48 protein-coding genes, 1 pseudogene and 1 riboswitch (2 of these 50 cut by a window edge) are annotated in these 56296 nt (G+C 74.0%); of the genes and pseudogenes, 23 read left to right on the forward strand and 26 right to left on the reverse strand.

Going from position 1 to position 56296, the window contains the following annotated elements; genetic code table 11:
- On the forward strand, positions 1-356 hold the 3' portion of the coding sequence (locus ACIBIW_RS20085) for a hypothetical protein (RefSeq protein WP_399337934.1). The gene continues 223 nt to the left of window position 1, outside the view; 356 of the gene's 579 nt are visible here — the last part of the coding sequence; its start codon lies beyond the left edge, outside the window; its stop codon occupies positions 354-356.
- A 22-nt stretch (positions 357-378) separates the two neighbouring features.
- On the opposite strand, the gene ACIBIW_RS20090 is transcribed toward ACIBIW_RS20085, so the two are convergent.
- A complete protein-coding gene (locus tag ACIBIW_RS20090) occupies positions 379-1005 on the reverse strand; it encodes a TetR/AcrR family transcriptional regulator (protein ID WP_399338385.1) in 627 nt (208 codons plus the stop codon).
- Positions 1006-1075: 70 nt separating this feature from the next.
- On the opposite strand from ACIBIW_RS20090, the gene ACIBIW_RS20095 reads away from it, so the two are divergent.
- The gene (locus ACIBIW_RS20095; protein WP_399337936.1) at positions 1076-1870 is read left to right on the forward strand and encodes an SDR family oxidoreductase; all 795 of its coding nucleotides are present in this window, start codon (positions 1076-1078) and stop codon (positions 1868-1870) included.
- A gap of 42 nt (positions 1871-1912) precedes the next feature.
- Here the strand turns inward: ACIBIW_RS20095 and ACIBIW_RS20100 are convergent, their stop codons facing one another.
- Both ACIBIW_RS20100 and ACIBIW_RS20105 read right to left on the reverse strand, forming a co-directional pair.
- Positions 1913-2410: a hypothetical protein gene (locus ACIBIW_RS20100; RefSeq protein ID WP_399337938.1), complete on the reverse strand. Its 498-nt coding sequence runs from the start codon at positions 2408-2410 to the stop codon at positions 1913-1915.
- A 320-nt stretch (positions 2411-2730) separates the two neighbouring features.
- Positions 2731-3510 (reverse strand): aminotransferase class IV family protein, encoded by a 780-nt coding sequence (locus ACIBIW_RS20105; protein WP_399337940.1) that lies wholly within the window; start codon positions 3508-3510, stop codon positions 2731-2733.
- 562 nt (positions 3511-4072) lie between these two features.
- Between ACIBIW_RS20105 and ACIBIW_RS20110 the strand changes: the two genes are divergently transcribed.
- Positions 4073-5497, forward strand: a complete 1425-nt coding sequence (locus tag ACIBIW_RS20110) for a M1 family metallopeptidase (RefSeq protein ID WP_399337942.1) — start codon at positions 4073-4075, stop codon at positions 5495-5497.
- A 434-nt stretch (positions 5498-5931) separates the two neighbouring features.
- On the opposite strand, the gene ACIBIW_RS20115 is transcribed toward ACIBIW_RS20110, so the two are convergent.
- Positions 5932-6507 carry a TerD family protein gene (locus ACIBIW_RS20115; protein WP_399337944.1) on the reverse strand — a complete coding sequence of 192 codons (576 nt, stop codon included), beginning with the start codon at positions 6505-6507 and terminating at the stop codon, positions 5932-5934.
- 286 nt (positions 6508-6793) lie between these two features.
- Here ACIBIW_RS20115 and arfB point away from each other — a divergent pair, with 286 nt between their 5' ends.
- Entirely contained in the window at positions 6794-7222 is a 429-nt protein-coding gene (gene arfB, locus ACIBIW_RS20120) for an alternative ribosome rescue aminoacyl-tRNA hydrolase ArfB (protein WP_399337946.1), read from the forward strand.
- 189 nt (positions 7223-7411) lie between these two features.
- On the opposite strand, the gene ACIBIW_RS20125 is transcribed toward arfB, so the two are convergent.
- Positions 7412-7963, reverse strand: coding sequence for a flavin reductase family protein (locus ACIBIW_RS20125; RefSeq protein WP_399338387.1), 552 nt, complete (start codon positions 7961-7963; stop codon positions 7412-7414).
- Between the two features lie 1118 nt (positions 7964-9081).
- Between ACIBIW_RS20125 and cdgB the strand changes: the two genes are divergently transcribed.
- Together cdgB and ACIBIW_RS20135 are read left to right on the forward strand one after the other, a co-directional pair.
- Positions 9082-10746 carry a diguanylate cyclase CdgB gene (cdgB, locus tag ACIBIW_RS20130; RefSeq protein WP_399337948.1) on the forward strand — a complete coding sequence of 555 codons (1665 nt, stop codon included), beginning with the start codon at positions 9082-9084 and terminating at the stop codon, positions 10744-10746.
- 137 nt (positions 10747-10883) lie between these two features.
- Positions 10884-11924: a carbohydrate-binding protein gene (locus ACIBIW_RS20135; protein WP_399337950.1), complete on the forward strand. Its 1041-nt coding sequence runs from the start codon at positions 10884-10886 to the stop codon at positions 11922-11924.
- 32 nt (positions 11925-11956) lie between these two features.
- On the opposite strand, the gene ACIBIW_RS20140 is transcribed toward ACIBIW_RS20135, so the two are convergent.
- The 6 genes from ACIBIW_RS20140 to ACIBIW_RS20165 form a co-directional block, all read right to left on the reverse strand.
- Complete coding sequence (locus tag ACIBIW_RS20140; protein WP_399337952.1) at positions 11957-12892, reverse strand: 1-phosphofructokinase family hexose kinase; 936 nt, start codon at positions 12890-12892, stop codon at positions 11957-11959.
- A gap of 81 nt (positions 12893-12973) precedes the next feature.
- Complete coding sequence (nagA, locus tag ACIBIW_RS20145; protein WP_399337954.1) at positions 12974-14134, reverse strand: N-acetylglucosamine-6-phosphate deacetylase; 1161 nt, start codon at positions 14132-14134, stop codon at positions 12974-12976.
- Positions 14134-15159 (reverse strand): ROK family protein, encoded by a 1026-nt coding sequence (locus ACIBIW_RS20150; RefSeq protein WP_399337956.1) that lies wholly within the window; start codon positions 15157-15159, stop codon positions 14134-14136. The genes nagA and ACIBIW_RS20150 overlap by 1 nt, the downstream gene beginning before the upstream one ends.
- A 237-nt stretch (positions 15160-15396) precedes the next feature.
- Positions 15397-16257, reverse strand: coding sequence for a trehalose-phosphatase (gene otsB / locus ACIBIW_RS20155; protein ID WP_399337958.1), 861 nt, complete (start codon positions 16255-16257; stop codon positions 15397-15399).
- Positions 16254-16643 (reverse strand): DUF3263 domain-containing protein, encoded by a 390-nt coding sequence (locus ACIBIW_RS20160; RefSeq protein ID WP_399337960.1) that lies wholly within the window; start codon positions 16641-16643, stop codon positions 16254-16256. The genes otsB and ACIBIW_RS20160 overlap by 4 nt, the downstream gene beginning before the upstream one ends.
- The gene (locus ACIBIW_RS20165) at positions 16633-18090 is read right to left on the reverse strand and encodes a trehalose-6-phosphate synthase (RefSeq protein WP_399337962.1); all 1458 of its coding nucleotides are present in this window, start codon (positions 18088-18090) and stop codon (positions 16633-16635) included. The genes ACIBIW_RS20160 and ACIBIW_RS20165 overlap by 11 nt, the downstream gene beginning before the upstream one ends.
- Before the next feature lie 149 nt (positions 18091-18239).
- Here ACIBIW_RS20165 and ACIBIW_RS20170 point away from each other — a divergent pair, with 149 nt between their 5' ends.
- Positions 18240-19040 (forward strand): TetR/AcrR family transcriptional regulator, encoded by an 801-nt coding sequence (locus ACIBIW_RS20170; RefSeq protein WP_399337964.1) that lies wholly within the window; start codon positions 18240-18242, stop codon positions 19038-19040.
- 35 nt (positions 19041-19075) lie between these two features.
- Positions 19076-19486 (forward strand): hypothetical protein, encoded by a 411-nt coding sequence (locus ACIBIW_RS20175; protein ID WP_399337966.1) that lies wholly within the window; start codon positions 19076-19078, stop codon positions 19484-19486.
- Positions 19487-19539: 53 nt separating this feature from the next.
- Here the strand turns inward: ACIBIW_RS20175 and ACIBIW_RS20180 are convergent, their stop codons facing one another.
- On the reverse strand, positions 19540-20499 hold the full coding sequence (locus tag ACIBIW_RS20180) for a glucosyl-3-phosphoglycerate synthase (protein ID WP_399337968.1): 960 nt from the start codon (positions 20497-20499) through the stop codon (positions 19540-19542).
- A 220-nt stretch (positions 20500-20719) separates the two neighbouring features.
- Positions 20720-20876, forward strand: a riboswitch (SAM riboswitch).
- A 17-nt stretch (positions 20877-20893) separates the two neighbouring features.
- Between ACIBIW_RS20180 and thrC the strand changes: the two genes are divergently transcribed.
- The 4 genes from thrC to groL all read left to right on the forward strand — a co-directional run bounded on the left by thrC (position 20894) and on the right by groL (position 25418).
- On the forward strand, positions 20894-22207 hold the full coding sequence (gene thrC, locus ACIBIW_RS20185; protein ID WP_399337970.1) for a threonine synthase: 1314 nt from the start codon (positions 20894-20896) through the stop codon (positions 22205-22207).
- A 44-nt stretch (positions 22208-22251) separates the two neighbouring features.
- Positions 22252-22527, forward strand: a complete 276-nt coding sequence (locus ACIBIW_RS20190; protein WP_399337972.1) for a MoaD/ThiS family protein — start codon at positions 22252-22254, stop codon at positions 22525-22527.
- A 565-nt stretch (positions 22528-23092) separates the two neighbouring features.
- Positions 23093-23296, forward strand: a complete 204-nt coding sequence (locus ACIBIW_RS20195) for a cold-shock protein (RefSeq protein ID WP_003986833.1) — start codon at positions 23093-23095, stop codon at positions 23294-23296.
- Between the two features lie 496 nt (positions 23297-23792).
- Positions 23793-25418 (forward strand): chaperonin GroEL, encoded by a 1626-nt coding sequence (gene groL / locus ACIBIW_RS20200; protein WP_399337974.1) that lies wholly within the window; start codon positions 23793-23795, stop codon positions 25416-25418.
- Between the two features lie 178 nt (positions 25419-25596).
- Here groL and ACIBIW_RS20205 read toward each other — a convergent pair whose 3' ends face one another.
- A complete protein-coding gene (locus ACIBIW_RS20205; RefSeq protein WP_399337976.1) occupies positions 25597-26067 on the reverse strand; it encodes an Lrp/AsnC family transcriptional regulator in 471 nt (156 codons plus the stop codon).
- Positions 26068-26137: 70 nt separating this feature from the next.
- Between ACIBIW_RS20205 and ACIBIW_RS20210 the strand changes: the two genes are divergently transcribed.
- Both ACIBIW_RS20210 and ACIBIW_RS20215 read left to right on the forward strand, forming a co-directional pair.
- Positions 26138-26629, forward strand: coding sequence for a DUF2000 domain-containing protein (locus ACIBIW_RS20210; protein WP_399337978.1), 492 nt, complete (start codon positions 26138-26140; stop codon positions 26627-26629).
- A gap of 160 nt (positions 26630-26789) precedes the next feature.
- Entirely contained in the window at positions 26790-28412 is a 1623-nt protein-coding gene (locus ACIBIW_RS20215; protein WP_399337980.1) for a hypothetical protein, read from the forward strand.
- Between the two features lie 75 nt (positions 28413-28487).
- Here ACIBIW_RS20215 and murQ read toward each other — a convergent pair whose 3' ends face one another.
- Together murQ and ACIBIW_RS20225 are read right to left on the reverse strand one after the other, a co-directional pair.
- On the reverse strand, positions 28488-29462 hold the full coding sequence (gene murQ, locus ACIBIW_RS20220) for an N-acetylmuramic acid 6-phosphate etherase (protein WP_399337982.1): 975 nt from the start codon (positions 29460-29462) through the stop codon (positions 28488-28490).
- 264 nt (positions 29463-29726) lie between these two features.
- Positions 29727-30653 (reverse strand): MurR/RpiR family transcriptional regulator, encoded by a 927-nt coding sequence (locus tag ACIBIW_RS20225; protein ID WP_399337984.1) that lies wholly within the window; start codon positions 30651-30653, stop codon positions 29727-29729.
- Positions 30654-31531: 878 nt separating this feature from the next.
- Here ACIBIW_RS20225 and ACIBIW_RS20230 point away from each other — a divergent pair.
- Positions 31532-31918, forward strand: a complete 387-nt coding sequence (locus ACIBIW_RS20230) for a hypothetical protein (RefSeq protein ID WP_399337986.1) — start codon at positions 31532-31534, stop codon at positions 31916-31918.
- Positions 31915-32184, forward strand: a complete 270-nt coding sequence (locus ACIBIW_RS20235; protein ID WP_399337988.1) for a DUF4031 domain-containing protein — start codon at positions 31915-31917, stop codon at positions 32182-32184. The genes ACIBIW_RS20230 and ACIBIW_RS20235 overlap by 4 nt, the downstream gene beginning before the upstream one ends.
- Before the next feature lie 190 nt (positions 32185-32374).
- Here ACIBIW_RS20235 and ACIBIW_RS20240 read toward each other — a convergent pair whose 3' ends face one another.
- The 3 genes from ACIBIW_RS20240 to ACIBIW_RS20250 form a co-directional block, all read right to left on the reverse strand.
- Complete coding sequence (locus ACIBIW_RS20240) at positions 32375-33409, reverse strand: GNAT family N-acetyltransferase (protein WP_399337990.1); 1035 nt, start codon at positions 33407-33409, stop codon at positions 32375-32377.
- 46 nt (positions 33410-33455) lie between these two features.
- Entirely contained in the window at positions 33456-34709 is a 1254-nt protein-coding gene (locus ACIBIW_RS20245; RefSeq protein ID WP_399338389.1) for a Cmx/CmrA family chloramphenicol efflux MFS transporter, read from the reverse strand.
- Between the two features lie 204 nt (positions 34710-34913).
- A complete protein-coding gene (locus ACIBIW_RS20250) occupies positions 34914-35573 on the reverse strand; it encodes a hypothetical protein (protein ID WP_399337992.1) in 660 nt (219 codons plus the stop codon).
- A gap of 130 nt (positions 35574-35703) precedes the next feature.
- Between ACIBIW_RS20250 and ACIBIW_RS20255 the strand changes: the two genes are divergently transcribed.
- Both ACIBIW_RS20255 and ACIBIW_RS20260 read left to right on the forward strand, forming a co-directional pair.
- Complete coding sequence (locus tag ACIBIW_RS20255) at positions 35704-36390, forward strand: maleylpyruvate isomerase family mycothiol-dependent enzyme (RefSeq protein ID WP_399337994.1); 687 nt, start codon at positions 35704-35706, stop codon at positions 36388-36390.
- 226 nt (positions 36391-36616) lie between these two features.
- The gene (locus ACIBIW_RS20260) at positions 36617-37324 is read left to right on the forward strand and encodes a copper homeostasis protein CutC (protein WP_399337996.1); all 708 of its coding nucleotides are present in this window, start codon (positions 36617-36619) and stop codon (positions 37322-37324) included.
- A gap of 33 nt (positions 37325-37357) precedes the next feature.
- Here ACIBIW_RS20260 and ACIBIW_RS20265 read toward each other — a convergent pair whose 3' ends face one another.
- The gene (locus ACIBIW_RS20265; protein ID WP_399338391.1) at positions 37358-39331 is read right to left on the reverse strand and encodes a HelD family protein; all 1974 of its coding nucleotides are present in this window, start codon (positions 39329-39331) and stop codon (positions 37358-37360) included.
- A 750-nt stretch (positions 39332-40081) separates the two neighbouring features.
- Between ACIBIW_RS20265 and ACIBIW_RS20270 the strand changes: the two genes are divergently transcribed.
- The gene (locus tag ACIBIW_RS20270) at positions 40082-40315 is read left to right on the forward strand and encodes a hypothetical protein (protein ID WP_399337998.1); all 234 of its coding nucleotides are present in this window, start codon (positions 40082-40084) and stop codon (positions 40313-40315) included.
- Between the two features lie 179 nt (positions 40316-40494).
- On the opposite strand, the pseudogene ACIBIW_RS20275 reads toward ACIBIW_RS20270, so the two are convergent.
- Both ACIBIW_RS20275 and ACIBIW_RS20280 read right to left on the reverse strand, forming a co-directional pair.
- Positions 40495-42132 (reverse strand): annotated as a pseudogene (locus ACIBIW_RS20275) (DNA repair helicase XPB); the annotation flags it as partial.
- A 141-nt stretch (positions 42133-42273) separates the two neighbouring features.
- The gene (locus ACIBIW_RS20280; protein ID WP_399338000.1) at positions 42274-45036 is read right to left on the reverse strand and encodes a helicase-associated domain-containing protein; all 2763 of its coding nucleotides are present in this window, start codon (positions 45034-45036) and stop codon (positions 42274-42276) included.
- 281 nt (positions 45037-45317) lie between these two features.
- On the opposite strand from ACIBIW_RS20280, the gene ACIBIW_RS20285 reads away from it, so the two are divergent.
- Entirely contained in the window at positions 45318-46460 is a 1143-nt protein-coding gene (locus ACIBIW_RS20285) for a hypothetical protein (RefSeq protein WP_399338002.1), read from the forward strand.
- Positions 46461-46543: 83 nt separating this feature from the next.
- On the opposite strand, the gene ACIBIW_RS20290 is transcribed toward ACIBIW_RS20285, so the two are convergent.
- The 5 genes from ACIBIW_RS20290 to ACIBIW_RS20310 all read right to left on the reverse strand — a co-directional run bounded on the left by ACIBIW_RS20290 (position 46544) and on the right by ACIBIW_RS20310 (position 52392).
- On the reverse strand, positions 46544-47956 hold the full coding sequence (locus ACIBIW_RS20290) for an MFS transporter (RefSeq protein ID WP_399338004.1): 1413 nt from the start codon (positions 47954-47956) through the stop codon (positions 46544-46546).
- Entirely contained in the window at positions 47953-48894 is a 942-nt protein-coding gene (locus tag ACIBIW_RS20295) for a hypothetical protein (protein ID WP_399338006.1), read from the reverse strand. Before ACIBIW_RS20295 ends, ACIBIW_RS20290 begins: the two co-directional genes overlap by 4 nt.
- A gap of 218 nt (positions 48895-49112) precedes the next feature.
- A complete protein-coding gene (locus ACIBIW_RS20300) occupies positions 49113-49829 on the reverse strand; it encodes a GntR family transcriptional regulator (protein WP_399338008.1) in 717 nt (238 codons plus the stop codon).
- Between the two features lie 153 nt (positions 49830-49982).
- Complete coding sequence (locus ACIBIW_RS20305) at positions 49983-51062, reverse strand: hypothetical protein (RefSeq protein ID WP_399338010.1); 1080 nt, start codon at positions 51060-51062, stop codon at positions 49983-49985.
- A 115-nt stretch (positions 51063-51177) separates the two neighbouring features.
- Positions 51178-52392, reverse strand: coding sequence for a CaiB/BaiF CoA transferase family protein (locus ACIBIW_RS20310; protein WP_399338012.1), 1215 nt, complete (start codon positions 52390-52392; stop codon positions 51178-51180).
- A 462-nt stretch (positions 52393-52854) separates the two neighbouring features.
- Here ACIBIW_RS20310 and ACIBIW_RS20315 point away from each other — a divergent pair, with 462 nt between their 5' ends.
- The 3 genes from ACIBIW_RS20315 to ACIBIW_RS20325 all read left to right on the forward strand — a co-directional run.
- Entirely contained in the window at positions 52855-54258 is a 1404-nt protein-coding gene (locus ACIBIW_RS20315; protein WP_399338014.1) for an MFS transporter, read from the forward strand.
- A gap of 101 nt (positions 54259-54359) precedes the next feature.
- Positions 54360-56051 carry a thiamine pyrophosphate-binding protein gene (locus tag ACIBIW_RS20320; RefSeq protein WP_399338016.1) on the forward strand — a complete coding sequence of 564 codons (1692 nt, stop codon included), beginning with the start codon at positions 54360-54362 and terminating at the stop codon, positions 56049-56051.
- 101 nt (positions 56052-56152) lie between these two features.
- Positions 56153-56296, forward strand: partial view of a CaiB/BaiF CoA transferase family protein gene (locus ACIBIW_RS20325; RefSeq protein WP_399338018.1) — the start only. 1059 nt of this gene lie beyond the right edge of the window; 144 of the gene's 1203 nt are visible here — the first part of the coding sequence; the start codon lies at positions 56153-56155; its stop codon lies off the right edge, out of view.

The raw sequence follows: 56296 nt of genomic DNA on the forward strand, positions 1-56296 counted from the left end.
CGGGCGGTGGGAAGGGCCTTGGCCTCAACTTCAACCGGGTGCCAACCTCACACTACGGCAGTGCCGATCTGACCAAGGACAGAGAGCGTGCCGGTAATACGCCGTTCACGCTTGGTCCGGCGCGGGGCTTTGCACATGGGTGGAAAGTCGAACTCTTTACGGCCTGCTCGTCCGCAAACGGAAAGGCCAACCTGGAGGTCGAGGTGAGCACAACCGCGTCCGGCAAACCGGACGATAAAGCCCTCGGTCATCTGGCGGCCCTGGCCGGCGATGGCATGCGGACCATTGCCAACAAGCTGATTGCCTGCAAGGAGGGAACCCCCGAGTTGCCTGACGGCTCCCCGAAGGTGGGATGAACGGCCCGCCGCCCGGTGTCCGTCACGTCGGCCACGCCAGCATCGCCATCCGTGCCGTCTCCGTCAGCTCCTGCTCCGTCGCGCCGTCCCTGGAGCGCTGTGACATGCCCTGGATGATGGCCGCGAAGTAGGCGGCGAGGGCGGGCGGGTCGGCGCTGGGGGGCAGCTCGCCCCCCGCCACCGCGGCGCTCAGCCGGGACTCGAACGTGGTCAGGTTCCCGTTCCGTATCTCCCGCAGGAACTGTCCGACCTCCTCGTCCTGCTCGCTGATGTTCGTCGCGGCGCTGATGGTGAGGCAGCCCGCAGGGTGCCCCGGGTCGCAGTAGGCCACCGCGGCCTCCCGCAGTATGCGCTCGAACGCGCCGCGCGCCGTCGGCTCCTCGTCGAGCGCCCGCGCCATCAGCGCCCCGACCCGGCTGCGCCCGTAACTCCGCACCGCCTCCTTGAAAAGGGACTTCTTGTCCCCGAAGGCCGCGTAGAGGCTTCCGGGCCTGATGCCCATCGCGTCGGTCAGGTCCCCCACCGACGTCGCCTCGTAGCCGCGCTCCCAGAACAGCAGCTTGGCCGCCTCAAGCGCGGTATCGCGGTCGAAGGCCCTCGGCCTTCCCCGCCTGCCGCCCGTCGTCTTCGCGTCCACCATGCCCACCATTTTAGAGCGTCCGCTCAAGAAAGTCTGCTATCGTCTTTCTTGAGCGAACACTCAAGAAAGAGGTCGGGTTATGGCATCACGGGGGCTCGCGGGCAAGAGCGCGCTGGTCACGGGCGGCAGCCGGGGCATCGGGCGGGCCATCGCGGAGCGGCTGGCGGAGGACGGGGCGGTGGTCGCTCTCACCTACGCCCGCGAGGAGGCCGCGGCGAGCGAGGTCGTCGAGGGGATACGGAAACGCGGCGGCAGCGCCTTCGCCTTCGCGGCGCCGCTGGGCGACCGCGGGGACGCGGGCAGGCTCTGGGCGGCGTTCGACGAGGCCGCCCGCGCCCACGCGCGGGAGTATCCGGAGCACACGGCGGACCCGGCGGTGGACATCATCGTGAACAACGCCGGGATCGGCAGGAGCGCGGCGCTGCCCGACCTGACGGAGGAGGGTTTCGACGAGGTCTTCGCGGTGAACGTACGGGCCCCGTTCTTCATCGTGCAGCACGCCCTCGACCGGCTCCGCGACGGCGGCCGGATCATCAACGTCTCAAGCGGCGTGACCCGCGTCGCCCTCCCCGAGATCATCGCCTACGGCGCCACCAAGGGCGCCCTCGACACCTTCACCCACACCCTCGCCAAGGACCTGGGCTCCCGGGGCATCACGGTCAACGCGGTCGCGCCGGGCATCATCGACACCGACGTCAACGCCGACTGGCTGCGCGGCGACGCGGAGCGGGCGGAGTGGGCGGCGAGCATCTCCGCGCTCGGCAGGGTGGGGCAGCCCGAGGACGTTGCGGCGATCGTGGCGTTCCTCGCCTCGGACGACGCCCGCTGGGTCACGGGACGGGTGCTGGACGCGACGGGAGGTTCCGGACTGTAGGCGGCGGTGGCACCGGGCCGGTTGCGAGGAGCGGGCCGGGGCTCAGTGACGCGGGTACTTGGCCTGGAGCGACCAGATCGCCGGGTTCTCGGCCAGATCCTCATGCATGTCGATCAGATCGGACAGCAGGTCATGCAGAAACGCCCTGGCCTCGATACGGAGTTCCGCGAAAGGGAACGACAGCGGACGCTCGTCGGCCGGTGACCAGTCGGCGCTGATGTCCACGAAGCCGAAGGTACGCACCAGCCTGAGCCGGTCCGTGGACTCGGTGAAGTCCAGCTCCACCCGGTAGGGCCCGGGGGCGCGGCTGCCCAGCGGGTCGCGGTCGAGCTGCTCCGTCACATCGCACAGCGCCCAGGCGAAGTCCAGCACGGGAACCCATCCCCAGGCTGTGGACAACTCCCGGCCGGAGTCGGTGTCCGCGAGATGGACATCACCGCAGAACAGCTCCCTGCGCAGCGACTTGACGTCCGCCGCGCGATAGTCCGTCGCGGGGGAGTCGGGGAAGCGGAGGGAGAGGGAGTACCCGATATCCAGCACGTGCCGATGGTGCCACGCCCCGCCGCCACCCCGTGCGGGCGGTCATCCCTCAGGGGCAGACGCCGAGTGCTCGTACGAGGCCGGAGACGGGGCGGGCGGTACGGGGGAGGCGTACGGGGGTGGAGGGGCGCCGTGCGGGGGTGCCGTACGGCAGGCGGAGGGGCGTGGGGCGAGGGGGGTGTGGGTGGGAGGTGCGGGGCGGGGTGGCTGCCAGCCCGGGGGCGGCCGCTCAGCCCACAGGTTGCGGCCCGGGGTGCGGCCCGGGTCGTGGCCTACGTGGTCGGCGGCGGGGGCGTACGTGGTCGGAGGGGGCGCGGTGGTCAGAGAGGGTCGCCGGGGAGTGCCGCGTAGGTCTCGCGCAGTTGCCGCAGCGCCCCGGTGCCGTTCTCGTACGCGACCGCGTCGATCCCGCTGATCTCCCGCACCCCGATCGCGGTGTTCGTCGCGAACGCCGTACGCATCCCCGGCAGCACGCCGAGCCCGACCGGGATGACGGAGTGCTCGTGCTCCTCCCGCAGGAGGGCCATGGTCACCCCGGGCAGCACCGGCGCGTCCGGCCACAGCACCCGGCCGTCGGCGTCGACGAACCCGATGTTCCAGGTGGGGCCCTCGGAGACGAATCCGGCACCGTCCACGAACAGCGCGTCGTCGAAGCCGGCCAGTTGGGCGGCTCTGCGCTGGTGCAGCGGCCCGAAGAGGCCGGTGTGCTTCACCTCTGGCGTCTCGCGCAGGTAGCGCGCGGTCCGCACCCGCAGCGGGGGCAGTGGGCCGGTGGCGGCGGGGCGGTCGGTGACGAGGATATGAGGGTCCCGCGCGGCGGCCGGACGCCCCAGGTCGAACCCGGGATCGAGCACCGTCACCCGCACGACCAGCGCCCCGTCCCGCCCTCCCACCGCCTGCCGCACCTGCGCCCGTACCCGCTCCGGGTCCAACTCGGCGCCGAACACGGTGCGGCAGTCCCGCCCCAGCCGCTCCAGATGACGGTCGAGGCCCGGGACGCGGCGGTCCGTCACACGCATCGTGGTGAAGTGCCCGTAGTTGGTGAGCGCGAGCGTCTGAAGCGCGGCGGGGTCCACCGGGCGTCCGTCGAGCAGGGGCATGCGGTTACCTCCGGGTGCGCGGTGCGGGGGCCATGCTGGCAAGCATGATGGCGGTTCGGCGGGTCTGACGGGCTGCGGTGGGGCGTGCCCCCATGTGGGCGTGGGCGGGTGCCGTGGGGAGCGCGAGCGTCCCCCCACCGCTGGGGCGCGCGTCCGAACGTCCACGCCCCGCGCATCCAAGCGCCGCCCGCACGGCGTACCGCGCACGGCCCTCAGGCGACGGAACGCTCGCGCCGCTTACCCGACAGAGGGGCATAACGGGACATAAGATCACCGCGTGCTGGGAAGAAGCGACGCGGTGAGCGGCAGCGGTCGGCGGGGCGCCGGCCCCTCTCGCCCTGTCATCACCCGGACCTCTGCCACTGCTCGGGCTCTTGCCACCGCCCGTACCTTCGCCGCCGACCGGGCGCTTGCCGTCACTCGGGGTCTGACCCCGCCCCCAACCCCGCCTCCGCCCCGGGGCGAGCCCGTCCCCCGGGGTCCGGTCCCCGGGGGAGTCGCGCCCCCCGCCAGCGATGCGCCCCGCACCCCCCGCCGTGCCGCAGGGCGCCGCGCTTGTCTTGTGCTCGCCGCGCTGCTGGTTCTGACCGCCGCCTGTGGAAGCGTCCGTGACCCCGCCGGGCCCGCGGGGAGCCGGGGGCTCGGCGACCCGTACTTCCCGCTGCTCGGCAACGGCGGCTACGACGTCACGCACTACGACCTCGACCTCTCCTACGACCCCGCCACCGACCGCCTCGACGGCACCGCCCGCATCACGGCGCGCGCGACCCAGGACCTCGCCGCCTTCGACCTCGACCTGCTCGGGCTCGACGTGCGGCGGGTCGGCATCGGCGGCAAGGACGCCCGTGTCCACCGCGACGGCCAGGAGCTGACCGTCCGTCCTGCGCGGGAGCTGCGCGAGGGCCGCACCTTCCGCACCACCGTCGTCTACGGCGGCGTGCCACGGCGCGTCGTCGACCCCGACCGTTCCGAGGAGGGCTGGCTGCGCACCGCAGACGGCGCGCTCGCGCTCGGCCAGCCGCAGGGCTCCATGACCTGGTTCCCCGGCAACCACCACCCGCGTGACAAGGCCACGTACGACATCGCGGTCACCGTGCCGCGCGGGATCACGGTGCTGTCCAACGGCGAGCCGGGCCCCCGCCGCGTCCACCCCGACCGGAGCACCACTTTCGTCTGGCGCTGCGCCCAGCCGATGGCCAGTTACCTCGCCACGGTCGCCATCGGCAAGTGGCGGGTGCAGGGGCTGGACGACCGGGGGCGGCGGCTGCCGGGCCCGCGCGGGGAGGCGATCACCGCCGTGGACCCCCGTCAGCCCGACAGCGCGGCGCGCGTGCTCGACCGCATCCCCGCGATCATGGCCTGGGAGCGGCGGTACTTCGGCCCGTACCCCTTCTCCTCCACGGGCGCGATCGTGGACAGGCCCCAGGACGTCGGATACGCGCTGGAGACACAGAACCGTCCGACCTTCGGCGGCCCGCCGGACGTGGAGACGCTGGTGCACGAGTTGGCGCACCAGTGGTACGGCGACTCGGTGACCCCGAAGTCCTGGCGGGACATGTGGCTCAACGAGGGCTTCGCCACCTACGCGGAGTGGCTGTGGCAGGAGGACCACGGCGGGCGCAGCGCCCAGCGCTCCTTCGACGCGCTCTACCACGACCGCTACTTCGACACCCCGGCGGCGAACAAGGCGGTCTGGTCGGCGCCCCCGGCCCGCCCCGCCGACGCCGCGCACATCTCGGACAGCCCGGTGTACCAGCGGGGCGCCGCGGTGCTGCACAAGGTGCGGCAGGCGCTGGGGGACCGCGCGTTCCGGGGGCTGCTGCGCGGCTGGGCGGCGGAGCGGCGGCACGGTGTGGCGGACACACGGGACTTCACGTCGTATGCCGAGTCCTACGCCGGGAAAGAGGCGGGCCACCGGGCCCGCGCCCGGCTGGCGGGCGTGTGGCGGGACTGGCTCTACGGGGAGGGCAAGCCCCGGAAGGAGTGACCGCGGTCCGTTCGGAGAGCAGCGGCCGGGACCTCAAATTCCGTATGGCGGAACGCATCCGGCCTCAAAGGCGCACGGCCGGGATTTCGCGCCGGGGCGTGAGGGTGCGCCGGGGGCGCGCGACGAAGCAAGCGCGCCCCGTACGGAGCGCGTGACCGCATGGAGCGACGCGCTCCACGGGGCGGCCCGTTGTACGGAGCGACCGCGGTACGGAGGGAGCACCGCTCGGAGGAAGCGCTGCACGGAGCGCCGACACCGCTCGGAACGCCCGCCATGCGCAGGGGGAACGCCCCCGGAGGGTGAATCGCCCACGATGCGTGGATCACCCGCGGTGATCCACGCGAAGCGCCTGCCCGCCCCGCGTCGCGCGGGCGTCACCGGTGTTGGCCGGTGACGCCCGTCGCGTCGCTGTGGTGTCAGGCGCCGGGGGTGCCTCAGATGTTGACCCCGAAGTCCTGGGCGATACCGGCGAGACCGGAGGCGTAGCCCTGGCCCACGGCGCGGAACTTCCACTCGGCGCCGTTGCGGTACAGCTCGCCGAAGACCATCGCGGTCTCCGTCGCCGCGTCCTCGCTCAGGTCGTAGCGCGCGATCTCGTCGCCGCCCGCCTGGTTCACGATGCGGATGTACGCGTTCCGGACCTGGCCGAAGTTCTGGGTGCGGGTCTCGGCGTCGTAGATCGAGACCGGGAATACGATCTTGTCGACGTCGGCCGGGAGGTTGGCCAGGTTGACGTTGATGGCCTCGTCGTCGCCCTGGCCCTCGCCGGTCCTGTTGTCTCCGGTGTGGACGATGGTCTGGTCGGGGGTCTGCTTGTTGTTGAAGAAGACGAAGTGACCCTCCGAGTAGACCTTGCCCTCCGCGTTGACCGCGATGGCGGAGGCGTCGAGGTCGAAGTCCGTGCCGGTGGTGGTGCGGACGTCCCAGCCGAGGCCGACGGTGACGGCGGTCAGGCCCGGTGCCTCCTTGGTGAGCGAGACGTTGCCGCCCTTGGACAGGCTTACAGCCATAACGGGATGTCCTTTCCTCGTGATCTCCTGCGGGCTCCGTGCTGAGGACGAAGCTACCGTCACCCGTAGGAACGCGATCCGGGGACCGTGGGGTTCCAGCTCCCTTTACTTTCTTTACCGACCTTTTCTCCTAGGGAACATGCCTTCGAGAAGTGACGGAGTGCCGTTCACAGGACGCACGCCGTACGCACCGCAGGCGCCGGGAACACCCTCCGGCGGTGCGGAGGTGTTGGCCGCCGCCGGAAAAGAAGGTGACGCGGAGTGAGAGTGGGGGGACCATGGAGGCATGCCAGGGCCCTATCGCATCCGTGGCTCCGTCTTCCTTCCCGAGGCGGAGCTACAGTGGCGTTTCTCCAGGTCGTCGGGGCCTGGCGGGCAGCATGTGAACACCACGGACTCCCAGGTCGAGTTGCGCTTCGACCTGGTCGGCACCCGGGCGCTGCCCCCGGTCTGGAAGGAGCGCGCCCTCACCCGCCTCGCCGGCCGCCTCGTCGACGGGGCGCTGGTGGTACGGGCCTCGGAGCACCGCTCCCAGTGGCGCAACCGCGAGGCGGCCGCCGTACGGATGGCCGCGCTCCTCGCCGACTCCACCGCACCGCCGCCCCGCAGCCGCAAGCCGACCCGAATACCCCGGGGGCTGAACGAGCACCGGCTGCGCGAGAAGAAGAAGCGCTCGGAGACGAAGCGGGGCCGCTCGCCGCGGGGTTGGGAGTAGACCGCACCGCCCCGCGTTTCGGGCGACCGACCGCCGTCGCCACCCGCGACCGGGTGCCCAGACCACAGCCCGCGCCAGCCGCCCCACTCGGCCCCACGCTTCAATCCCACGCCTCGCCCTCGCGCCGGACTCCATGCCTCGGCCCCGCGCCAGCCCCCAACGCCTCAGCCCCGCGGCAAACCCCGCACCTCACCCCCGCGGCAGCGCGTGATACTTCGAGCGGAAATAGAGGAGCGGCCCCTCCTGTGGGGACGGCAGGCCCGTCGTGAGGACGCGGCCGATCAGCAGGGTGTGGTCGCCCGCCGGCACCCTCGCCTCCGTGCGGCACTCCAGGGTCGCCAGCGCGCCCTGCACCAGCAGCGTGCCGGACACCTCGCCGCGTACGCACGGCACGTCCTGGAAGAGCAGCCGGTCGCTGAGCCTGCCCTTCATCGCGAACCTGCCCGCGATGTGCCGCTGGGCCTCGGTCAGCATCGACACCGCCCACAACGGCTGCTCCTCAAGCAGCTCGTCCATCCGGGACCCCGTCCGCAACCCCACGGCCACCAGCGGCGGATCGAGCGACACCGACACGAACGACGTCGCCGTCATGCCCGCGTCCTCCCCGCCGGGACCCTCCGGGTCGAGCGCGGCCTCGTGCGCGGTGACCAGGACCACCCCGGCGGCCAGTCGGGACAGCGCCGCCCTGAACTCCTCGTTGCTCACCCCCACAGCATGCCCGCCCCCGGCCGCCGAGGTCACAGGGGCCGCCGGGGCCGCCGGGGCAACCGGGGGCGCTGAGGGTGCGACGGCGGTGGTGGCCGGTGGGTTCGCGGACGGTTCGGGAGGTTTCAGCACCAGGTCAACGTAACGACGTAACGTTGCGGTGCGCATCGGACCAATGGCCGAGACCAGCCCTGGTTCGTTGGTCGGAGACCGTACGATCTGTGTTCAGAAAGCGGAGCGCTCCAGCGGTGACAACGTCGTCAACCCTTCAGAACATGATGTGACTTGGGCCACACGGGCGATAATTTGTTGACCCTGTGTACCGGGTGAACAGCTCGCTGTGATTCAGTGACGGAGGCACTGCGAGAGCTACCGACGACCATGATGTGCTCGGCGGCCCGGGTCGCCGAGCGCGCAGCGCGCCCGAAACGGCCGGGTGCGCCGGGGCCGACGGGCATGATGGGGCCCTGCCCCGTCCGCCGCACCGGACGGCACCCCGCACCCGGGGACGCGCCCGGAGGGCCGCGCCGCCGCCGCCACGACCGGGCGGCGCGCAGGGCGAACGCGCGAACCGGGACGGGCGCGACCGGCACGACGAACGACGAGCGGAACCGGCACAGCGGGCACGACCAAGAGCACAACGAGCGGGACAAGTCCAAACGGAACGACTGGAACAGGCCAATTGCGGTGAGCGGCGCCGCGGCGGGTCGCCACCGCTCCACGCGGCCGACCCGGCACGACCCGTGGGGGTCGTGGGTCCTGTGGGGGGCGCAACTGTGACAAGAACGGGCGAGTACGACAGCAAGAACAGAGAAGGCGGACCGGTACGAAGGGAAACCTTGGCACCATGAAGAGCGGCGGTGCGCGCACCCGTCGGCGGGACAGACCCCGCCCGCACCGCGCGCCACACCAGCACCACCGCAGCACGCGGGCGGTACCCGTACCGCCCGGTTGAACAGCAGTACCGAGCAGGCGAGCAGGACAGCGCCGCGCACCACCGCGCCACGGCGAACCAGCAGTGACGCGCGGACCGCAAGGCCACCAGGACCCGGCGCACCACCGGAACCGGGCACCCGGCAGCGGGCGGCACCCAGAACGACAGGCGGCACCGCCGCGGCCACCGAGCAGCGGCCAAGAACGCGGGGAGGGCGAGCATGGAGTCGGATACGGAGCCGTATGTCCGCCTTGCCACCCTCCGGCAGCTCCACCAGGTCATGGCCGACATGAACACCGCCCGCAGCCTCGCCGACACCCTCCAGAACGTCGCCGACGGCATCGTCAACGGGCTCGGCTACGAGCTGGCCGCCGTCAACCTGGTACGCCCCGACGGCGACCTCGTCGTCGCCGCGCTCGCCGGTGACCCGGCCGCCGAGGCCCTCATCACCGGCCGCGTCGGCTCCCGCGCCTCCTGGGAGCGCCGTCTCAACATGGGCGAGGCGTGGGGCGACCTCCGCTTCATCCCCCACGACGAGGGCTGGATACTCGACGAGGACGACGTGCCCCAGTGGCACACCGAGGGCCCCGAGCCACGCTTCGAGGGCGAATGGCACCCCGCCGACCGGCTCTTCGCCCCGCTCTACGCGCCGGGCGCCTCCGGTGGCGAACTCCTCGGCGTGATATCGGTCGACCGCCCCACCAACGGCCGCAAGCCGGGCGCCTGGGGCCGCGAGGCCCTCCAGATGTACGCCTTCCAGGCCGCCATCGCCATCGCCAACGCCCGGCTGCGCGCGAACATGCAGCGTGCGCTCGTCCGGCTCGAACGCGAACAGCAGGCGCTGCGGGCGAGCGAGGAGTCGTTCCGCCAGGCTTTCGAGTACGCGCCCTCCGGCATGGCCATCGCCGAGATGGGCGGCGACCAGCACGGCCGCATCCTGCGCGCCAACGACGCGCTGTGCCGCCTGCTCGGCCGCCCCGCCTCCGCCATGCGCCGCTACAGCTTCTCCGACCTCGTCCACCCCGAGGACATCGGCACCCTGCTGCGCACCTCGGCCGAGGGTGGGCGCGCCGAGCTGAGGCTGGCCCGCCGCGACGGCACCTACATGTGGGTCTCGCTGCGCAACTCCGTCGTCGCCGACGCCGCCGACGGACCGCGCTTCCTGCTCACCCACGTCGAGGACATCGAGGAGCGCAAGCGCCGCGAGCTGCAACTCGCCCACCGCGCCTCCCACGACTCCCTCACAGGACTGCCCAACTCCGCCGAGCTGCGCGCCCGGCTCGGCGCCCGCCTCTGCCGCCGCCCGCAGGCCCTGCCGCTCGGCGACATGGACTCCCTGGACGCCGCCTACAGCGGCCCCCTCACCGAACTCGCCTACGGGCCCGGCGGCGACGGGTACGACGGCGGCCTCGGCGGCCTCGCCGACGACGGGTTCGGCCACCACGTCCACACCGTCGCCCCCGGCGACGACCAGCACGACGACGGCACCAAGGGCCTCGCCGTGCTCTTCTGCGACCTCGACGGCTTCAAGTCGATCAACGACAGGTTCGGCCACCACACCGGCGACGCCGTGCTCATCGAGGTCGCCCGCAGGCTCACCAGCGGCGTACGCGACGGCGACACCGTCGCGCGGCTCGGCGGCGACGAGTTCGTGGTGCTCGCCGACGGCCTCGGGCGCGCCGACGCGGAGGACCTGGCCGTCCGGCTGCGCAACGCGATCATTCCGCCCATCAGGGTCGACGGGCGTGCCGTGCGGGTCGGCGCGAGCTTCGGCATCGGATGGGCACACTGCGGCATGTCGGCGGAGGAAGTCCTCCAGTCGGCCGACCAACGGATGTACATCGAGAAACGATCGCGTGCGAAACAACACAGACGCGCCGGGTGAACGCAGGTCAGCTCGCTCCCCGTGGCCGCGCCCGCCGCAGGGCCCCTTCGGGCCCATGCGGAACCGGTAGGCTCGCGGGGTCGGCGGACCCGAGACGCAGGACCGTGTGATCGTAACTGCCAAGGAGTGACCCAGGGATGACGGCCGGTAACAGCGGCGCGAGCACGCCCGAGGACGACGACCCGTTCGGCTATCTCTACGCCGACGGGCAGGCGTCCGGGGCCACCCCGCCCGGTGGGGGCGGCGGTTACGGCTACCCAGGGCCCAGGTCCTCGTACCACCAGGTCCGCCCCGTCGGTGAGCGGCAGTACGGCAACCAGACCCAGGGCGGCGGCTACGGCTACCCGCCCGCGCAGGGGCGGCAGGCCACGCAGGGCGGTTACGGCTATCCGCCGCCCGCGGCCCAGCAGCCCACCGCGGCCTACGGCCAGGCCGCGCCCCCCGGCGCCGCCGGGTACCACCAGCCGAGCCCGCACTACCGCGCCCCCGAGACCGTGCCCGGCGCGCCCGTGCCGCCCTCGCCGCAGCCTGCGGGGCCCGGCGGCCGGGGCCGCGGGCCCAACCACCGTGGCCTGTTGATCGGCGCCATCGCCGTTGTCGCGGCCGTGGTCATCGGCATCGGCATCGCCGTCCTCGCGGGCGGCGACGACGGGGACGACACCGCGAAGGACGGCGGCGGCGCCACCCCGGCCGACAGCGTCACACCGACCCAGACCGAGAGCGTCCCGCCCGGGGACAGCGACACCCAGGACCTCCCGAAGGCCGACGCGCAGGGCCTCAAGCTGGCCGGCGGCGCCGCGCCCGCGAGCGACGTCAAGGGAGCGAAGGCGTCCGGCGGCACCTATGTCGGCGGGCTCAACAAGCCCGGCGCCTCGGTCACCTGGACGGTCGACGGCATCGCCAAGAGCGGCAAGTACACGCTCCAGATCGGCTACGGGGTCCCCGGCAAGGACGCCGACGCCACCCTGTCGATCAACGGCAAGCCCCAGACCACCCCGCTCAACCTGAAGAACTGGGCGAACGCGAAAGAGGGCGACTGGGAGAAGGGCTGGACCAGGTCCTACGCCTATATCGAGCTGAACAAGGGCACCAACAACATCAAGATCTCCTGCGAGCAGGGCAACCACTGCGACGCCAACCTCGACCAGCTCTGGCTTGAGGAGGGCTGGAAGGAGTAGCCCCGCTCCCGCGGCGGCCCCGTCGGCCCCGCTCAGAGCGCCGGGGTCTCCCCGCTCACCCGTACCTCGTCGAGCAGCCGCCCGTACGCCTCCCGGTCGAACTCGCCCGCCACCGGCGCCAGTACCGTCGCCGCGGACAGTGCCACCGCGCGGACCAGGCGTTCGGGCCAGGGCAGGCCCTCGGCCAGGCCCGACAGCAGGGCCGCCACCGCGGAGTCGCCCGCGCCGGTGGCGTTGCCCCGTACCGGCCGCGGCGGCGCCGCGCTCCAGCTCCCCTCCGGGGTCACCGCGAGCAGCCCCCTGGGGCCGAGCGAGGCGACCACCGCGTGCGCGCCCCTGCGCCGTGCCGCCTCGGCGGCGCCCGCCGGGTCCTGGTTCCCGGTCAGCTCGGCCAGCTCCTCCGCGTTCGGCTTCACGATGTCGGGCCGTGCCGCGAGGCCGCGCCGCAGCGGTTCGCCGCTGGTGTCGAGCAGGACCGCGGCGCCCGCCGCCCGCGCCGTGCGCACCAGGCGCGCATAGGCGCCCACCGGCACTCCCGGCGGCAGGCTGCCGCACAGGGCCACCGCCGAGGCCGAGCGCACCAGTTCCGCGTAGGCGACGGTGAAGTCCGTCCACTCCGCGGGGGTCACCGCGGGCCCCGGCTCGTTGAGCTGCGTCGTCCCGCCGTCGGCCGCGTCCACCACCGCGACCGTGCGCCGGGTGGGGCCCGCGACCCGTACGAGCGCGTCCGCGATACCGCCCGGCTCCCGGCCGAACAGCAGGTCCCGCAGCGAACGCCCCGTGGTGCCGCCCGCGAAGCCCGTCACGGTCACCTCGTGCCCGAGCGCCGCGAGCACCCGCGCCACGTTCAGCCCCTTGCCGCCGGGCCGTTCCGACACCTCCGCCACCCGGTGCGAGGCGCCGGGGCGCAGTTCGGGAACGCGGTAGGTGATGTCGAGCGCGGTGTTGAGGGTGACCGTAAGAATCACCTCGGGCCTCCCCGGGGGCGGTGGACCGGAGCACACGTCTGGTCCTGATCATGCCAAAGCCGGGGCGAGGGGCCCAGCCGGCTACCGCGCCGCGCGGGGCGGCTCGGTCACCCACGTGCCCTTGCGGAGCACGCCGACGAGGGCGAAGTCCGCGTCGAGCACCACCGCGTCCGCGTCCTTGCCCGGCTCAAGCGAGCCCACCCGGTCGTCGAGCCCGAGGAGTTTTGCGGGGTTCGCGGAGATCGCCCGTACGACGTCGCCGATCGGCAGCCGGTCCACCGTCACCGCCCGCCGGAACGCCACGTCGAGGGTGAGCGAGGAGCCCGCGATCGTGCCGTCCCCCGGCAGCCGCGCCACCCCGTCGCGCACCTCCACCTCCAGCGGGCCGAGCCGGTAGACGCCGTCGCCGAACCCGGCCGCGTCCATCGCGTCGGTGATGAACGCCACCCGGCCCGCGCCCGCGTGCCGGAAGGCGAGTTCGAGCGCGGCCGGGTGCAGATGGGTGCCGTCGTTGATCAGCTCGACCGTGACCCGGTCGTCCTCAAGCAGCGCGGCGACCGGGCCGGGCGCCCGGTGGCCGAGCACCGGCATCGCGTTGAACAGGTGGGTGGCCACCGTGGCACCGGCCTCGATCGCCTCCCTCGCCTGCTCGTACGTGGCGTCCGTGTGCCCCACGGCCGCGATCACCCCGCGCTCCGCGAGCAGCCGTACGGACTCGATGCCGCCCGGCAGCTCGGTGGCGAGCGTGACCATGCGGGCCCAGCCGCGCGCCGCGTCGAGGAGCCCCGCGACCTCGGCGGGGTCCGGGTGCCGCAGCAGGTCCTCGGCGTGCGCGCCCTTGCGGCACGGCGAGATGAACGGGCCCTCGAAATGGATGCCCGCGATGTCGCCCTGCTCGGCGAACTCGGCGAGCAGCCCCGCCTGCTTGGCCAGCGCGTCCAGGTCCCCGGTGACGGTGGAGGCCATGAGGGTGGTGGTGCCGTGCCGCCGGTGCATGGCGAGCCCGGCGGCGATGTCGTCGCCCGTCCCGGTGACGAACGAGGCGCCGCCGCCGCCGTGGTTGTGCAGGTCCACGAAGCCGGGGACGAGCCAGTGGCCCGTGAGGTCGTACACCTGCGCCCCGTCGTCGGCGCCCCCGGTGCCGGTCGCGATCCTGGTGCCCTCCACCACGAGACGGCCGTCGGGGACGGTCCCGGTGGGAAGCACCACCCTGGCACCGGCGAGAACCTTGCGAGCGGCCATCAGGCGGTTACCTCCGGGGTGTCGTGGTGTCCTTCGTCGGAGCGCCCGCGCGCGGTACGGGGCGCGGGGGCGGCGGGGCGCGCCGGGTCGGCCGTGGCCTCGCCGTGCGGTGCGAGCAGGTCCCAGGCGAGCAGGCCCGCGCCGATACAGCCCGCGCTGTCGCCGAGCGCCGCCGGGACGAGATCGGGCAGCGGCTGGAAGGTGACGCGGCGTTCGACCGCGGCACGCAGCGGGGTGAACAGGGTGTCGCCCGCCTCCGCGAGGCCGCCGCCGAGGATCAGCACATCGGGGTCGAGCAGGCTGAGCCCCGTGACCAGGCCCGCCGCCAGCGCGTCCACCGTGTCGTCCCATACCGCACGCGCGCGCGGGTCGCCCGCCGCGACGGCGCGCGCGCAGCCCGCGGCGTCCGCGTCCGGGTCCCCGCTCGCCGCCGCCCAGGCGCGGCTGACGGCCGCGGCCGACGCGAGCCGTTCGAGACAGCCCCGCTGGCCGCAGTCGCACAGCGGCCCATCGGGCCGTATGACGATATGGCCGATCTCGCCCGCCGAGCCATGGGCGCCCGGCTCCACCCGGCCCTCGATACCGATGGCGCCCGCGATACCGGTGCCGAGCGCCACGAAGAGGAAGCGGTCGGCGCCCCGCCCCGCGCCCACCCGGCCCTCGGCGAGCCCGCCGGTGCGTACGTCGTGCCCGAGCGCCACCGGGACGCCCGCGAGCCGGGCGCTGAGCAGGTCGCGCAGCGGCAGGTCGCGCCAGCCGAGGTTCGCGGAGTAGACGGCGGTGCCGGTGGCCGCGTTCACCACGCCGGGGACCGCGACGCCCGCCGCGGCGGCCGGTTCGCCGTAGCGCTGCTCGCCGAGGCCGCGCAGCTCCTCGGCGAAGCCGAGGATCGCCGCCACCACGGCGTCCGTGCCGCGCTCGCGCCGGGTCGGCCGCCGCTCCTCGTACAGCAGGGAGCCGTCCGCCCCGGCCAGGGCGGCCTTCATCCCGGTGCCGCCCACGTCCAGGGCGATGACATGTCTCACCCACCCAGTTTGTCGCGCCGAGGGCGAGAGGTCTAGTCCAGTCCGGGTGGTGGTACCGGTTTCCCACATTCCGCCCGTACGGGGGCGGGGGCGCGGGAAGTGGTCAGCGGGCCGTACGGCGCCCGTGCGGGCATGGGCCCAGGGGTCCGTGAAGGCCGCGGGCGGGTACGGCGAGGGCGCGCGCGACGCCCCGGGCCCGGGGCGCACGGGGCGGCCGGTGTCCGGGCGGCGGCCCGTTCAGGCGTCCGCCGCCGCCCCTCCCAGCGCCGCGAGCAGGGCCACGACGCCCGCGGGTCCCGCCACCACCAGGTCGGCGCGGTGCGCCAGCTCCGTGACCTCCGCGCTGCCGCTGCACACCAGCAGGCCGGGCACGCCCTCCTCGCGCAGCGCCTCCACCGCGCCGAACGCCGGGAGGTCCCCCAGGTCGTCGCCCACGTAGAGGACCGACTCCGCGCCCGTCTCGCGCACGAACTCCCGCAGCGCGACGCCCTTGTCCATGCCGGGCGGGCGCAGTTCGAGCACCAGGCGGCCCGGCTCCACGACCAGGCCGTGCCGCGCGGCGAGCGCGCCGAGCGGGCGCCGCAGCGCCTCGAACGCCTCCCCGGGCGCGGCCGCCCGCCGGGTGTGCACCGCCACCGCGCCGCCCTTGTCCTCGACGGCCACGCCTGGCGGGTCCCCGGCCGCGGCGAGCACCGCGGGCAGCTCCGCGCGCACCGCGGCGACGCCCGGATGCGGCGGGGGGCTGCTGAGGGCGCCGGTGGCCGCGTCCCAGCGCTCGGCGCCGTAGTGCCCGAGCACGACCAGCCGGGCGAGCCCGGGCGCGCCCGCGAAGCCGCCGTGCCGCACCGCGACCTCGGCGGGCCTGCCGGTGATCACGGCAACGGCCCGCACCCGGGGCGCGAGCGCGGCGAGCGCGGGCAGCGCGTCCTGATGGGCGCGCGCCTGGTCGGGGTCCGGCACGATCGGCGCGAGCGTGCCGTCGAAGTCGAGGCCGACCACGGCGGCCGAGGGCCGGGCGAGCAGCGCGGCGAGGCCCGCCCGCCCCGCGGCGGTCGTGGGGGTCTGCGCGGGCGGCAGGCCCGCCTCCGGCACGCTCATCCGGCGTCGGGCCCGGCCGGCTCGCGGCGCGCCCTGTGCTCCGCGCGCACCCGTTGCAGCCGGTGCACCGTGACCGGGTCGTGCCGCTCGGCGTACGGGTCGTCGAGGAGCGCGTTCAGCAACTGGTAGTAGCGGACCGGGGTCATGCCGAGGTCCTCCCTGATCGCGCGCTCCTTGGCGCCAGGACCCGGCCACGAGCGCCGCTCGAAGGCGAGCACGGAGCGCTCCCGCTCGGCGAGGCCGGTCCGCGGGCCCGGCCCTGGCGGGGCGCCGTCGGAGCCCGCGGCGTCGCCGGTGCCGGGAGCCGTGCCGGGAGCCGTGTGGGGGGCCCTGGCCGTGTCCTGGGCACCGGCCGCGGCCGTGTCCCGCTCCTCCTCAGCCGCCATGGGAACCCGTCCCCGCGCCCGCCTCCGTGGCGCGCAGCGCGTCGAGCTGGTCGAGGAACCAGCGGGCCGGGGGCAGCGCGGTGGCCGCGGCGGCGAGCCGCTTGGTGCGCTCCGCGCGCTCGTCCTCCGGCAGCGAAAGCGCCTCGTGGAGCGCGTGCGCGGTGGCCGAGACGTCGTAGGGGTTCACCGTGATCGCGTCCTCGCCCATCTCCTCGTACGCGCCCGCCTCCCGGGAGAGCACGAGCGCGCACCCGGCGTCGGAGACCACCGGGACCTCCTTCGCGACCAGGTTCATCCCGTCCCTGATCGGGTTGACCAGGGCGGCGTCGGCGATCCGGTACGCGGCGAGCGAGCGCGCGAAGTCGTCCTTCACATGCAGGGCGACCGGTGTCCATCCTGGCGTGCCGTGGCGGGCGTTGACCCGGTCGGCGACGCGGGCGACCTCGGCGGTGTAGTCGCGGTAGACGGCGAGGTCCTGCCGGGAGGGGTAGGCCAGCGCCACGTGCACCACGCGCTCGCGCCACTCGGGATGCTCGTCGAGCAGCGCCTCGTACGCGAGCAGGCCCCGGACGATGTTCTTGGACAGCTCGGTGCGGTCCACCCGCACCAGCGCGCGGCGGGGGCGCCCGTCGGGCCCCGTGCCGATCTCCTCGCGCAGCGCGGCGATCCGCTCGTCGACGTCGGGCCGCCGGGAGCGCTCCCTGAGGAACTCCGGGTCGGCGCCGAGCCCGTGCACCCCCACCTCGGTGGCGCCAGGGCCGTCCGCGAAGCGCTCGCAGCATGCCGTGAACGCCGCAGCCCAGCGGTGCGTCAGGAAGCCGAGCCGGTCGGCGCCGAGCATGCCGCCGAGCACCTGGCGCGCGATGTCGTCGGGCAGCATCGCGAAGTACTCGGGCGGCGCCCATGGCGTGTGCGAGAAGTGCCCGATGCGCAGGTCGCGGCGGAGTCCGCGGAGCATCCCCGGCACCAGCGTCAGGTGGTAGTCCTGCACCAGCACCGCGGCCCCGTCCGCCGCGTCCTCGGCCAGTGCCTCGGCGAAGGCGCGGTTGTACGCCTCGTACGAGGCCCACTGGCGGCGGAACTCCGCGTCGAAGACCGGTTCCAGCGGGGTCTGGTACAGCAGGTGGTGGACGAACCAGAGCACCGAGTTCGCGATGCCGTTGTAGGCGTCCTTGTGCACGTCTTCCGGGATGCCGAGCATCCGCACCCGCTGGCCGCCCGAGTCCGCCGGGTCGAGCAGGCCGCCGCCGCGCCGCACCGCCTCACGGTCGCCCTCGCCGAGCGCGGCGCACACCCAGAGCGCGTCCGCGTCAGGACCGATCGCAGAGAGGCCCGAGACGAGACCGCCGCCGCCGCGCCTGGCCTGGAGCGATCCCTCCCTGAGCGCGTACGAGACCGGGCCGCGGTTGGACGCGACGAGGACCTGAGCACGCTGCTGTGACGCCATACGGCGAACCCTAGCCACCCCGCCCCGCACTCAAACGCATGCGCGACTACACGGCTTGAACGCACCACGGGGCTCACCCGTTCACGCGTTGACATAGCGACCGCTATCCCAATTGACATAGTGGGCATTATCTGAATAGCATCCATTACATGGATAGTGAACGCGATCGACGGGCCGCCGTGGAGGAGGCCCGCGCCGAGGATGCGGGGAAGCGGCCCCCCAGGCGGCTCACCCGCGCCGAGCAGAAGGCGCGCACCAGAGCCCTGCTGCTGGACGCGACGGCGCGCACCTTCGCCCGCAAGGGCTTCGCCGGCTCGTCGGTGGAGGAGATCGCGGAGTCGGCCGGCTACTCGGTCGGCGCCGTGTACTCGAACTTCGGCAGCAAGGAGGAGATGTTCGTCGAGCTGATCAGGGCGCGGGCCAGTGACCAGCTCGACCGCAGCAACCTGATCATGGGCGCCGTCGACGTCAGCGTCGAGGAGCGGATGCGCACCCTCGGCGGACTGCTGGAGCGCGCCACCGAGGGCGACCGCGAGTTCGCGCTGCTCCAGGTCGAGTTCTGGCTGTACGCGGTGCGCAACCCGCAGACCATGGACACCTTCGCGGAGGCCATGCGGGAGCCGCAGGACCGGCTCGTCAAGTCGATGGAGCAGGGCCTCGCCAGAATCAACCGCCAGGGCGCGGTCGACGCCGAGCGGTTGGCCACGATCGTCCTCGCGCTGTTCCACGGCATGGTGCGGCAGCGGCTGCTCGACCCGGAGACCGTCCCCTTCGACCTGCTCGGGCAGGCGGTGCGCTGGATGTTCGCGGGCGTCGCGGCGACGACGCCCGCTCCCGAGCGGCAGGAAGACCCCGGCGGTCAGGGCGGCCGAGGCGATCAGGAACACCAGGAACACCAGGAACACCAGGGCGACCAGGACGACCAGGAAGGCCAGGGGGAGACGGAATGAATCGCGACGCGAGGTCTACGGAATCGGTGGGGGACATGGGAGCGAACAGGGGACAGGCCGGGGGCGCGGACGTGCTGACCGACCCCAGGGCGGTACGGCGGATATATCTGATCGTCGGCCTGGTCATGGGCGCCCTCTGGGTGTGGCACAAGGGCGAGCCGCTGTGGGAGCACGCGCTGAAGCTGCTGGTGCTGCTGTTCGTCGTGGCGCCGCTCGTGCTCGGCAGGATGCGCCGCAAGCACCCGCCGGTGCCGGGGCAGCTCACGCTGGCGTACCCGCGCCTCGTCGTCGCCAAGCTCGTGCTGCTCGTGGTGACCCTGGCCGCCTCCGCGCTGCTGCGCGACAAGGTGGACAACGCGGACCTGGTGGTCGCGGTCGGCATGGCCGTGGTCATCGCCGTCGGGGGCCCGCTGATCCACCCCCGCCTGCTGGTCAGGGCGGAGTAGGGGGCTCGCGCGCCGGCGCGCCGCAAGGGGCGCGCCGGGCGCCCCCGCCAGGTCTACCCGACCCCCGACCCCTCGGCCCCCCGCGCGGCGTACTCGCCGACGGTCAGCATGGGGGGCCGCTCCTGTGTGTCCACCGGGTAGGAGCGGGGCGCGAAGCGCCCCTCCTCCCTGACGAACTGCGTCATCTCGGGCCGCACCAGATGGCCCCTGGCCAGCCGCACCTGCGCGGTCCTGTAGATCGCGGCGGCCATCCTGCCGAGCGCCTGGCTGTCCTGGTGCCTGTGCCTGCGCACCCCGACGTCGACCTGTGCCAGCGCGTCGAGCCCGACCGTGTGCAGCGCGTCCACGAGCAGCCCCAGCTCGACGCCGTACCCGACGGGAAACGGCAGGCGTTCGAGAAGTGAACGCCGGGCGGCGTACTCGCCGCCGAGCGGCTGTACGAAACCGGCCAGCAGCGGCCAGTGCATGTTCAGCAGCGGCCTCGCCACCAGCTCCGTCACCCGGCCGCCCTGTCCTGGCTCCGAGCCGAGCGGGCGGTCGTATACCGCCTTCACGAACTGCACCCCGGGGTCGGTCAGCAGCGGCCCGACGATGCCGGAGACGAAGTCGGCGGAGAACTCGCGCAGGTCCGCGTCCACGAAGCAGACGATGTCGCCCCCGGTGACCAGCAGCGAGCGCCACAGCACCTCGCCCTTGCCCGGCACGGCGGGCAGCGCGGGCAGGATGCCGTCCCGGTGCACCACCCGCGCGCCCGCGCGCGCCGCCACCCGCGCCGTACGGTCCCTGGAGCCCGAGTCGACCACCACAAGCTCGTCGACCAGGCCGCCGGGACCCATCAGCTCCCGGCGCACGGTCCGCACGATCGCGCCCACGGTCGCCTCCTCGTCGAGCGCGGGCAGCACCACGCTGACCGTGCTGCCCGCGGCCCGCTTGGCCGCCGCGAGCCGCGCGGGCGACAGGTCGCCTGCCACCCAGGAGCGTCGGTCCAGCCAGCGCTCGACTTCTTCCAGCACGGTTCGCGCACTCCTCACGTCTCGTCGCGCCCCCGCGCGCACGGCGCCCTGCCCGGCGGCCGGAACCGGCACACTGTGACCCATCTCGCGGTGCGGACGGCTATCTCAACACTCGGGGCCTTCGGTTACAGTCTTGAACAACGCGGATGGCCTCCGTATGTCGGGGGCGTCCTGATAGCTGACAAACGCCCGGGAAACTTCTCGTCTCCCGGTGCCATACCGCTCATCCAGAGGGGCAGAGGGATACGGCCCGTTGAAGCCCCGGCAACCCTCCAGCCGGTCTCGCGTTCCACGTCGGTCTCGACGCGGCGAGGCTCCCGGCTAGGGAAGGTGCCAATTCCGTCTCGTGGCGAGATGCGTCACGGGAAAGATGAGGAGAGAGGGCCTCGCCATCATGGCTGCGCAGTCCGACGCCAGCACACCACCCGCCGCCACCGCCGCGGACATCCCCGGGACCGTCGACCTCGGCCCCGCCGTCGCGCTCTCCTGCCGCGAGTGCGGCGAGCGCGTGCCGCTCGGCCCCGTCTTCGCCTGTCAGAGCTGTTTCGGCCCCCTCGAAGTCGCCTACGACCTGCCGCTCGGCGACCCCGAGGCGCTCCGCAAGCGCATCGAGGCGGGCCCCGCCAGCCTCTGGCGCTACGCACCGCTGCTGCCGGTGCCCGCCGACGTCGCGGACAAGCCCAACCTCAACCCCGGCTGGACCCGGCTCGTCAAGGCCGACAGGCTCGCCGCCGAGATCGGCATCACCGGCGGGCTGTACGTGAAGGACGACTCGGGCAACCCCACCCACTCCTTCAAGGACCGCGTGGTCGCCCAGGCCGTCGAGGCCGCCCGCGCCTTCGGCTTCACCACGCTCTCCTGCTCCTCCACCGGCAACCTCGCGGGCGCCGTCGGCGCCGCCGCGGCCCGGGCCGGCTTCCGCTCCTGCGTGTTCATCCCGCACGACCTGGAGCAGGGCAAGATCGTCATGGCCGCCGTCTACGGCGGGGAACTCGTCGCCATCGAGGGCACGTACGACGACGTGAACCGCTTCTGCTCCGAGCTGATCGGCGACCCGCTCGGCGAGGGCTGGGGATTCACCAACGTCAACCTCCGCCCGTACTACGCGGAGGGCTCCAAGACCCTCGCCTACGAGGTCTGCGAGCAGCTCGGCTGGCGGCTGCCCGACCAGCTCGTCATCCCCATCGCCTCCGGCTCCCAGCTCACCAAGGTCGACAAGGGGCTCAGGGAACTGATCAAGCTCGGCCTCGTCGAGGACAAGCCGTACAAGATCTTCGGCGCCCAGGCCGAGGGCTGCTCCCCGGTATCCACCGCCTTCAAGGCCGGGCACGACGTGGTGCGCCCGCAGAAGCCCGACACGATCGCCAAGTCCCTCGCCATCGGCAACCCCGCCGACGGCCCCTACGTCCTGGACATCGCCCGCCGCACCGGCGGCGCCGTGGAGGACGTCACCGACGCCGAGGTCGTCGACGCGATCAAGCTGCTCGCCCGCACCGAGGGCGTCTTCACCGAGACCGCGGGCGGCGTGACCGTCGGCGTCACCAGGAAGCTCGTCGCCGCGGGCGTCCTCGACCCGGAGCTGACGACCGTGGTCCTCAACACCGGGGACGGCCTGAAGACCCTCGACGCCGTGGCCCCGACCACGGGACCCACCGCCACCATCCGCCCGAGCCTCGACGCGTTCAGGGCGGCTGGACTCGTCGGCTGAGCACCGCAGTTCCCCCCCCGTATGTCCCAGGAAGGTCTATCGCCATGAGTGTCAACGTCCGCATCCCCACCATCCTGCGCACCTACACCGGCGGCCAGGCCGAGGTCCCCGCGCAGGGCGCCACCCTCTCCGAGGTCATCGCCGACCTGGAGGCCAACCACACCGGCATCGCCGCCCGCGTCCTCGACGACGAGGGGAAGCTGCGCCGGTTCGTGAACGTGTACGTCAACGACGACGACGTCCGCTTCGAGCAGGGCCTCGAAACCCCCACCCCGGACGGCGCCGGCATCTCGATCATCCCCGCGGTCGCCGGAGGCTGAGAGCCCCGCAGGTGTGCACCGCCCCCGGAACCGCCGGGTCTACGGCCGCGGTTGCGGGGGCGGCGGCGTCATCGGCGGGGGGACGGCGGGGTGTTCGCGGACGGGGGGCGGGGGGGCGGCGGGCCGTGGTGTCCGCGGCCCACGGCCGGACCGGAAAACGACCGGCGGCGCGCCTGACACGCCCCCCGAGGGCGAAACGGAAGGTGCAATTCTCTATGGTTGAAGGCGGTAAGGTTGGGGAACGCGCGGCATCGGACCCCGGAGACCGCGTACTGAGCGCTGTTGTGTGACGACAGAAAACAGCCAAAGTGCCTCGCCTTTTTAAGCCGTTTATGGCTTTTGCCGGGCCCGACTTGCCCCTAATTTTCACTATTTCTCCCGGTACTTCCGATCAGTGCTGCCCAGATTTCTCGTCCGATTGACCTGTTGCAGACGGCAGTTGGACAGATACATTCAGCCGCGGTCGACGCGTTCCGGCGCACACCCCCAACCGTTGGGGCGTGAGGTCTGACCCGGGTCCGCGAAGTGCGGTCCTGCGCAAGGGCCAGTAATAGGGGAGTTAGGCATGGCTCAGGGCACCGTCAAGTGGTTCAACGCGGAGAAGGGGTACGGCTTCATCGCGGTCGACGGTGGTGCGGATGTTTTCGTCCACTACAGCGCGATCCAGATGGACGGTTACCGCACCCTGGAAGAAGGCCAGCGGGTCGAGTTCGAGATCTCGCAGGGCCAGAAGGGGCCGCAGGCCGATATGGTCCGTGTGGCTGGTTGAAGCGCCGACTGATAAACAGCGACGTTCGAACGGAGCCCGCATTCCTCCAGGGGAATGCGGGCTTTCGTTCTGCCCGGACGCTCCCGGCCGCGCCGCCCCGGCCCGGTCTCCCGGGTCCCGCCGCGCGCCCACGGCGCCCCGCCTCGCACACCGCGCCCCCGCAGCGCCCACGCCCCCTGCGCCCCCTGCGTCCCACACGCCCCTGTGCCTCCTTCCTCCTCTTGGCGTCCCCCTTCCGAGTGGTGTCCGCCGGATGTCCCCCGGGCAGGGGGAGGTTGCACTCCCCCCGGTCGAGTGCTAATCATTGGCGTTAGCACTCTGAAGGTGAGAGTGACAAAGAAGGACCGGGTCGGTGAGGTTCACCGGGCCGCGTGGTCGCACCAGGACCACCGCCCAAAGGACCGTCCGTCGCGGGCGCCAGCGCGGTCCGGAGCAATCCGCCCCCACGCTCTACGGGCGGTGGGGAGACCTCTGTTGTCCGGGAGGACCACTTCACATGGCCAAGATCATCGCGTTCGACGAGGAGGCACGGCGCGGCCTTGAGCGCGGCATGAACCAGCTCGCCGACGCCGTGAGGGTGACGCTGGGCCCCAAGGGCCGCAACGTCGTCCTTGAGAAGAAGTGGGGCGCGCCCACGATCACCAACGATGGTGTGTCCATCGCCAAGGAGATCGAGCTGGAGGACCCGTACGAGAAGATCGGCGCCGAGCTGGTCAAGGAGGTCGCGAAGAAGACGGACGACGTCGCCGGTGACGGCACGACGACCGCGACCGTCCTCGCCCAGGCGCTGGTCCGCGAGGGCCTGCGCAACGTGGCGGCGGGCGCCAACCCGATGGCGCTGAAGCGCGGCATCGAGAAGGCCGTCGAGTCCGTCTCCGCCGCCCTGCTGGAGCAGGCGAAGGACGTGGAGACCAAGGAGCAGATCGCCTCCACCGCCTCCATCTCCGCCGCTGACGTCCAGATCGGCGAGCTGATCGCCGAGGCCATGGACAAGGTCGGCAAGGAAGGCGTCATCACCGTCGAGGAAGCCCAGACCTTCGGCCTTGAGCTGGAGCTGACCGAGGGCATGCGCTTCGACAAGGGCTACATCTCGGCGTACTTCGCCACCGACATGGAGCGTATGGAGGCCGTCCTCGACGACCCGTACATCCTGATCGCCAACTCCAAGATCAGCAACGTCAAGGACCTGCTGCCGCTGCTGGAGAAGGTCATCCAGTCCGGCAAGCCGCTGCTGATCATCGCCGAGGACGTGGAGGGCGAGGCCCTCTCGACCCTCGTCGTCAACAAGATCAAGGGCGTCTTCAAGTCCGTGGCCGTCAAGGCCCCCGGCTTCGGCGACCGCCGCAAGGCCATGCTCGGCGACATCGCCATCCTCACCGGCGGCGAGGTCATCTCCGAGGAGGTCGGCCTCAAGCTGGAGAACGCCACCCTCGACCTGCTGGGCAGCGCCCGCAAGGTGGTCATCACCAAGGACGAGACCACCATCGTCGACGGCAAGGGCAGCAAGGACCAGGTCACCGGCCGGGCCAACCAGATCCGCGCCGAGATCGAGAACAGCGACTCCGACTACGACCGCGAGAAGCTCCAGGAGCGCCTCGCGAAGCTGGCCGGCGGCGTGGCCGTCATCAAGGCCGGCGCCGCCACCGAGGTGGAGCTGAAGGAGCGCAAGCACCGCATCGAGGACGCCGTGCGCAACGCGAAGGCGGCCGTCGAGGAGGGCATCGTCGCCGGTGGCGGCGTGGCCCTGCTCCAGGCCACCTCGGTGTTCGAGAAGCTGGAGCTCCAGGGCGACGAGGCCACGGGCGCGCAGGCCGTGAAGCTCGCGCTTGAGGCCCCGCTGAAGCAGATCGCCGTGAACGCCGGCCTTGAGGGCGGCGTCGTGGTGGAGAAGGTGCGCAACCTCACCCCGGGCCACGGCCTCAACGCCGCCACCGGTGAGTACGTCGACCTGGTCGCCGAGGGCATCATCGACCCGGCCAAGGTGACGCGTTCCGCGCTCCAGAACGCCGCGTCGATCGCCGGCCTCTTCCTCACCACCGAGGCCGTCGTCGCCGACAAGCCCGAGAAGGCCGCCCCCGCGGGCGCGCCGGGCGGCATGCCGGGCGGTGACATGGACTTCTGATTCCGCTCGCGGAACCAGGTCCGGTACGGACCGGAGGCGGCACCCCACTCCCAGGGGTGCCGCCTTCGGCATACCCGCAGGTGCCCTGCGGGCCGTGGGGGGACGGGGGTTGCTGTGGCAGGCGCCCCTTAGCTGCCGGGTGCCGGGTGCCGGGTGTCCGTTGCGGTGCCGGGCGGTCTCAGGTGCCGGGCGGCGGGGCCAGCGGGCGGGGGTGGACGTGCTCGTACACCGTCGTCGACTGGACGTCCGCGACCTCGCGGCGCTCCGTGAGCCGGTCGATGACGAACGCGTACAGGCCGCCCACGTCGGGCACCGCCACATGCAGCAGGAAGTCATGGGGGCCCGCGGTCACGAAGAGGCCGATCACCTCGGGCAGCCGCGAGGCCCACTCCCGGAACCCCTCGATCACCGGCCGGGACGGCGGCCGCACCCGCACCGCGATCAGCGCCTGCACCGAGCGGCCCACCGCCTCCAGATCGAGCGCCGCATGGTAGCCGCTGATCACCCCCCGCGTGCGCAGCGCGCGCACCCGTTCGAGCGAGGTGGAGGGGGAGACGCCCGTCCTGGCGGCGAGTTCGCGGTTGGTCCGCCGTGCATCGTTCTGCAACTCCCGCAGCAGGGCCCAGTCCGTCGCATCAAGTTCGGTCATACCGCCATTGTCGCGCAGGACGTTCGGAACGACTTCTCAGAGCGCGTACGTGTGCCTAGCGTCGGGCCGTATGAGCGTACAGACAGAGACTGCTGGGAGCGGGCGCGAGCCGGGGCGTGACGAGGGTGTGCGCACCGATCTGTCCACCCGCAGCGCCCCGGTGAAGTGGGTCGTCGTGGTGGACGAGGCGCTGCCCGCGGGCCGCGCGGTGAACGCGGCCGTGTGTGTCGCGGCGGCCGTCGGCAAGGCCAGGCCGGAACTTCTCGCGGGCCATGGCGAGGACGGCTCGGGCAACACCCACCCCGGCCTGCCGTGGGCCGGCTGCTCGATCCTCGCCGCGGACGCCGCGACCCTCCACGGCCTGCGCGAACGCGCCGCCGCCCGCCCCGACCTGTTCGTCGTCGACATGCCGGGCCCCGCGCAGACCGCCCGCGTCTACGACGACTACCTCGCCGCCCTCGCCGCCACCCCGCACCAGGAGCTGACGTACCACGCGGTCTCCCTCGTCGGGCCGAGGAACCGCGTCACCAAGCTCGTGGGACGGCTGCCGCTGCTCGCCTGAGGCGCGGCACGCGTCCACTCCCGGCGCCGCCGCCCGCCGCCCCCCGCCCCGGTCCCCGTCCGGTGGCGGAGGGGCACGGCGCGGGTTACGAATGCTGTGCGTACGTATCCGCACGCGTGGAGCGACGACAGCGTTTCCATGACGTTGGGAGTACACGAACATGACCATCGAATCCTTCGACCCCGAGAAACTGCCCCACGTGGGCGATCCGGTCCTCTTCGAGGACATGGGGGAGCCGGCCGCGCGTGAGGCGGGGCCGCAGGGCCACGGGGAGACCCGAATAGGCGCCGAGGCCCGGGCGCGGCAGGGCGGCCACGCCCCGCCCGCGGCACAGCCCCCGTACGACGAGCACCCGCCGCGTGACGAGGCCGCGCCGCAGGACGGCCGGGCGCGGGCGGAGGGGCGCGCGCCGGGCGCGCACCCGCACGCGCGGGGGGACGAGGGGGAACCCGCCGAGCCGGCCGAGGCGTTGGCCGAGGCGGCGGGCGGCGGCAGCGACGACCTCGGGGTGGCGCCCGTGGACCGGCTGACGCACAGCATCATCGCCAACCGGCCGCTGGACGAGGTGCTGCGCCTGATCACCCTGCTGGACGAGTCGCCCGCGCACGCGAGGGTCGCCACCGAGGCGGTCAAGGCCGCCGCGCTCGAACGCTCCGTCGACGACGTCACCGAGCTGGTGGAACGGCTCAGCCGCCCGCCGCACTCGACCGACGCCGCCGACGAGGCGATCCGCACCGCCACCGAGCACCGTCCCGTGGACGACGTCAGCAGGCTGGTCACCCTGCTGCACCGCACCCCCGAGGACGCCCGCGCCGCCGACGAGGCCATCAGCTACGCGGCCCGCACCCGCTCCGTAGAGGAACTGGCGCAGCTCATCAGCCGGCTCGGCCAGGACGCGGGCACCGTCACCAGGTCGGTGGGGCCGCCCACGCCCTACGCGCCGCTGTCCGGCATCGAGCCGCCGGAGCCCGAGGAGGCGCCCGCCCCGGCGAGCGCGGAGCGCGCACGGCGCGACGACGGCGCACCGCTGCTGCTGCGCGCGCCCGCCGCCGGGGCGCTCCTGCTCTGCGCGGTGCTGGCGTTCCCGCTGCTCGGGTCCGGCATGAGCGGCGCCCTGTTCGCGCTGTTCGTGGCCGTGGCGCTGCTGGGCCTCGGCGCCGCGGCGCGGCTGCTGTGCACCGCGCGTGGCGCGGCGGCGGCGCTGCTCGTCGGGGCCGTGGCCGCGGCGGCGCTCGCGGCGATGCGCCTGGTGCCTTCGGGAGCGCGCGGCGACACGCTCAACTCGGCGCTGCGGCACACCCTCGCGCCGTCCATGGCCGTGCTCGTGGTCGCGCTGCTCGCGCTGCTGCTCGGCCTCGGGGCGCTCGCGGCGCTCATGGTGGCGCACGGCGGCGCCCGCGCCGCGGCGAAGGACGGGCCCCGGGCACCGGCCGGCAGCACCCGCAGCGGCACCGCGGCGTGGGAGGCGTATCTGCGCGGCGAGCAGTCGGCCGCGGCTTCGGCGTCCGCCGCACCCGCGGCCCAGCAGGCGCCGTCGGAGCAGCGCGCCGAGCACCGGGCCGCGCCCCGCGCCGACTACCCGATCGAGCCGCCGACTGCCGCCAGGGGCGAGCGCACCGCCGCCCCCTGGCCCGCGGGCGCGGCCGACCCTCGCGCCGGACGGCCCCCCGCCGCCGACCCGTGGGCGGGGCACCCCGCGGGCGCCTGGGGCGAGGAGCCCCTTCCCGAGTGGGGCCCCGGCGCCCGCCGCACCGGCTGGGGGGAGGCGCCCGAGGGCCGCTGAGACCGCCGGGGGGGGCGGGGCGCCGGGCGCGCCGGGAGACCGGGCCCCGGCGCCCCGGCGTGCGCCGGTGCGAGTTCAGCGCGTGGGGCCCGCGCCCGCCAGCGCCTCCCGCAGATGCCCGTCGGCCTCCGCGAGCAGCCGCGCCGCGGTGGCCGCGTCGACACCGCCGAGGATGGTGAGGATGGCGTCCTTCACCTCGCCGCCCGTCGCCGTCAGCGCGGCCTCGATGGCGCCGTCGGGGGCGCCGGTCGCCAGCGAGACGATCCGCCGCGACCTGGCGCGCAGCTTGTCGTTGGAGGCGCGCACATCCACCATCAGGTTCCCGTACGTCTTGCCGAGCCTGATCATGGTGATGGTGGAGAGCATGTTCAGGACGAGCTTCTGCGCGGTGCCCGCCTTCAACCGGGTGGAGCCGGTGACCAGTTCGGGCCCCACGACGACCTCGACGGCGTGCTCGGCGGCGGCACCCAGCGCGCTGCCCGCGTTGCAGGAGAGCCCGACGGTGAGCGCGCCGAGGCGCCGCGCGTGCCGGACGGCGCCGACAGCGTAGGGGGTGCGCCCCGACGCGGAGACTCCGACAACGGTGTCACGCTCCCCGACGGCCAACGCGTCCAGATCGCTCGCGGCCAGTTCAGGAGAGTCCTCCGCGCCCTCCACCGAGGTGACCATCGCGCCGGGACCGCCCGCGATCAGCCCGATCACGTCGGCCGGGTCCGTGTTGAAGGTCGGCGGGCACTCGCTGGCGTCGAGGACGCCCATGCGGCCCGCGGTGCCCGCGCCCGCGTAGATGAGCCGCCCGCCGCGCGCCATACGGGCGGCCGTCGCGTCGACGGCGGCGGCGATCGCCGGGAGTTGGGTGGCGACGGCGGCGGGCACGGTGGCGTCCTCGCCGTTCATCAGCCGCGCGATCTCCTCAGTGGGCAGCCGGTCGATCTCGGCAAGATCGGGCCTGAACGCCTCGGTGGTCAGCGTCGCGAGCTGGTCCCGCAGCTCGCCGTAGGGGGTGGGGGCGGCCGGTTCGTCCGCGGTGGGGCCGTCGGTGGATGTCATGGCGTGCGGCTCTTTTCGGTGCGGTGTGCGGTGGCATCGCGGTGGTACGGGACGGCGCGGGGTGCGCCGGATGAGGGGAGGGGTGGAGAGGAGTGGAGAGGGGTGGAGAGGTGCCGGGCGGCGGGGGAGAGGGGTGAGACGGGAGAGGTGGGAGGGGCGAGGGGGTGGGAGGGGTGAGCGGGGTGCGAGGGAGCGTACGACGCCTTGGGGGGCGGGTGCGCGCCGGCGTGCGCGCGGGGCGGGGCATGGGGGCGGGGCGTGGGCTCAGCGGCCCCCCGCGCCCCGGGTGCTGTGCCGGTGCGCCAGGGCCTCGTACGAGGCGGAGAGCGCGGGCGCGGCCGTCTCGTAGGTGCGCTGGGCGACCCCGATGAACAGGCAGTCCACGACGAGCAGTTGGCTGGTGCGGGACGACATGGCGGCGGGCCGCAGCTCGCTCTCGCGGGCCGTGGAGGTGGTCAGCACGTGGTCGGCGTACTGGGAGACAGGACCGTCGGGGCGGCCCGTGATGGCTATCGTCGTCGCGCCCCGCTCGAAGGCGACGCGCAGCGGCTCTATCACGTCGCCCGTGGTGCCGGAGTGGGTGATCGCGATGGCGACGTCCTTCGCGCGCAGTTGGACGGCGTTGGTGATGGCGAGGTGCGGGTCGCCGTGCGCGTGGGCGACGAGCCCGATACGCAGCAGCTTCTGTGCGAGGTCCTGGCCGACCAGGCTGGACGCCCCGATGCCGTAGATGTCGATACGGCGCGCGGCGGCGAGGCTGCCCACGGCCGCGCCGAGCTGCACGGTGTCCAGGGCGGCCGCGGTGTCGGCGAGGGTCTGCTGCTCGTCGTAGGCGAGCTTCGCGACGACGTCGGCGATGGGGTCGTCGACGGCGATGTCGGCGGTGACCGCGGGCGCGCGGCCCGACTGCTGCTGGGCGGCGAGCCCGGCGAGCGCGAGGCGCAGGTCGCGGTAGCCGGGGTAGCCGAGGAGGCGGGCGGTGCGCACCACGGTGGCCTCGCTGGTGCCGGTCAGCTCCGCGAGCCCGGTGACGGTGAGCGCGGCACAGCCCGCCGGGTCTCCCGCGACCGCCTCGGCGACGCGCTGCATGGAGCGGGTCATGGACGGGGCGAGCGTGCGCACCTTGGCGGCGAGGGCGGCGGGCGGGGGCCCTGCCTCCCCCAGGAAAATTTCCTTCACGTCATTGCTCACCCTCCGAAACATATTTTCACACCCTCGACCGGTCAACCCCCTGCGGACGGCGCGCCCCGACATGGCGAGGAGTGAACGGCGCGGGAACGGGCGCTTCCCGCGCGGAACGGTTCCCTCGCAGGGGTGCCTTCCTCGCGGGGGCGGTTTCCTTGCAGGGGCGGTTTCCGGGCAGGGGTGCTTTTCGCGTACCGGCGTGCGGGCGGGGGCGGGCCGCGTGCAGCGGCGCTTCCCGCGCTCGGGGGCTCCGCGCATGGGGGCGGCCGCGCGTACGGGTGCTTCTCCCGCGTGTAGGCGCTCCGTGGGTACGGGCGGGCCGGGTACACGGCGGTCCCCTAACACGGGCGGCCCCCGGACATGGGCGGTCCCCGGACAGCCATGGGCGGCCCCCGGACATGGGGCGCAACCCGCGCATCGATGTCCCCGCGCTCGGGCGCTCCGCGTGTGCGAGCGGGCCGGGTACACGGCGGTCCCCGGGTACGGGCGTTTCGCGCGCACCGGTGTCTCCGCGCGCGAGTACTCCGCGCGTACGGGCGGTCCCCGCGTGCGGGTGCTCCCCGGGCATGGGGTACTTCCTGTGCACAGGCGGGCCTGGTGCACGGGAGGTTCCCGCGTGCCGGGCAGCAGTACGCCCGCCTCGTACGCGCGCACCGCCATCCCCACGGGCCGCCTCCGGCGCATCCGCGCCCGAGCGCGCAGGCGGGCCTGGCGCACGCGAGGTTTCCGCGAACCGGCGCTTCCCGCGTAGGGGCGGCCCCACGCGTAAGGCGCACCCGCGCGCATGCGCACCCCGCGCATCGGCGCCCCCCACGCACGGGCGGGCCGGTGCCCCCCCGGCACCGGCCCCTCGTGTTTCCGCCCCGGCCGCGCACAATGGACGCATGCAGGAGTCATCCGACGACATCCCCGCCCTGGAGGCGACGCTGCACGCGGCGCGGGCCAGGATCATCGCGGACGTCAGCGCGTCAGGGGCGGCCACCGCCGAAGTGGTCTCGCTGGTCGAGGACTCGGTGCGCGAGCGGCGCTGGTGGCTCGGGCAGTGGCCGGAGGGCGCCCCGTTCATCGCGGGCCTGGTCGCCCAGGACGTACAGGACTCGCTGCTCGAACACCGCGGCCGCTGGCCGCTGTGCCCGGTCTGCCACGACGAGCCGCACGCCTTGGAGGTCGAGCCGGAACTCGGCCCCGACCCGGAGTGGGTGTGCACGCGCGCGGGCGTGCGGGTCGCGGAGGTCGGCAGGCTCGACACGGCGCTCGGGGGCGGCGCGTGACCGTCTACATCGACCCCCCGGTGTGGCCGGGGCACGGCCGCCTCTGGTCGCACCTCGTCAGCGACGCCTCCTACGCCGAACTGCGCGCGTTCGCCCGCGCTATCGGGGTCCTCGACCGCGCCTTCGAACGCGACCACTACGACCTCCCGTCGCACCGCTACGAGGACGCCGTGCGCGCGGGCGCCGTGGAGGTGTCGAGCCGCGAGGTGGTACGGCTGCTCACCGCGGCGGGGCTGCGCCGCCGCAAGGGCCGCCCGGGGCCGTGAGGGGCGGCCTGTCCTGGCGCGTGAGGCACGGGTGGGGCTGAGGCGCGGCGGGGGCCGTTGAGGGCCCGGGAGGCGCGTGGAGGGGCCCGTTCCGGGGCGTGGGGGCGCTCCCAGCCGCTGCGGGGCCGTTCTGTGGCGCGTGGGCCGCGGGCGGGCGTGAGCGGCCCTGGACGGGCGCCTCGTGGCGTGCCTAGCCCTTGAACTCGTACGCGGTCATGCCGGTCCCGTCGGGACCCGCTTCGCCGAGGCTCTGGTAGCCGGCGCGTTCGAGCACGGCGTGGGAGGGCGCGTTGTCGCGTGCGACGGTGGCCAGCAGCCGCCCCACGCCGTCCTGGGCGAGCGCCCAGTCGCTGAGCGCGCGCACCGCGTCCGTCGCGAGGCCGTTCCCGCGCGCGCGTGCCACCAGGTCGTAGCCGATCTCGGCCTCGCCGTCCGCGTCGGGCGCGCCGTGGAAGCCGATGCCGCCCACCGCGAGCCGGTCCGCCTCCCGTACGACGACGTACAGGCCCCAGCCGGGCAGCAGCACGCCCGCCTCGTACGCGCGCGCCACCATCCCCGCGGCCTCCCTGGTGCCGCCGTAGGGGCCGCCGCCGAGCCACTCGAAGCCGCCGTCGCCGCCGAGGCTGAGGTCGTACGCGGCCGCGACGGTGGCCTCGTACAGCGCGACGCGCTCCGCGGGGATACGCAGCGGGTGGCGGGGCGTGGTGTCGGGGACCGGGTCGCGCCCCGGGAGGGCGCCGAGCCCCCTGGCCCACAGCAGCGTCGGCCAGGGCGGGTGCCCGGGGGCGGCGCGCGGGTGCAGCCGGGTCAGCACGCCCTCGGCGAGGCCGTCCGGCGGCTCGAACGCCGCCCCGTGGGAGCGGGCCACGGTGTGCGCGGTGAGCAGCGCCTCGGCCACGCCCTCCGCGGCGAGGCCGGAGGCGTCGTCGCAGGCGCCGCCGGTGAGCACGTAGCGGGTGCCCGCGGGCGCGGCGCGTACCGCGGCGGCCAGCAGCCCTCCGGCCGTCTCGACCATCCGCGCGGGAGCTGCTCCGGCGTCCGAGGGGCGCGGCGGGCGGGCGTCCCGGTCGACGAGCAGGGTGGTGAGGGCGAGGAGTTCGGCGGCCAGCCGCCGCGCGGCGCGCGCGGTCTCCCGGGAGTCCCCGGCCTCGGGCGGCTGCCCTTCGAGGACACGCACGGCGCTCGCGACGGCCTCGGCCACTTCGTCCCCGCCCATCACACGCATGCCGGTGATCGTACGGCGTCGGCGGCGTGACCCGGCACGCGCCCGCTCAGTCGGCGGCGGGCTGCGGCGCGGGCTTTGGGGTGTGCTCCCTTGCCACCTCCGCGGCCTGCTCGGAGGACGCGACGACCGTGCTGGGGCGCCCTCCGTCGCCGCCGCGCCGACGCCGCAGCGCCAGCGATCCGGCCACCACGGCGAGGGCCGCGAGCGCCATCACGGCACCGGCCCACGCCGTGCCCCGGTAGCCGAGGCCCGCGTCGATGACGAGGCCGCCGATCCACGGCCCGCCGGTGTTGCCCATGTTGAACGACGAGGTGGCGGTGGCGCCGCCGAGCGTGGGCGCGGTGCCGGTCACGTTGAACACGCGCGCGTTGAGCGCAGGCGCCGTGAAGAACGACGTGAAGCCGAGCAGGAAGGACAGCACCACGGCGGCGGGCGCGTTCTGCCCGAAGAGCGCGAGCGCCGCGAGCAGCACCGCGGAGCCCGTGATGCCGCTGAGGATCACACCGAACAGATGGGCGTCGGCGATCCTGCCGCCGACCGTGGTGCCCGCGAGCGCGCCGATCCCGAAGAGCCCGAGCACCACGGGCACCATGCCCTCGTCGAGCCCCGCGAGATCGGTGAGCAGCGGCGACAGATAGCTGAAGCAGCAGAAGACGGCGCCGCCCGCGAGCGCGGTCATCACCACCGCGAGCCACACCTGCGGCTCGCGGTAGGTGGTCAGTTCCTGACGCAGCCGCGGGTGCCGCTCCGGCAGCGGTATCGGCTTGATCAGCGTCAGCACACCGGCGAACGCGATCGCCGACGCGGCGCCGACCGCCCAGAACGCGGAGCGCCAGCCGAGGCCCTCGCCGAGCAGCGCGCCGAGCGGCACCCCCAGCACGTTGGCTATCGACAGGCCGCCGATCATCACGCCCATGGCGCGGGCGCGTGCGTTCAGCGGCACGGTGGCTATCGCGACCGCGGCGCCGACCGCCCAGAACCCGGCACAGGCCAGGGCGCTGACCACGCGGGACGCGAACAGGACCTCGTAGCTGGGCGCGAGGGCCCCGACGACCTGGCCGAGCCCGAAGACGGCCAGGAGGGCGAGGAGGGTGGCGCGGCGCGGCAGCCGCTGGGTGGCGGCGGCGAGCACGGGCGCGCCGACGACCATGCCGATGGCGAACGCCGAGACCAGCAGGCCCGCTTGCGGGATGGTGACGTTCATGTCGTCGGCGATGTGGGGAAGCAGGCCGGACAGCATGAACTCGCTGGTACCGAGGGCGAAGACGGAGAGACCGAGGACGTAGACGGCGAGGGGCATCCGGGCGCCGGAGACCGACGCAGAGCGGGTGGGCATGACACCAAGAACGGATGGGCGATTCCCCTGCATTCCCGTTGGCGCCGCTCTCTGGGAAAAACCGGGGGCTCGCGGAAGCGAGCGTGACAGGGCGGCGTGCGCACGCGCGCTCGTCGGCGCCCGGTGCCCGGCGGCCCGTGCCCGGCGGCCGGTACCCGGTGCCCGTGCTCAGCCGACGAGCAGCGCCAGCTCGGTGGCGACGTTGTGGCGGGCGGCCCGTTCCCAGTGCTCGTGGGCGTACGGGGTGTGGAAGAGGGCCGGGTGGTCGAGCAGCGCGCGCAGGACGTCGGCGCGCGCCGGGCGGAACGTCTCGTCGGGCACGAACGCGTACTCCTCGCGCACCGCCGCCGCATAGGCCGCGTACGCGGCGGGCGACCCCGCGAGCACGCCGAGATCCGCGTCACACAGCACCGCGCCGTCCGGGTCGTCCCGCGCCGGGTCGTGGCGCGCCGTCAGCAGCACGAGCCGCACCACCTCGGCGACGCTCGCCTCGTCCATCCCGGCCTCGGTGAGCGCGCGCCGCGCGAGCGCGGCCGACCGCACCTCGTTCTCGGAGCGGTCGGGGCGGTAGACCGCGTCGTGGAACCACGCGGCGAGCCGCACCACGTCGGGCCGCCGCGCGTACCGCGCGAGCGTGTCCACGCGGTTGAGCACCGCGACCAGGTGTGCCGTGTCGTGGTAGCGGCGCTGCGGCTCTGCCCAGCGCGCGAGCAGGCGCTCGGCGTACGGCGCGGGGTCGGGCCCGGGGCCCCTGACGGCGAGGAGCGCCGCGCACCACCGCGCACGCGGCTCGCGCGCGCCCGTCTGCTCCCGGGAGTTCGCGGACATGGGGCCACCCTAGATCCTGCTCGTCCGCACACGCGCGTAAGGGAATTCCGGCGCGGGCCCGCGCCAGTCGGCGGGATGCCGATGGGGGCGGTTCCGGCGGGGAGCGGAGGGGAGGGCCTAGCGTGTTCGTATGACCGCTGATGTACGAGACGTACTGAACGCACGTGACGAGCGTGACCCGGAACTGCCCGCCCGGCTGCTGGGCGCCGGACGCGAGGTGTTGATGCCGCTGCTCGGGGAGTGCGGCGAGCGCGAACTCGCGCGTTATACGGCGTGTCCAGGCTGGACCGTCCGGCATGTCGTCGCGCACTGCTCGGCCGCGCTCAACCGGGTGCTTGAGGACCGTGTGGAGGAGGCCGCGTTCACACCGGAGGGCAACGACCGCGACATCGCGGAGCGCGCCGACTGGCCGCACGAGCGGCTGCTCGCCGAGCTGGAGCGCGGGCTCACCGGGGCCGGGGCGGCCATCCGCGCGGCGGGCGGCCCGCTGGACGGGATCGCGTTCGGCGAGTGGGTGCACGTGGGCGACGTGCAGGACGCACTCGGGCGGCCGGGCGGCTACGGCGGGGACGCCCTGCCCGACGCGCTCGCGCTCCTCGGCAGGCTGACCAGGGCGCGCGGGCTCACCGCGCTCCACGCCGACCTCGACGACCAGGACGAGCCCGTGCTGCTCGGCGCCGCGTCGGGCGACGCGCCCCCGGCCCGCTTCCTCGGCTCCGGCGCCACACTCGTACGGCTCTACGCGGGCCGCCCGGTGGTCGGCGCACGGTACGAACTCGCCGGAGCGACGGAGCGCGACCTCCTCATCTACGGCTGAATCTATGGCTGAGGCGGCGCCCGCGCGGGCTGAAGCGGCGTCCGTGACGGGGCCTTCGGCTCCGGGGGCGCCGCGGCGGCGTCGGCTCGGCTCCGGGGCGGCCCGGGGCGCGTCGCCTCCCACACGCGCGTGTCGCCGTCCGGGCATACACGCGGGTGCCCCACGCCCCGGAGTATTGGACTAGACCTGTAGATTGGCCGCGAACCCGGACCGACGAAGGGGCCCCATGAGCAAGCGCGCCGTCCTTGAGGTGATCGCCCTTGACCCCGAGGACGCACGTGCCGCCGCTGCCGGGGGCGCCGACCGGCTCGAACTGGTCGCCGACATGGCGGCCGACGGCCTCACGCCCTCCCTCGGGACCTTCGCCGCGATCAGGGCCGCCGTCGACATCCCGCTGCGGGTGATGCTCCGCGTCTCGGAGGGTTTCTCGGCGGGCGGTCCCGAGGGGATCGCCGAGCTGAAGGACCGTGCGCGCGCCCTGCGCGCGGCGGGCGCGGACGAGTTCGTCGCCGGCTTCCTCACCGACGCGGGCGAGGCGGACCTGCCCGCGCTCGAAGCGGTCGTCGGCGCGCTGGACGGCTGCCGCTGGACGTTCCACCGCGCCATCGACCACGCCGCGGACCGCGACAAGCTGCGCGAGCAGCTCGCAGCGCTGCCCGGCCTCGACACCTGCCTGACCGCGGGCTCTCCCGCCGGGGTCGAGCACGGCCTGCCCACGCTGCTCGCGGAGGCCGGGCGGCCCGGCGCGCGGGAGCACGCGCCGCGCCTCCTCGTCGGCGGCGGCCTGCGGCTCGGCCACGTACCGACGCTGCTCGACGGCGGCCTCGACGCGTTCCACATCGGTACCGCAGCCCGCCCCGGCGGCTGGAGCGCCCCGGTGTCGGCGGACGCGGTGCGGCGCTGGCGGGCCGCCGTCGACGGCGGGACCGGCTGAGGGCCCGGGTCCACCCGGGCCGCGCCGCCCCCGTCAGCCCAGTTCGCGCGGCAGCGGGTCCGCGTGGACCACGGCGAGGCCCGACACCGCGCGCGTGAGCGCCACATAGAGGCGGCGCAGCCCCGTGCGCTCGTCGGGCTCGCCCGCCACGACGGCCGACGGCTCGTCCAGGACCACGTAGTCGTATTCGAGGCCCTTCGCGAGCGAGGCGGGCACCAGCGTCAGCCTGGCCTCCTGTGTGGTCTCCTCGCCCGGGCCCAGATACGGCAGCCCGGCCTCGTCCAGGGCCGCGGCGAGCGCGGGCACGCGCGCGTCCGCCGCGATCAGCCCGGTGGAACCCTCCCGCAGGAGCGATTCGCCGCAGGCCGCGACCACCGCCGCCGTCAGCCCGCCGCCGTCGGCGCGCCGTACCGCGAACGCCCCGGGCGACTCCCTTACGGAGGCCACGGGCGCGAGCCCGGGCGCGATCGACGGCAGCAGCCGCGACGCGTACGCGATGACGTCGCGCGGCACCCGGAAGCCCGCCGTCAGCTCCTCCACCACGGCGTCCTCCTTGCCGAGGTGGCGCAGCGCCTCGTCCCAGCCGCGGGTGGCCCACGGCGTCGTGCCCTGCGCGAGGTCGCCGAGCACCGTCATGGAGCCCGTGCTGCATCTGCGGCCCACCGCGCGGTACTGCATCGGCGACAGGTCCTGCGCCTCGTCGAGCACGACGTGCCCCAGCGAGTGGGTGCGGGTGACCAGGTCGGACGCCTCGTCCACGAGGACCGCGTCCGCCGCCGACCACTTCGCCGACTTCACGCTCCGCGGCGGCTTCGCCCACAGGATCGTGCGCTGCTCGTCCGGGGTGAGGACGCCCTTCGCGTGCTCGGCGAGGAAGTCCGCGTCGGACAGCAGCCGCAGCACCAGCCTCGCCGGGTCGACCGCGGGCCAGACCGCCTTCACCACGGCCTTCACCGGGGCGCTGCGCGCGACCGCGTCCTGCACCCGGTCGTCGGGCGCCTCCCCGGCCTGTTCCATCCGCACCAGCACGGCGTGCGCGATGCGCTGCGCAAGCGCCTCACGGGCCGCGCCGTAACGCATGTCGCGGTTCTGAAGTTCCGAGACGATCTCCTCCAGCTCGTACGCGGGCACCCGCCAGCGCCGCGAGCCGCGCACCACGACCAGTGGCTCCGCGGGCGGCGTGACCTGGGCGCGCAGGGCGCGCCGCAACACCTCGGCCATCCGCGCGTCCCCCTTGACCAGCGCGGCGGGCGCCCCGTCCACGCCGTCCGCCGGCACCTGGGCGACGAGGTCGGCGACGGTGGCCTGGCGCACGTCCAGCTCGCCGAGGGCGGGGAGCACCTGCTCGATGTAGCGGAGGAAGGAGGCGTTGGGCCCGATGATCAGCGTGCCGGTGCGGGCCAGCCGCTCCCGGTGCGCGTACAGCAGATACGCGACCCGGTGCAGCCCGACCGCCGTCTTGCCGGTGCCAGGACCGCCCTGCACGCACACCGACCCGGTGAGGCCCGAGCGGACGATCTCGTCCTGCTCCGGCTGGATCGTCGCCACGATGTCGCGCATCGGGCCGACGCGGGGGCGCTCGATCTCCTGCTGGAGCAGCTTGCTCGTGCGCTCGGTCTCGCGCGGGTCCGACAGGTGCTCGTCCTCGTACGCGGTGAGGTCGCCGCCGGTGTAGCCGAACCTGCGGCGCAGCCCCACGTCCATCGGGGCCTTCTTCGACGCCCGGTAGAACGGCTGCGACACCGGGGCCCGCCAGTCGATCACCATGGGGTCGCCGTCCGCGTCGTGCACATGCCTGCGCCCGATGTAGAACCGCTCGCCGCCCGCGCCCTCGGCCAGTTCGGCGCCGGGCGCGTGCAGGTAGTCGAGCCGCCCGAAGAAGAGCGGGGTGTGGGCGAGGTCGGCGAGCGACTTGATCCGCTCGTCGAGCTGCCGTTCCAGCACGGCCGCGTTCACCCAGTTCGCGGTGACGTCGCGGATGTCGAGGGCCTGCGCGTCCTCGCGCATCGCCCGCAGCGCCGCCCGGGACGCGACGAGGTGGGCGCGCTCGCGCCCCAGCGGGCCGCCCCCTTCCCCGTCCTTCTCCCCTCCCGCTCCCTCTCCCCGGGCTTCCCGGGCCGCGTCGTCGGCGGCCGTGGGGGGCGCGGTGACGCCGGGGGAGCCGGACGGGGCGGCCACGGCGGGTGGGGCGGGTGGGGCGGTCTCGGCGGGGTCGATGGGCGTGCTGGACACAGGCGTGGCCTCTCGGATACCTCGGATACGCGAACGGAACGGTGCACGGCGCGGGGGACGCGGCGGCGTGGCGGTGGCGCCGGGGCCGCGTGGGGCGCGGTGCGGTGAGCCGCCGGTTTCCGTCCGGGCGGCGGCCATCCACGAGGGGAGGCGGGCAAGAGCGGGAAGTGTAGATCAGCCGGGAATCATGCGCCAACGAATTGTTTCGCCGCCCGTCGGGCCGCGGACCCCCCTGCCCGTTTCCACCCGGGTCTCCCTCCCCGGGGCGATCACGGAGGAGGCGCCGGGCGGCCGTCTCTACCCCGAGGACGACCCCTGGCCCACCCACAGGTGGACCCTCCGGCGCTCCGTCTCCGCCCTGGGAGTTCAACCCTCTGGACAATTCCGGCAAATCAGCCCGGTGTCCCGGAGAAGACCCTGATCCGACCCCGGCCGCCGCCTCGCTCCGGAGTCTGATCGAAATCCACCCGGGCCTCCACCCGGGGGCCGATGTGCCGTGAATGCCCGAAAACCATGATGGGACCCATGAGCGCATCGACCTTCCCCCCGACCGCCCCGGTCTCGGCGATCCCCTCCGCCTTCCCTGGGCAGCGACGCATCCACCGGCCCTCGGGCGCCACCGCGGCGACCGGCGCCGAGCACCCCCACCGTCTCGGGGACGCCCTGCGCGTCCTCAAGGTCTTCACCGCCACCGCTTTCAGCGTCGTCGTCCTCGGCGGGGCCGACGGCATGGAAGAGGCCGGCGTCCGCAGGCGATGACCGGGCCCGGGGCCTCACGCCCCCATGGCGTCGGTGTCCCCCGTGCCGTCGCCGCCGGGCCGAGCCTCGTCACCGGCCGCACCCGTGTCCGTACCCGCACCCGTAGCCGTACCTGTACCCGTGTCCGCCCCCGTGCTCGTACCCGTACCCGTTCCGTCTCCGTCCGACTGGGGGTCGCCCCCCGACAGCAGCGAGTCCGCGTCCATGATCCGGTACGCGTAGCCCTGCTCCGCCAGGAAGCGCTGCCGGTGCGCGGCGAAGTCCTGGTCGATCGTGTCCCTCGCCACCACCGAGTAGAAGCGCGCCTCGTGCCCGTCCGCCTTGGGCCGCAGCACCCGGCCAAGCCGCTGGGCCTCCTCCTGCCGCGACCCGAAGGTCCCCGACACCTGGATCGCCACCGTCGCCTCCGGCAGGTCCACCGAGAAGTTCGCCACCTTCGACACCACGAGCACCGAAAGCTCCCCCGCCCGGAAGGCGTCGAACAGCCGCTCACGCTGCGTGTTCGAGGTCTCCCCCTTGATCACGGGCGCGTCCAGATGCTCCCCCAGCTCGTCGAGCTGGTCGATGTACTGCCCGATCACCAGGGTCTGCTGCCCCGCGTGGCGGCGCACCAGCTCCTCGGTGACCCGCCTCTTGGTCTCGGTCGTCGCACAGAAGCGGTACTTCTCCTCGGTCTCCGCGGTGGCATACGCGAGCCGCTCCCCGTCGGTCAGGTTCACCCGCACCTCGACGCAGTCCGCCGGCGCGATGTAGCCCTGCGCCTCGATCTCCTTCCAGGGCGCGTCGAAGCGCTTGGGCCCGATCAGCGAGAAGACGTCGGACTCCCGCCCGTCCTCGCGCACCAGCGTCGCCGTGAGCCCGAGGCGGCGGCGGGCCTGGAGGTCCGCGGTGAACTTGAAGACGGGCGCGGGCAGCAGATGCACCTCGTCATAGATGATCAGGCCCCAGTCCCTGGAGTCGAACAGCTCCAGATGCGGATAGACGCCCTTCCGCTTCGTCGTCAGCACCTGATATGTGGCGATGGTGACGGGCCGGATCTCCTTGCGGGTGCCGCTGTACTCGCCGATCTCCTCCTCGGTCAGCGAGGTGCGCTGCACCAGCTCGTGCTTCCACTGCCGGGCCGAGACGGTGTTGGTGACCAGGATCAGCGTCGTCGCCTCGGCCTGTGCCATCGCCCCCGCGCCCACCAGCGTCTTGCCCGCACCGCACGGAAGGACCACGACACCGGAGCCGCCATGCCAGAAGTTCTGCACCGCCTGTTTCTGATATGTGCGCAGCGCCCAGCCGTCCTCGGCCAGCTCGATCGGGTGCGCCTCGCCGTCCACATACCCGGCCAGGTCCTCGGCGGGCCAGCCGAGCCGTAGCAGCGTCTGCTTGATCTGCCCCCGCTCCGAGGGGTGCACGGCCACCGTGTCCGGGTCGATGCGGGCCCCCACGAGGGGCGCGACCCGCTTCGACCGCAGCACCTCCTCAAGCACCGGCCGGTCGGTGGTGGTCAGGACCAGGCCGTGCGCCGGGTGCTTGCTCAGGGTGAGCCTGCCGTAGCGGTCCATCGTCTCGGCGATGTCCACGAGCAGCGCGTTCGGCACCGGGTAGCGCGAGTACTCGACCAGTGCGTCCACGACCTGCTCGGCGTCGTGCCCGGCGGCCCGGGCGTTCCACAGCCCGAGCGGGGTCACCCGGTAGGTGTGGATGTGCTCGGGTGCCCGCTCCAGCTCCGCGAACGGCGCGATCGCGCGGCGGCACGCGTCCGCCTGCTCATGGTCGACCTCAAGCAGCAGGGTCTTGTCCGACTGAACGATGAGCGGTCCGTTCACGTGCGTCCCTTCCGAACGTGTCGCATGGCCAACCCGGGGCACCACCACTCCGGCCAAACGTCCAGTGTGCCTCACCCGACCACCGGCCCGCCGTGGCACGGGGCATCCGGGGCGGGACCGGCTCGGCGCGGGCGGCGCGGCTCAGGTGTCGTGGGAGAGTTCTGTGATGCCGGTGATGCCGGTGATGCGGTGGAGGGGGTAGGTGCGTAGTTCGTCGGCGATGCGGTCGAAAGCGGTCACCACGCCGCCCTCGACCCGTACCGGGGCGATCACGCGTCGGCTGGCGGTGCCCTCGGCGTTCACATAGCCGATCCACACCGCCTCACCGGTGAGCACCGCGGCCTGGAGGGCGGCGAGGGTGTCCTCGGTGGGGGTGCGGGGCACCTGTCCCGGCGGCTGGGGGACGTCGCCGCGGGGTGCGGAGGCCGCCGCCTCCCCGGTCCGCAGCGCGCGTACGGCGTCGGCGAGTACGGCGGTGTCCGGCTCGGGCGGGCCGTCGGGGACGGGCTCGGGGGCGGTGCGTTCCGGGGTGCGCAGGGCGCTCGCGCGGGCGACCACCACATCGCCCGTGGCGGACTCGATGGCGGGCGCGAATCCCATCGCGCGCAGCCCGTCGAGGAGCGGCGCGGGCTCGGTGCGGGTGGCGATGACGGTCGGCGCGAGCCGGCGCAGACCGAGGCCCGCCGAGCGCTTGTCGGCGGTGATCTCGTCGAGCACGGCGGGGTCGTCGCAGCGGACGTAGGCGGAGGCGGCCCCGATCCGCAGATGGCCGTGCTTACGTGCCACGTCGTCGATGAGGTAGGACAGCGGCTGCGGCACGGGCGTACGGGAGTGGGTGGCGAGGAACGCGTGCAGATCGTCGGCGCCGTGCCCCGAGTCGAGCGCGCGCCGTACGGAGCCGGGGGTGAAGCGGTAGACCGTGGCGCCGCCCTTCGACTCCACGTCGGCGAGCACACCCAGGGTCTCCGCGACCGGCGCGACGAGCGGCCCCGGGGCGACGGCGGTCAGATCGGCCTGGAGCAGCACATGGTCCACCGGCTCGGGCAGCAGCGGCGCCAGCAGCTCCGCGGGCGAGGGCCCCTGCACGGGCCCGTGCTCCCGCGCCTGCTCCTGCCCCGGCGCCTGGCCTTGCTCCCGCGCCCCGGTGGCGAGGAGCGCGCGGCCGTGGGTGGAGAGGGCGCCGCGTCCTGTGACGCCGAGGAGTTCGGCCTCGTCGAGTACCCAGCGCGCGATGCGCGAGCGCAGCCCCTCGGGGCGCTCGGCGCGGGCGGGGCGCTCCCAGCCGAGCCGGGCGAGCAGCGCGTCGGGATCGGGCGCCGCGCCCTCGGGAAGCTCGTCGAGCAGCGCCAGCACCCGGCCGCGCACCTCGGGCGAGGCGGACCTGTCGAGCCCGGGGCCGAGCGCCGAGAGTGCCCGGTCCTTGCTGTCCCGCCCGCCGACGAGGCCCGGTGTGCGGGTGGCGGGCAGCCAGGCGGTGACCAGCCGCTGCCAGCGCTCCGCGACGGGCAGGTCGAGCCAGGTGTCGTACGCGGGGGTGGCGGCGTAGCGCTCGACGTCCCTGCGGCGGCTCCTGCCGCCCTCCGCGGGGTCGTCGGCGAGGGCGGCTTCGGGGTCGTCGCCCTCGGCCGCGGCGAAGGTGCCGTGGCCGCCGTCGGAGGCCAGCAGCCCGGCGGCGTAGGCGAGTTCGAGCCAGAAGGCGGCGGTGGTCTCGGGCGCGTCGAGCGCGGTCGCGGTCCGCTTCAGGTCCCGCACGCTGAGTCCCCCGGCCCGCAGCACCGCGGGCCCGCCCTCGTCCCACTCCTTCAGCAGCCCCTCGACGACGGTGACCGCCGTGTACGCCTGGCCCGCGGCCGTCATGTCGACGATACGGGGCCGGTTGTGGGCCGCGGTGGCGATCGTCGGGGGCAGCGGTTCGAGCCGCCGGTGCGCCCGGCCGCCGCGCAGATGGAGGGCGGCCTCCCTGGGCAGTACCACCGTGCCGGGCGAGGTCGGCAGCAGCAGCCCCCGGTCGAGCAGCCACCGCAGATGGGGCGCGGGCGCCGCTGTGACCTGCCCGTACGGCGGCCCCCACAGCAGCCGCTCCAGTACGTCGAGGGCGGCAGGTGGCGCCTCGTCGAGCAGCGCCGCCATCCGGGAGCGGTCGGCGAAGAGCGCGGCGAGCGCGGAGACGGCGGAGACCGCGTCATGGGTGGTCGGCAGCCCGGCCGTGGTGACGATCTCCTGGACACGGCCGGGGGACATCCCGGACGTGGCCTCCGCGACCGTCGGCCCGAGGCCGGTGGGGGAGGGGTGCTGGGGCGAGGGCGTGAGGAGTTCGCGCGCGGTGCGCACCAGCCGCAGCCGGTCGTCGGGCCCCCACAGCAGCGCCTGTTCGCGCAGCGTCCCCACGGCGCCGGGGAGCGCACGGGCGACTGCCCCGGAGAGGGGGAGCCGTTCGGGACCGCCGCCGGGGTCGGCGTTGGACTCGGTGGCGGTGGTACCGCTGGCGGTGGTGTCGGGGGTGGCGGGGGCGGTGGCGCTGGCGCTGGCGGCGCCCGGGGCTACGGTCTCGTCCTCTTCTCGTTCTCGCGGGTGTCCCGTGTCCGCCGCGGAGTCAGGACCGGAGTCCCCATCTGCCCCGTATCCGGTGAGGAGTTCACGCAGTGCCCGGTACGGGGTCGGCTCCGCGGCGATCGCGAGGGCCTGGGCGGTCTGGAGGGCGAAGCGGTCGAGGCGGCCGAGGGCGCGTACCACGGAGGCGCGGTTCACGGCCCGGGTGGCGAGCTGCGTCATATCGAGCGGCACCGGCGAGAGCAGGTCGGGCCGTGCCCGCAGCAGGGCGGCCAGGGAGGCGTCGTCGCGGGCGCGCAACGCCTCGGCGAGGGACCGGGGGGCACCGCCCCCCGACGTCAGATGACTGCTCATCCGGCCCACGGTAACGGGTCGGGGCGGCACCGGGGGCCTCCCGGGAGGCGCGGGCGGTTCATCCGCGCCCCCGCGCGCGGCGGCACGCCCCGCCCCGCGCGGGCGCGCAGCCGCGGCCCCAGCCCCGTGCTCCCGGTGCGGCGGCGGCGCGGTGGCGTTGCGCGTGGCGCGCCCGTCGCGCACCCGCCGCGCCCGGATGAGGGAAGATCCACAGGGGACCCCCGTGGCGCGGTACCGTCGTTCGACGGGGAACTGAACGGGCGAGCCCCGGAGGGGACTTCGTGGGGATCGAGAGCGACCGGCTGGTCTTCGACTATCTGAGCCGGGTCGGAGACGTGGCCCAGCAGCGCCAGTTGCCTTCGGCCACCCGGATGCGGCTGGTCACGGAGCTGCGCGGGGAGATCGACCGGCACCGTTCCGGTGGCGCGGCCGACAGCCCCGCCGCGGTGCGCCGCATCCTGTCGAGGCTCGGCAGCCCCGACGCGGTGGTCGAGGCGGCGGGCGGCAGCCGCCCCTCCCGCGCCAAGGAGCCCGAGTACGACTACGACCCCGACCCGCCCCCGCCGCCCCGGCCCGCCGCGCCCTCCCCGCCGCCCCGTCCGAAGCCCGCGCAGCCCCCGGCGCCGACCGGCGAGTCGACCCTGGAGCGGGTGCCGGGCATTCTGCGGCGTCTGGTTCCGGGCCCGCGCCCCCCTGAGCCCGCTGAGCCCGCCCAGCCCGCCGAGACCGCCGCCGGGCCGGAGGTCCCCGAGGCGTCGGCGCCCGCCGCGGGCCCGCCGCGGCAGCGCGGTCGTACCTCGTCGAGTACCGACTGGTGGCGCGTCGACGGCAGTCCTTCGGGCGGCGACGGCGCGGTGCCCGGCTTCGTCGGGGGCGTGGAGATCCCCGAGATACTGGGCATTTCACCCATGAAGCGGCCCGGGGAAGGGGTGCCGCTCTCCAAGGACGGCGTGGACGCGGAGGGCGGGGGCGAGGCGGGCGCGGAGGCCCTCCCCGTGGCGGAGGCGGACGTCGCGGACGCGGCCGAGGTCCCCAGACGGCGTCTGGTGCCGCGCCTCTGGCCCGCCCGGGTGGCGTCGCCGGCCCGCTGGACCAACCCCCTGCTGCTGATCGCCGCCGTGCTGCTGGTGTGGGGCGCGCTCTTCACCAACTGGTGGACGGCCGCCATCGGCTGGGTCATCGCGTACGCCTCGCGGCGGCTGACGCCCGGCGAGTCGAAGGCGGCGGTGTTCGTGGTGCCGGGGCTCGCGGTCGCGGGGGGCATCGTCTGGCTGTGGGGGAGGGGAACCGGCCGCTGGGGCTCGGCGATCGCCAAGGGCCATATGAACGACGCGCTGGCCGACACCTGGCCGGGGGTGCTCAGGGGGGCGGCCATCGCCTCGGCCCTGTTCCTCGTCTGGCGCTCCCAGCGCGGCCGCTCCTGAGGCGCAGGGCCCTCCGGGCGGGACCTCCAGCACGGGGCGGGGCCAGGGGCGGGCCCCGAATCCCCCCGGCCCCCCGAAGCCCCCTACATTCCCGCCGTCTTCGTCTCCCCGATCCAGCGCACCGTCGCCAGGGTGATCAGTGCGGAGACCACGATGTACAGCGCCACCGGCCACAGGGAGCCGCCCGCCCACAGGGTCAGTGCGGACGCGATCGTCGGGGCGAGTCCGCTGGTGACGACCGAGGCGAGCTGCTGGCCCACCGAGATCCCGGTGTAGCGGACCCGGGCGCTGAACAGCTCGGAGAACAGCGCCGGTTGGACCGCGTACGTGGAGCCGATCGCCAGCGTGTAGCCGACGATGATCGCCACCCAGAGCAGGGCCATGGAGCCGCTGCCGAGCAGCCAGGTGAAGGGGAACGCGAAGACGAGGGTGAAGGCCGCTCCGAAGAGGTAGACGGGGCGGCGCCCGACGCGGTCGGAGAGCGAGCCGAAGAAGGGGTAGGCACAGCCGATCACCGCCGCCGCGACGGTGGTCGCCAGCAGGATCGGCGTACGGGACATGCCGAGGTCGTCCGTCCCGTACGACAGCGAGAACGTCAGGATCAGATACGAGAAGACGCCCTCGCAGGCGCGCAGCCCGACGGCCATCAGCACGCTGCGGTACTGGGTCTTGAACACCTCCACGATCGGCAGCCGGGCCTGCGCCTGCCGCTCCTTGAGGCGCGCGAAGGCGGGCGACTCCTCCACCGCGAGGCGCACCCACAGCCCCACGGCCAGCATCACGCCGCTGAGCAGGAACGGGACGCGCCAGCCCCAGGCGAGGAACTGGTCCTCGGGCAGCAGCGCGAACGCGGCGAAGATGCCGGTGGCGGCGACGAGCCCGATGGCGTTGCCGATCTGCGGGAAGGTTCCCCAGAAGCCGCGTCGGCGGGCGGGCGCGTGCTCCACCACCATCAGCACCGCGCCGCCCCACTCGCCGCCGACCCCGAAGCCCTGGACGAGGCGGAGCAGCACCAGCAGTGCGGGCGCCCAGAGGCCGACCGTGCCGTAGGTGGGCAGGACGCCGATCAGCAGTGTGGCGAGGCCCATCACCATCAGGGTGAGGACGAGCATCGACTTGCGGCCGACCCGGTCGCCGAAGTGCCCGATGACGACGGCGCCCAGGGGGCGCGCGACGAAGCCGACGCCCAGGGTGGCGAAGGAGGCCAGGGTGCCCACGGCCGGGTCGAGGTCGGGGAAGAAGACGCGGTTGAAGACGACCGCCGACGCGGTGCCGAAGACGAAGTAGTCGTACCACTCGACCATCGTCCCGACGAGGCTGGCCACCGCGACCCGCCGCATGGCCGCGGGCACCCGCGCCTCACCGCCGCCTGCCGTCTCGCTGCCAGCCGTCTCGCCGCCGTCGGCCGCCTCCCCGCCACCAACCCCCTCAACCCCGTCGGCCTCCTCGCCGACCGCCTCCCCGGCCTCCCCGGCCGCCCCGCCCCGGCGGTTCACCGGGCCTCCTCCACGGGAGCGTGGGCCCAGCCCACGGCCGTCTTCTGGCCGGACTCGTTCTCGACCCAGACCTCGGTCTCCAGGTGCCGCCTGCCCTCGTGGTCCACCGGGCCGAGGACGGCGCCGCCCGCGGTGACCGCGTCGCCCACGTAGAACGGCCGCACGAACTTCAGCGCGAGATGGCCGTCCGCGAGCCACGGCGCCCCGTGGAACTCGCCCAGCATCTGGGAGACGTAGCCCACCTGCTGCATGGCCTGGGCGATGGTGCGGTCCATGCCGGAGCGGCGGGCGCCCGCGAGGTCGGTGTGGATGTTGGAGAAGCCGCGGCCGCCCCAGGAGAAGACGTACATCTGCTCCTGGGCGATGCGCTTGGCCACCGGCCTGACGGGGGTGCGCGCGGGCAGTTCGTACGAGGCGCGGGTGGCGGCGGGCACGCCCGGGAGCTGTTCGCCGGTCACCCGGCGGGCGGGCTCGGGCGCCGTGCCGCCGCCGACCACCTCGGACGCCCGCACCCGCATGATCTCCGTGCCGCGGTGCCGCACCAGCAGCCGCCCGTCCGCGCCGCGCGCCTCGGCCTCCATGACGACGTAGCCCTTGCCGCGGCGCCGGTAGGTCTCGACGTAGCCGCCGCTGAGGGTGACGGTCTCGCCGATCCTGATCGGCGAGTGGAAGCTGATGTCCTCGCTGGTGTGCAGCCCCTGCGCGGTGTTGCCGTCGTACGCCGCGTAGAAGAGGAAGAGCAGCTCGTTGCAGAGGACGGCGGGGTGGGCCGCGGGGGCGCCGTCGAGCAGCAGGGCGCCCGCCGTGGGGTCGTCCTGGGCGAACGCGTAGTTCTTCACGAGGCGTTCGTCGACGACGATGTCGAAGGGCCCGAACTTCTCGGGGATCTCGATGTTCTCGAAGAGTGCTTCCTTGGTTCCGGTCCACCAGATGTTCATGGGTGTCGTTCCTTAGCGGTACGGGGAAGGGGGAAGGGGGGACGGGGGTGTGCGCGGCCCCGGGGAGGGGCGCGCGGGCAGGGGGGTCCGGCGCCCGGAGCGGCGCGGGGCGTCGGCGGTCCGCGTGCGGTCCGCGGGGGGCGCGGTGGAGCGCGCGGGCCCGCGCCCGGGGTCGGGCTTCCGGGCGCCCGGTGCTCAGGCTGCCCGGCGTGTGACGCTCAGGCTTCCAGGCGCATGACGAAGGGGAACTCGGGCCTGGTCCAACTGACCGCCCACTCGACGGCGCGCCCGGTGCTGTCGTGCGTGGTGCGGTTCGCCCTGATCAGCGGGTCGCCGGGGCGCACCGACAGCCATGCGGCCAACTGCTCGGTCGCGGAGGCGGCGCTGATCTGCTGGTCCGCCCAGCTCAGTTCGACGCCCCAGGTGTCGGCGAGGGTCCGGTAGAGCGAGCCCTCGACGAGTTCGCCGCGCAGCAGCCCGGGGGCGACGGTGGAGGGCACCCAGGACTCCTGGACGGCCGCCGGTTCGTCGTCCACGGTCCGCAGCCGCACGATCCTGGTGGCGTCCCGGCCGCCGTCCGCGAGGCCAAGCGCCTCCGCCACCTCGGCGGGCGGTGCGGTGGACTCCCGCAGCAGCACTGCCGTGGTGACGGTGGCCGGGTCGCCCATCACGTCGTCGCGGAACGGGCGCAGCCGGTTGACCCGCCGCGAGCCGGGCCGGGACGGGGAGACGAAGGTGCCCGCGCCGCGCCTGCGCACCAGGATGCGCTCCCGGTTCAGGGAGTCGAGCGCCTGGCGGACCGTCATCCGGCTCACCCCGTACCGCTCGGCCAGTTCGCTCTCGCTCGGCAGCCGCGTCTCGGGCGGCAGGATGCCGGTGTTGATCTGGTCGAGGATGTCCCCACGGATGACTTCGTACATCGGCCGCGGAGCCACGGGCGGCACTCCTTCCTTCGTACGGCGTGAACGCGTGCGGGGCGGCCGGGGTGCCGGCCCCGGTGCGCGGGTGGGGCGGCTTCACGGGGCGGTCGGCGGCCCTGGCGACGTGTCCGGCGCCGGGCGACCACAGTACCGTCACGGCCGGGCCCCTCATACCGGGGCGGGCGTCGGCGGGACGGTGCAGGAGGCCCAGCCGACGGTGCTCAGCCTGCCGTCGGCGCGCCGCACCCACACCTCGGTGTCGACGGCGGTGCCGCCCGCCGCCACCTGCTCGACGCGCTTCACCACCCCGCCGACCACCAGCGGTTCGAAGACCTCGACGGGCTGTACGAACTTCACCCGCAGCCATCCCCCGGTGAAGAACGGCGCCCCGAAGAAGCGGGTGAGCACCGCGGTGACCAGGCCGCACTGCTGCTGGCCCTGCACGATGGGGATGCGGAGACCGCCCTCGCGGGCGATCGCGAGGTCGTCGTGGACGTTGCGCACGTACTCGCCGCAGCGGGAGAAGACGGACGCCTGCTCCTGGGTGACGGTGGCCTCCCTGGTGGGCAGGGGCGCGCCGGGCACCAGGGTCGCCGGGTCGGCGACGCGCGCGGTGGGCAGGGCGGGGTCGAAGCTCCCGTCGACCCGCCCACCGCCCGCGCCGCCCGCACGCTCTCCCCTGCCCGCGCCGCCCCCGTCGCCCGCGCCGTCCCCGGCGGCTCCGCCGTCCCCGCTGCCGCTCATGGCCCGGCCGACGACGTCCCCCGGCCTGGTGCGCAGGATCTCCACGCCCCGGTGCCTGAGGACGCTGCGCCCGCCAGGGCCGGTCGCGGTCGCCTCCATCACCACGTAGTCCTGCCCGCGCCTGGTGTACGACTCCACGTACGTGCCCTCCAGCGTGACCTCGTCGCCGAGGCGTGCGGGGCCGTCGAACCAGAGCTGCTCCTCCGTGTGCAGACCCACGGTCCTGCTCGCGGCGTAGCGGGTGGTGAACAGTTGCACCAGGTCGTTGGAGAGCAGTGCGGCATGGCCGATCCGGCCGCCGAAGGGGCTGTCGGTGAAGTGCCAGGGGTGGTAGTCGTCCTGGGTGAACGCATAGCGCTTGATCTTGTGGTCGTCGACCAGCACGGTCGCGGGCCCCAGCTTCTCCGGGATCTCCAGGTTCTCGAAGACGGGCTCCTTGAGGCCCGCCTCCGGGTCGACGCCCCTGGCCACCAGCCGGGGATCGGTCAGGTCACGCCATGTCATGCTCGCCGCCTTTCCGTGGGTCGTGTCTCGCCGTCTCGCCGTTTCGTTGTCTTGCCGTCCCGTCCCGCAGGGCGGTCCGGCCGTCTCGCGCCACGGTCCGGGCGCCGGGTGCCGCTCAGATGAGGCCATCGGCCCGCATCGCGTCGAGCCGTGCGGTGTCGAGGCCGAGGAGGCGGCCGTAGACGTCGGCGTTGTCCTCGCCGGGCAGCGGCGGCGCCTTGCGCACCGCGCCCGGGGTGCCGCTCAGCTTCAGGGGCATGCCGAGCAGTGAGAGGGTGCCGAGTTCCGGGTGCTCGACGTCGATCATCATGTCCCGGGCGCGCACCTGCTCGGAGTCGGTCACCTCGGGCACGGTCGCGACGGGGGAGAAGGGGATGCCCGCCGCCGACAGCTCGTCGGCCAGCTTCTCCACGGTGAACAGCCGGGTCCAGCCGCGGACGACGTCCTCAAGCGCCTCGACGTTCGCGAGCCGCCCCGCCTGGTCCGCGAAGCGGGGGTCGGCGGCCAGCTCGGGCCGGCCCATGGCGGCGGCGAGGCGGGGGAAGAGGGTGTCGGTGCCCGCGTGCAGATAGACGTGGCCGTCGGCGGCCGGGAAGGTGTTGGCGGGGACGGTGATCTGGTCCCGGTTGCCGGAGCGCACGGTGCCCTGCCCCAGCATCCGCCAGGCGCTCGGCAGCGTGCCCATGCAGGAGAACAGCGCGTCGACGCAGGCGATGTCCACGTGCTGGCCGCTGCCGGTGCGCTCGCGGCCCGCGAGGCCGAGCAGCGCGCCCATCACACCGTGGAAAGCGGCGATGTGGTCCGCGACGAAGACACCGGCCATCAGCGGCTCGCCCTCGCTGGTCCCGGTCAGGCTCATCAGCCCGGAGGCGGCCTGTGCGATCGGGTCGAAGAGGGCGCGGTCGCGGTGCGGGCCGGTCTGCCCGAAGCCGGAGAGGGAGACGAGCACCGCCCGGGGGTTGACCTCGTGGATGCGGTCCCAGCCGAGGCCCATGGCGGCGAGGGTGCCGGGGCGGAAGTTCTCCACCACGACGTCGCTGCCGCGCACCAGCTCCTCAAGGACGGGCAGGGCGCCGGGGTGCCGGGTGTTCAGCGTGATGCCGTACTTGCTGCGGTTGTACGCCAGCGTGTAGAGGCTCTGCCCCTGGTGGAAGGGGACGTGGCGGCGGCTGTCCTCACCGCCGGGGCGCTCGACCTTGATGACCTCGGCCCCCATGTCCCCGAGGATCTGGCAGCACAGCGGCCCGGCGATGAAGCGGGAGAGGTCGAGCACGCGCAGCCCCTGCAACGGGGTGGCCTGGGCCGGGGCGTCGGCCGCCGGTGCGGTCATGTCGGTTCCCTTCGTGCGGACGGCTCACGCGCCGATGAGGCGAAAAGACTAGACGACTAGCCATGGGGCGCACTGTAGCCATGGCCGTGCCCGCGCCGTCAAGGGTTCCGACACGAGAACGAAACCCCGCGGACATCCGCCCGCGATCACCGCCCCCACCAGCGCCGTATGCGCTCAACCCGGACGATCGGCGCAGTCGGCCCCGGCCGCCCGGCCTCCCGCACACCCGTTGACAGGAGATGGCAGGTGACTCTACGGTCCCGAAAAGTCTAGCCAACTAGATAACTGGCTTCCGGTCGATCCCGGGCCCCCGATCGATCCCGGGGCCCGGCCCCACGGGCCCCCGGCCAGTCCAAGACCCATTCCAGGAACTCATCCCAGGAACTGATCCCAGGTCCGCCCGGCCAGGCGAGGACGCGCACCGGGTGGACGAGGCGCCGCGGCGCAGACAACGGAGTCGGCATGACACAGGAAACCGCGGGTCCCCCGGCGTTCGGCGCCGGGCGCGAGCACGCCCGCCTGGCACGGAGGGCGGCGGTCGCCAGCCTCATCGGCACGGCCGTCGAGTGGTACGACTACTTCATCTTCGGCACGGCCTCCGCGCTGGTGTTCGGCAAGCTGTTCTTCCCGAGCGAGGAGCCGATCTACGGCACCCTCTCCTCGTTCGCCGTCTTCGGCGTCGGCTTCGCCGCCCGCCCCGTCGGCGGCGTCGTCGCGGGGCACCTCGGCGACCGGCTCGGCCGCAAGAACGTCCTGGTGCTCACCATCCTGATGATGGGCTTCGCCACGTTCGCGATGGGCCTGCTGCCCACCGCCGCCGAGGTCGGCGTCTGGGCCCCGGTGCTGCTCGTGGTGCTGCGCATCGTGCAGGGCCTCGGCGCGGGCGGGGAGTGGGGCGGCGCCGCCCTGGTCGCCGTCGAGTACGCGCCGCCCGGCAGGCGCGGCGCGTACGGCAGCCTGCCCCAGGTCGGCAACGCCGTCGGCCTCGTCCTGTCCACCGGCGCCTTCGCGCTGGTCTCGCTGCTGCCCGACGACCGGCTGTACAGCTGGGGCTGGCGGCTGCCGTTCCTGGCCAGCGGCCTGCTGATCGCGGTGGGGCTCGTCATCAGGCTGCGGATCACCGAGACACCCGCGTTCGTCGCCGCGCAGCGGCAGGCCGAGGCCCAGCGGACCCCGGAGCAGCGAGCCCCGGAGCAGCGGGCGCCGCTGGTGCGGGTGCTGCGCGAGGAGCGCAGGCCGCTGCTCATCGCCATGGGCCTCAGGCTCGGCGAGACGATGTACGGCTACATCCTGCTGACCTTCGTCGTCACCTACGCCACGAACTACACCACCCTCGCCGAGTCCGACGTGCTGTGGGCGTCCGCGATAGCCGCCGGAGCCGCGATCTTCACCTACTACGGCATGGGCCGCCTCTCCGACCGCATCGGGCGGCGGCCCGTCTACATCATCGGCGCCGTCGTCGGCATCGTGATGACCTGGCCGATCTTCCTGGCCCTCGACACCGGTTCGCTGCTCGTCACCACCCTCGTCTCGCTGGTGGCGTACAGCATCGGCGTCGGCGCCCTGTACGGGGTGGAGCCGAGCATGTTCTCGGAGCTGTTCGACACCCGCACCCGCTACACCGGGCTCGCCGTCGCCTCCCAGATCCCCAGCGTCGTCGTGGGCGCCTGGCCGTACGCCGCCACCGCCCTGCTGATCTGGACCGACGGCAACCCCTGGCCGGTCGTCGCGATCACCGTGTCCGTGCTGCTGCTCGGCATCGTCGCCGCGCTCGCCGCCCCCGAGACCCACCGCAGCGACATCGTCGCGGACTCCGGGGCTCCCACCGCGCGCGACCAGGAGCCGCACGGCGGTGTCTCCGCCTGACACCACCGCAGAAGCCACCCCGCGCGGGCGCCGCCCGGCGCCCGCACCGCCCGCCGTTTCCCGCACGGTACGGGCCGAACCACCACCAGAGAGGCAAGACCATGTCGAAGGAGACCACGGGCGGGCAGCTCGTCGTGCGGATGCTGGAGTCGCTGGGGATCACCCATGTCTTCGGCGTCGTCGGCGGCCAGACCCTGGCCATCACCGACGCCCTGATCGACCACCCCACGATCCGCTTCGTCCACACCCGCCACGAGGGCGCGGCGGCGGTCATGGCGGACGCCTTCGGGCGGCTCACCGGCCGCCCCGCCGTGGCCATCGCCACCACGGGCCCTGGCGCCACCAACCTGCTGACCGGGGTCGGCGGCGCCCTGCGGGACTCCAGCCCGGCGATCATCATCACCTGCAACAACAACGGCGAGAACATCCACAAGGACGACGCGCAGAACGCCGACCACGTCCAGATCTTCGCCCCCTTCACCAAGTACGCCCGCCTCGTCGCCCACGCCTCCTCGCTGAAGCAGGCGATGGAGGAGGCGTACGTCAACGCGATGACCGGCAACCCGGGCCCCGTCCACCTCGACTTCGCCCGCGACACCCTGGAGGGCGTCGTCGCGCAGCCGCCCGAGATCCCCGACGTCCACCCGGTGCGCTCCTGGGTCGGCGAGCGGCCCGTCGCCGCGCCGCAGGCCGTCGCCGCGGTCGCCGAACGGCTCCTCGCGGCCGAGCGCCCCGTGATCTGGGTCGGCAACGGCGCCAACCGCGCCCGCGCCTCCCGCGACGTCCTCGCGCTCGCCGAGGCGCTGAACGCGCCCGTGCTCACCACCTTCAACGGCATGGGCGCCGTCCCCACCACTCATCCGCTGGTCTTCGGCGCGCTCAGCCGCATGGGCACCCGGCTCTCCACCCGAGTCGTCGCCGAGTCCGACCTCGTCCTCGCCCTCGGCAACAGCCTCAACGCCGTCTCCACCAGCCGCTGGCGGCTGCCCCTGCCCGAGGTCGTGCAGGTGGACGTGGACCCGGCCATGATCGGCCGCTACTACGCCGACACCACCACGGGCGTCGTCGGCGACCTCGCCGCCTTCAGCCGCGACCTCACCGCCGAGCTGGGAGCGCGCGCCGCCACCGCCGCAGAGGGCAGGCGGGAGTGGGTCGCCGGGCTCCAGCAGGCCGAGAAGGAGTGGTGGGAGATGTCCGCCGGCCTCGCGCCCGAGAACCCGGGCACCGTCTCGCCCGCCGTCGTCGTCCGCGCGCTGCGCGAGGTCACCCCGCGCGACGCGGTGCTCGTACCGGACGCGGGAAACCCCGGCGTATGGTCGTTCCTGTGGGAAATGGACGAACCGGGCCGATACGTCAAGCCCGTCGGCTTCGGGAACATGGGCTTCGCCCTGCCCGCGTCCATCGCGTCCGTGGCGGCGGAGCCCACCCGCCCGGTCCTCGCCCTCATCGGGGACGGCTCGCTCGGCATGAGCCTCGGCGAGCTGGAGACCCTGGCGAGGCAGGGCGGCCCGGTCTGCCTCGTCGTCCTCAACGACGCCAGTTACGGCAACATCCGCCAGGAGCAGGAGCTGCACTTCGAGGGCCGCACCATCGGTGTGGACTTCGGCGACGTCGACTTCGCCGCGGTGGCCCGCGGCATGGGGATCGAGGCCACGCGCGTCACCGACGTGGACGGCCTGGTGGCGGCGGTACGCGGCGCCTTCGCGGGCGACCGCCCCTGCCTCGTCGACGTCGTCCTCGACAGGGCGGCCAGCGCCTGGACCTACCCGGCGTTCGTCGCGCACGGGAAGTGACCGGGACCGCCGGTGGCACCGGCACGGAAGGCGACGGGGGCCGGGGCGGACACGCCCACGGACACGACCCCGGCGACGGCCGGGGAAAGACGGAGACGACCATGCACGACCCCAGCACGGCGGCGGGACCCCTCGACGGCGTCAAGGTGCTCGACCTCTCACGGTTCATCGCGGGCCCGATCTGCGCCCAGACCCTCGCCGACTTCGGCGCCGAGGTGGTCAAGATCGAGCGCCCGGGAGGCGAG

Source organism: Streptomyces sp. NPDC050560, assembly GCF_044457285.1.
Classification (GTDB): domain Bacteria; phylum Actinomycetota; class Actinomycetes; order Streptomycetales; family Streptomycetaceae; genus Streptomyces.

Coding starts and splice junctions, on each gene's coding strand:
- ACIBIW_RS20090 (WP_399338385.1), bottom strand. CDS start 1,005: ATGGTGGGCATGGTGGACGCGAAGACGACGGGCGGCAGGCGGGGAAGG.
- ACIBIW_RS20095 (WP_399337936.1), top strand. CDS start 1,076: ATGGCATCACGGGGGCTCGCGGGCAAGAGCGCGCTGGTCACGGGCGGC.
- ACIBIW_RS20105 (WP_399337940.1), bottom strand. CDS start 3,510: ATGCCCCTGCTCGACGGACGCCCGGTGGACCCCGCCGCGCTTCAGACG.
- ACIBIW_RS20115 (WP_399337944.1), bottom strand. CDS start 6,507: ATGGCTGTAAGCCTGTCCAAGGGCGGCAACGTCTCGCTCACCAAGGAG.
- arfB (WP_399337946.1), top strand. CDS start 6,794: ATGCCAGGGCCCTATCGCATCCGTGGCTCCGTCTTCCTTCCCGAGGCG.
- cdgB (WP_399337948.1), top strand. CDS start 9,082: ATGGAGTCGGATACGGAGCCGTATGTCCGCCTTGCCACCCTCCGGCAG.
- ACIBIW_RS20135 (WP_399337950.1), top strand. CDS start 10,884: ATGACGGCCGGTAACAGCGGCGCGAGCACGCCCGAGGACGACGACCCG.
- nagA (WP_399337954.1), bottom strand. CDS start 14,134: ATGGCCGCTCGCAAGGTTCTCGCCGGTGCCAGGGTGGTGCTTCCCACC.
- otsB (WP_399337958.1), bottom strand. CDS start 16,257: ATGAGCGTGCCGGAGGCGGGCCTGCCGCCCGCGCAGACCCCCACGACC.
- ACIBIW_RS20160 (WP_399337960.1), bottom strand. CDS start 16,643: ATGGCGGCTGAGGAGGAGCGGGACACGGCCGCGGCCGGTGCCCAGGAC.
- ACIBIW_RS20165 (WP_399337962.1), bottom strand. CDS start 18,090: ATGGCGTCACAGCAGCGTGCTCAGGTCCTCGTCGCGTCCAACCGCGGC.
- ACIBIW_RS20170 (WP_399337964.1), top strand. CDS start 18,240: ATGGATAGTGAACGCGATCGACGGGCCGCCGTGGAGGAGGCCCGCGCC.
- ACIBIW_RS20175 (WP_399337966.1), top strand. CDS start 19,076: ATGGGAGCGAACAGGGGACAGGCCGGGGGCGCGGACGTGCTGACCGAC.
- thrC (WP_399337970.1), top strand. CDS start 20,894: ATGGCTGCGCAGTCCGACGCCAGCACACCACCCGCCGCCACCGCCGCG.
- ACIBIW_RS20190 (WP_399337972.1), top strand. CDS start 22,252: ATGAGTGTCAACGTCCGCATCCCCACCATCCTGCGCACCTACACCGGC.
- ACIBIW_RS20195 (WP_003986833.1), top strand. CDS start 23,093: ATGGCTCAGGGCACCGTCAAGTGGTTCAACGCGGAGAAGGGGTACGGC.
- groL (WP_399337974.1), top strand. CDS start 23,793: ATGGCCAAGATCATCGCGTTCGACGAGGAGGCACGGCGCGGCCTTGAG.
- ACIBIW_RS20205 (WP_399337976.1), bottom strand. CDS start 26,067: ATGACCGAACTTGATGCGACGGACTGGGCCCTGCTGCGGGAGTTGCAG.
- ACIBIW_RS20210 (WP_399337978.1), top strand. CDS start 26,138: ATGAGCGTACAGACAGAGACTGCTGGGAGCGGGCGCGAGCCGGGGCGT.
- ACIBIW_RS20215 (WP_399337980.1), top strand. CDS start 26,790: ATGACCATCGAATCCTTCGACCCCGAGAAACTGCCCCACGTGGGCGAT.
- murQ (WP_399337982.1), bottom strand. CDS start 29,462: ATGACATCCACCGACGGCCCCACCGCGGACGAACCGGCCGCCCCCACC.
- ACIBIW_RS20230 (WP_399337986.1), top strand. CDS start 31,532: ATGCAGGAGTCATCCGACGACATCCCCGCCCTGGAGGCGACGCTGCAC.
- ACIBIW_RS20240 (WP_399337990.1), bottom strand. CDS start 33,409: ATGCGTGTGATGGGCGGGGACGAAGTGGCCGAGGCCGTCGCGAGCGCC.
- ACIBIW_RS20245 (WP_399338389.1), bottom strand. CDS start 34,709: ATGCCCCTCGCCGTCTACGTCCTCGGTCTCTCCGTCTTCGCCCTCGGT.
- ACIBIW_RS20250 (WP_399337992.1), bottom strand. CDS start 35,573: ATGTCCGCGAACTCCCGGGAGCAGACGGGCGCGCGCGAGCCGCGTGCG.
- ACIBIW_RS20255 (WP_399337994.1), top strand. CDS start 35,704: ATGACCGCTGATGTACGAGACGTACTGAACGCACGTGACGAGCGTGAC.
- ACIBIW_RS20260 (WP_399337996.1), top strand. CDS start 36,617: ATGAGCAAGCGCGCCGTCCTTGAGGTGATCGCCCTTGACCCCGAGGAC.
- ACIBIW_RS20265 (WP_399338391.1), bottom strand. CDS start 39,331: ATGCGCGAGGACGCGCAGGCCCTCGACATCCGCGACGTCACCGCGAAC.
- ACIBIW_RS20270 (WP_399337998.1), top strand. CDS start 40,082: ATGAGCGCATCGACCTTCCCCCCGACCGCCCCGGTCTCGGCGATCCCC.
- ACIBIW_RS20280 (WP_399338000.1), bottom strand. CDS start 45,036: ATGAGCAGTCATCTGACGTCGGGGGGCGGTGCCCCCCGGTCCCTCGCC.
- ACIBIW_RS20295 (WP_399338006.1), bottom strand. CDS start 48,894: ATGAACATCTGGTGGACCGGAACCAAGGAAGCACTCTTCGAGAACATC.
- ACIBIW_RS20305 (WP_399338010.1), bottom strand. CDS start 51,062: ATGACATGGCGTGACCTGACCGATCCCCGGCTGGTGGCCAGGGGCGTC.
- ACIBIW_RS20310 (WP_399338012.1), bottom strand. CDS start 52,392: ATGACCGCACCGGCGGCCGACGCCCCGGCCCAGGCCACCCCGTTGCAG.
- ACIBIW_RS20315 (WP_399338014.1), top strand. CDS start 52,855: ATGACACAGGAAACCGCGGGTCCCCCGGCGTTCGGCGCCGGGCGCGAG.
- ACIBIW_RS20320 (WP_399338016.1), top strand. CDS start 54,360: ATGTCGAAGGAGACCACGGGCGGGCAGCTCGTCGTGCGGATGCTGGAG.